The following is a 57,671-nucleotide window of genomic DNA, read 5'->3' as shown; positions in this document are numbered from 1 at the left end:
AGTTGTACATTATTTGGTTGTTATGATCTACTGTGGGTGTTCATACAATTGGTATTAATAGACTACGGAAACGAATGTGATTAATGCGGCAGTGGAAGATGCTATTCCTGCAAGTTGTGCATTTAACTTAGTTCTGCGCACGCTTTTACGGTATCCTTCTCGATATGCACTGTTTGAGATTTGATCAATATTTTTGGAGCCATTCATTAATCGTCTGTTTTTTTCTGGTTTGGGATTATAGATAAGAAGAGACCCTCCATATACCGTTGAGGTTAATACAAGACTTGAAATCATTGGACTTGCAATACCGATAATTGGTGTTGAAAAGCCAACTACAAATGGGACAAATTTACCGTTTTTGTACCTTCTAGCATCTTCCGTTCCGTGAAGATATTGCACGCAGTACTCTTTTAGAGCGATAGTATCCATTTCCGATCTATTTATGATAAGATGGGTTGGTATTTTGATCTTTAATTGATTGTATCGAACCTTGACCTTTTTCTTCTTCTGTTTGATCCACTCAATATTTAGTGATGTGTGTGTCGTAACTTTTCGTTTTGGGAAAGCTGTAAAACATAAGGATAGGAGTAGTATGGTGATAAGTGATTTCATCGATTTGATTGGTTTGGTTTAATGTTGTTTTTTTGATTGATATGGAATCATAAGTCCCATTGCGAGGTCTATTTTTAATGTAATCCCTTCTCTATAAAGTGTATGGTGGTTGGCATAGAACCAGCGTCCTTGTATGCCTGCTCTTGCTTCAATATAAAATTGGTTAACGATAAATCGTGTTCCATATTGAAATGTCCATGATAGACCATATGGGTTTGCCATGGACGCTTTAGAGGGGTCTTTAGGAAGGAAATACACCTTTTTATTCGATATGTTTTTGTATGCCACACAAAGGTCCACAAGAAAGAAATCAGAGGCGTTGTAGTCTGTTGGTATTTTAAAGCGCTCTCGTCTTAGGATGCCAAAATAATATCGATAGCCTATATGCAGTTCTGGAATAATGGTTTTGTATAAGATATTAAAGTTGAGCCCAGCATTTAAGTCTAATGTTCCTTTTTTTCCAACCTTGTGTTCTAAACCAATAGATGGATCAGCTAGAACATTTATCTTATAATAACTTGTTGTTCCTTGGGGTGTTTCTTTTTCTTGGGCTGATAGGTTCAAAGCCAAGAAGATCATAATGATGATAATTAGTTGTTTCATAGCTGGTCTTACATGGTGAAGAATGACATGATATATTTTGTGGTCATGTTGAAATGGTTTGGACTATTCTTTATATCTAACCAACTTGTTATTGCCATTTCGTAATGCTTCGAGAGATATCTCTTCATCATATGAGTAATAAAGGGTATCTTTCACAATTAAGTACACTTCGGTCATTTCAAATGGCGTATTATCAGTATTGACCCATCGTCTACCTCTATCAGGAACAGAGATGATGGTATTTCCTTTAGATCTCCAGAATTCTCTAATCGTCTTGTTTGAATATTGAAAACAGACTCCATCTTCTAAGTACTCTACAGTTACATATGCTTTCTTATTATTTTTATGAGCATAAGAATATGGTATCCATTTACCAATTAACGCAGGATCATGCTCTCCTTCTGCGTATGGGATGATTCTGTTATCCCATGATGCACAGGAACAGAATAGTATCAATAATATGATGATGGTTGTATTTTTCATTTTTACATTATTCTTTTACTTTGACATAGCAACCAAAGGTTTCCTTTAGCTCTTCGAAGGTCTCTTTGTAATAGATGAAGGGGTAAAGTGTATCCTTCTGTATGTGGTAGTATATTTCTCTTTTAGTGGGGCCATTGTTATTTATGATTTTACGACCTCTATTATTTAATATAGAAATCTTGTTGCCTTCTGTTTTCCAAAATCTTCTGTGTAAAAGTTTATGGTCGTAATAGAGATAATACATTCCTTCGGAAGTGTATATAACATAGCTCCCAATGGTTGGATCATTTCGGTATTCATAACTGACCCATTTGCCAATAAGTTCAGGGTTGTGTTCGCCTTCAATATATGGCGCGATATCATTATCCCATTGGGCACAAGAGAAAAGTGTAATTACGAACAGGACAGTAAGTATTATTTTTGATTTCATATATTATGGCTTTTTAGATTTGAAGGGAATGATGATACCGAAAGCGATGTCTAGTTTGCAAGTTATCTCTTCTGGGCTAGGAGGTTGTTCACTTGTATAGAACCAGCGTTGTTGTACGCCTAATCGTAATTCTAAATAGAGTAGTGGGTTAAAGAACGTTCTTGTTCCATATTGTAATGTCCATGACAAGCCAAAAGGATCTTGCATATAAGGTTTGCTTATCTCTTTGGGAATAAAATATAGATGTTCGGGGATTAAAGGTTTTGAAGCAAAACAGATGTCTGCAAGAAAGAAATCGGCACAGTTAAACTTGGTTCTTTTATTCATGCGTTCTCTTCGTAGAATGCTGTGATAGTATCGATACCCTATTCGTAATTCAGGAATAAGGGTACGGTAAAACACATTGATGTTAAACCCAGCAGTTATATCTAGAGCACCTTTGGTACCCAGTTTGTATTCTAGACCGAAATAAGGATCTTCTACAAAGTTTACTTTATAAAAACTTGAGGTTCCCTTTGATGCTTGTGTATCTTTTGCAGACAGAGAGAAAGCAAGGGAGATACAAATAATAGTGAATAGTTGTTTCATGTATAGGAATTGAAAGGATATTCTGATTTACGTTAGATATTGATCTATAATAAAGAATCTCATTTCTTAAATTTATCTCTATTGAAAGTGATTTGTGTATAAACATAATAATATGAGTTGCAATATATTTGTGTTGCATCGTTACATTATTGTTAATTAATGTTGTGTATTGTAATTGTTGATGGTGAATTTATTTTGAATTGCTATTTGTTGTGGTAGGAAACACTAGGACATCTAGCATGTTTTATGAAGATGTTGTTAAGATTTTAAAATAGAAGATTTTACACTCTTTTATTTTATCTGATATTTCAAATATGTACATTTGAGAAGTATAATTCAATGGGAATTCAACCCTATTTAAAAATAGGGTTGGTATTAACCCGAGTACGAGTTCTTGAAAAATAAATAGGTTTGTAAGCATATGGATAGAATAGCAATATATAATAAAGCGATAGCACTTCAGCCACTTACCGTGGAGGAAGGTCTGTTTCTTTATGAAGAGAGTCCATTGAGTGAGTTGAGTTATGTCGCTAATGAGATTCGTAAGAGATATCGTGACGATAATAAGGTTACATGGATTATAGATCGTAATGTTAACATTACGAATGTATGTGTCTCTAACTGCTCCTTCTGTAATTTTCATCGTAAGCTTAAAGATGAGGATACTTTCACTACAACTATTGATGAGTATGTGGAGAAAATAGAGGAGATGTTAAAGAGGGGTGGTAATCAACTCCTGCTTCAAGGAGGTATGCATCCAAAGTATGGGATTGAGTTCTATGAGGAGTTATACTCATCATTAAAATCGAGATATCCTGAGGTAAAACTTCACTCATTAGGTCCTCCAGAGATACACCATATTGCACGTAAGAGTCGTCTATCCTATCGCGATACTTTGGTTCGTTTAATGAAGGCAGGACTGGATAGCCTTCCTGGTGCAGGTGCGGAGATCTTATCTGATAGGGTTCGAAAGAAATTATCTCCAGGTAAGGCTACAACAGATCAGTGGTTAGATGTAATGAGGGAAGCCCATAAATTGAATATGGTAACCTCAGCTACGATGATGTTTGGCCATATCGAAACACTACAGGAGCGGGTTGAGCATCTTTTGAAATTAAGAGAGGTTCAAGCATCAAGGCCTGAAGGAAGTGATGGTTTTACGGCTTTTATTCCATGGACGGTCTATACGGAAGGAACTAAGTTAGCCGAGGAGTTTGATTGCAAGCCAATTACTCCAGCAAGCTACGTTCGTTTGATTGCGATGAGTCGTATTTTGTTGAATAATGTGCCTAATATTCAAGCTTCATGGTTGACTGTAGGAAAAGCAACAGCACAAGCTACGCTTTATGCAGGGGCGAATGATATGGGTTCCATAATGATTGAAGAGAATGTGGTCTCTTCTGCTGGTGCCAATTATCAGATGGATGCCGAAGGTATCCAAAAGGCCATTGTTGAAGCTGGGTTTATGCCTCAATTGCGTAACCAAGCGTATGAATATCAAGATATGCCCGAAGGGGTGGTTAACCTATCATAAAACAAACCATCGAGATATTACAGAAGTTGTGTCTCGATGGCTATCTTAGATTATACAAACTTAGGTTCGTATAACTCCAACTGCATATGTAGATAAGCTATATTCTCATATTCTATATGGTTTATCCTTCGTTAAGAAATATTCTCATCGGGGAAGTTATTTCCTCATCTTTGTGCCTTGTTTAACAAGATATATTTACATGGCCTTATAGCTTATTTCATAATTCAATTGCTATTTTACTCCTTGTTGATGATTCGTAGATAATTCATATGTAATGATGTGAACATTATGGTTTTGCAGTGTGTTTTACTGTAAGCCAAAGTTTCATTATACTGATTGATTCAAGATATTTAATCGGTTATCTAAGATTTATTACTATGAGAAATGTGATCTTAATATGTGTCTGTATATGTTCAAGTTTTATTGCTTCTGCTCAGGATAATATGGAGAGAGGTAAGATAACTTTAGGGCTACGTGTCGGAGTGAATGAGAGTTTCTACTATGTGTCTGGAAGTCCTGATGGAAGAATGAGAAATGGGCTTGTTGAGGGACTTTATATGAACTATGCATTGAGTGAAAAGTTTAGTCTTCAAACTGAGCTCTATTTTGTCCAAACAGGTAGTTTTGGTGCTACAGATATGAGTGGAACATATGAAGATTCATCTATGGATACCCCAATTTCATATGATTATACTTTAACGGGTGAATCCTCTTTTAAAAATAACTATTTGGCATTGCCTATACTTTTCTGTTATCACTTTGGAGATTCTCCATGGAAAGTATTTGGTGGGTTCCGTTTTGGACTCTTGCTGAGTAGTAACCATGATTGGGAAGGAGAGCTGGTCGTTATGGATGAACAGGGAGAGAATCTTGCTCCGAATGTCGTTATTGATAACCTGATATACGATAAGTATGAAAAGGTGGACTTTAAACAGATGGATTACTCTATATCGTTAGGTGTGCATTATAAGGTTCGGAATTTGCCTTTAGGGATTGATCTAAGAACTACGTATGGATTGAATGATGTGAACAAGAATACTACAGAAGAACATGATAATTGGATGAAGAATGGAGGAATACAATTCTCTGTAACATATGACTTGTGGAAGAGTAGGTAATGATATCAATCATGGCTTGTTCATAAAATAATTCATTTCCCTTTGCAATACCAATGCACTGAAAGTGCTAAGCTTTATAGCTGGTCAAATGTAGCAATTCCAATTCCATGGATCGGACTTACAGCCCTTATTCTTGGAGGGGTGTCTATACCCAGCGCTTCGCACTGGGCTATTAACTGTAGCGCCTTCAGTGCATTGTTGCAGCAAAAACAGATGCGTGATATTGAATAATTCGACCTGTTAATATCGGTCGTGGAGATCTCTTTTAATGATGTAAATGGATTATTTCTGATGACACTTTAATAATTACGACACTATATAATCTACTCCACTAGGCTTAAAAGCCTAGGCTATAGAATGATACCTCTTTAGGATATAGTCTGGCAGCTTCTCTTTTAATATGAAAAGCAGAGGCAAACTATGATTTTTAGAATGAGATGAGGTAGGCTTGTTTTCTTTTTACGAACAGTCCTTGTCTTAGGTATATAAGTTTTATTTATGATGACATAGTTATTATTGATTTGATTGTCAGGTAATTAGTGTTTATGTTTGTATCAGAAAATAATAAAAAAGAACGTTATGAATCGTATTGGATTAGTAGAAGCAGAAGCACAAGTCTTGGCAAAGCAATTGAATGATCTTTTAGCAAACTATCAGGTTTTTTATATGAACCTAAGAGGTTTTCATTGGAATATTAAAGGAGAAAAGTTCTTTGAACTACACGTGAAGTTTGAAGAGTTGTATAATGATACTATCGTGAAGGTAGATGAAATCGCAGAGAGGGTCTTGACGTTAGGAGCATCTCCATTGCATTCATTTTCTGCCTATATACAAGATTCAGAGATTAAAGAAGCTGTAGGGTTAGACGATGCTAAATCAACGGTAGAGTCAGTATTAGATGGTTTTGAAACATTGATTAGAAAGCAACGAGCTATTCTTACATTGAGCGATGAATATGGTGATGAAGGTACGAATGCGTTGATGAGTGATTATATTAGAGAGCAAGAGAAGTTGGTTTGGATGTATACTGCTTTCTTAGGGTAATAAGACTGATATTCATCAAGGATAAATATAATTCATAAAAGAGTCCCATTCCCTATACTTGAGTACAAGATATATGGGGATGGGATTCTTTTATGAATACAACCATTAAGGTGATATTATTTTGTTGGCTTCACAGTAATATCTACATTCATTTGATCGATTTTATTGTTAGCCATATCTAATTTCTTTTGGTATGGGAAACTTACGGACCTAAGAATAGCTTCTACTTGACGAAGAAGGTTTCTCTTATCCATCTTTGGAGAATAGAGATATCCATCGACTGTTATAATACGTTTTTTAATGACGTCTAATACAGAGATACTAACCCATGGTCCTCCCATAAAGTCTCCTTCTACTTTCCAAAGTCCTCTCAACTCTTTGGCGTAATTTCCATTTAATTTGAATACACGACTTAGGGTCTCGATTCTTTTTTCAGTTGTCATAAAAGAGTGTGGAGCAGGTCCTTCAACATTAGCTTTAAGTATAGAATCACGCATGGCAACAAGGTTCTCCACTTTAAACTGGCTTTCGTCTGTATATGGAGTACTCCATACAAATACACCTTGACTTGTTTCTCTTGATTCGTATCTAATCCAACTAAAGTTTGGAACATCTTTTGCTATCTGGAACCCTTTAGGGAAGTTCATGTTGATGTTATATTTCTTTAATAGGTATTTTCCTACTGGTTTGTTTCGGAAAGTCTCTTTGCTGTAGGTGTCCATCAGTATACCATATTCGGCACGAAGATAATAGCTTAGAATCTTTCTTTGGTTTTTGGTGAAAAGATCGATAAGCTCCTTCTCTGATTTTGCCTTTAGGTGAATTACCGTCTGTGGAGTGGACCATACATCTTTCGCAAAAGAGATTTGATTTTTCTCTAGACGATCGTCCACTTTTACGAGTAGAATATTTCTAGTGGTACGGAATATGTCAGTAAAACCTTGATTTGGGATATTGATCACATCCAACACTGGTTCGTCTTGTGGAAGGCTAGGTACAGGTTGAGCAAGAAATTCACGAATGCTTGTTCCTGCTGGTCCATTCCATATATTATCAGGAACAACTACAACTAGGCTACCTGGCTTACCAGTCGCTTTCTTCATCAGTTTCTTACTTCCGCCGCCGCAGGAACTTAATCCAATGATCAGTGTGATGACAGTTAAAAATTGAAATATTCTATTCTTTTTCATATCAATAAGGGTATGATGGTAAAACTCTAATATTTGATCTACTCCTCTAAATATAGCAAAAAAAAAGGACCCTATAAAGGATCGCTTTTTTTTACATCGTTGGGTTTCCCCTATGAATTATTTCTTCTCGTCTTCTTTCTTTTCAGCATCGTCTTCCTTGGTCTCATTTTTAAACTCTTTCAACCCTTTGCCAACGCCTCTCATTAGTTCTGGAATCTTTTTTCCACCAAAGAGAACTAATATAACAAGTGCTATGATGAAGATCTCCTGACCTCCAAACATGCCTAATATTACACCGTGATTCATAATGCTAGTATATTTAGTGTGAGATAATGTTTTTAATTAAATATCAACTTAATGATGTCATTTCCATTCGCATAAAGTAGCAGTGCTAGTAGAATAAACATTCCAGCTGTTTGTGCATACTCAAGGAACTTTTCGTTTGGCTTCCTTCTTGTAATGATCTCAAAAAGAAGGAACAGTACGTGTCCTCCATCTAACGCAGGAATAGGTAGTATGTTCATTACAGCAAGTATGATGGATAGAAGTGCTGTCATATTCCAGAAGCTATACCAATCCCAGTATGTAGGGAATATCTTACCAATTGAAATAAAACCACCAACACTTTTGTAGGCTCCTGTGTCAGGGTTGCCCATCAACTTCAGCTGTTTTAAGTAGTTGACAATAGAATTTTTACCTCTCTCCATTCCTCTTGGAATAGACTCAAAGAAACTATAATGAATGGTTGCTAATTCGAAATCGTAGCTGCTAAACTGTACTCCAATAAATCCTTTGTCATTAACCTTTAGCATTGACTCTTTCTCTTGCCCGTCATGGTTAAATTCAACCACTACATCTTTACCAGCATTCTCTTTAAAATAGGATTGTACTTGATCAATATATTGAAATCTATTATTGTCAACCGAGATGATTTTGTCTTCCAAATCTAGTCCAGCATTACGAGCTGCCGAGTTTTTTGCAAAAGCATCAATAGTTCCATCAAATGGTCTTCTTGGATATACAAATGAAGTTTTAGAAGAGATAAGTTTTGCAATGGTATTAGATGGAATGTCTAGTGTTACTAGTTCACCATCTCTTTTAACGGTCAGCTTTTGTGCATCTTCAAGAAGTATGAATTGATTAATTTGAGAAAATCGATCAATTTTTGTTCCATCAATAGAGATAATTTTATCGCCATCATGGATACCAACTTCTTTAGAGATCTCTGTTGTTTGGACTCCATATTTAACGTTGTCGTTAGGAAGATAGCTTTCACCCCATACATAACTCATTGCAGTGTATATGACACAAGCAAGTATTACGTTGTTAAGAACACCACCAATCATGACAAGAAGACGTTGCCATGCCGGCTTAGATCTAAATTCCCACGGCTGAGGCTCTTGCTTCATCTGCTCTTTGTCCATCGACTCATCGATCATCCCGGAGATCTTAACATACCCTCCAAGAGGAAGCCATCCAATACCATACTCTGTCTCTCCAATTTTCTTTTTGAAGATAGAGAAGTACGGATCAAAGAAAAGATAGAATTTTTCTACCCTACATTTGAATAATTTTGCAAACATAAAGTGTCCAAACTCGTGGATAATTACCAATAGTGATAAACTAAGAAGGAGTTGTGCAACTCTTACAAATATTTCCATGTGTTATATTGTTCTTTTTTTTATTAACTCAATTGCCATCTCTCTTGCGACTTTATCTGTTTCAATATAATCATCAAGAGTGGGTTTGGCAATATAAGAAATTTTTTCCATCACAAGCTCATTGACTTTAGGCATACCTAAGAATGAGATCTCATTGTTTAAGAATGCTTTTACTACAATCTCGTTGGCAGCATTCAATGCACAGGCTTTATTCCCTCCTTCATCCATTGCTTGATATGCTAGACGTAGGTTGGAAAATGTTTCCATATCAGGAGCCGAAAATGTTAAATTCGGATAGTCCATGAAATTGAAACGTTCGAAAGAGGTCTTATATCTCTCTGGATATGTTAAAGCATATTGAATTGGAAGTTTCATATCTGGTAAACCCATTTGTGCTTTCATTGATCCGTCTTCGAACTGAACAAGTGAGTGTACGATACTTTGAGGGTGCACGATGACTTTTATTTGGTCTGGAGTTAAGTCAAATAGCCATTTGGCTTCAATGACTTCAAAACCTTTGTTCATCATGGTAGCCGAATCGATCGATATCTTTGCTCCCATATCCCAATTGGGATGTTTTAATGCATCTTTTGCTGTAACATGTTTCAGCTCATCTCTTGTTTTTCCTAAGAAAGGACCTCCTGAACAAGTAAGATATATCTGTTCAATAGGATTTAGATGTTCTCCCGTTAGACATTGAAATATGGCTGAGTGTTCTGAGTCAACAGGAAGGATGGCAACTTGATGTTGTTTCACCTTCTCGTTAATTAGATCTCCTGCAACTACTAATGTCTCTTTATTGGCCAAAGCAATGGGTTTATTTGCTTCAATGGCACGGATCGTTGGAATAAGTCCAGCATATCCTACCATGGCTGTCACCACAATATCAATGGAGTCCATTTGAACAACCTGTTCTAATGCATCAGATCCAGCGTATACTTTTATATCGTGGCTGAATAGAGCATCGTCAACTTCTTTATATTTTTCTTCATTGGCTATTACAACACAATTGGGCTTATATTTGATTGCTTGAGCAATTAACTCTTTTGCGCTATTGTTTGCTGTGATTACTTCAACGGAGAATTTATCGGGATGGTGATCTACAACTTCTAGTGTCTGTGTACCGATGGACCCAGTAGATCCTAATATGGCTATTTTTTTTATTGTTGTCACGTTGTTAATTTTATTCTTCAATGTTCAATGGTTATTCGAAATGGATGTATAGTTGAGGATCTACAGCTACGCCTTTATACCATAGTTCGAATGATAAGAAAGGTAACTCTTTCTTACGTTTTCTATTTCCAATAATGGCAATGGCTTCCCCTGCTCTCACCTTATCTCCTACTTTCTTGAGTAGCTCTTCATTGTGTCGATAAACTGAAATAATGTTATTGTCATGTTGGATTTGAATGACATATTTGTCGTCAACTGTATAACCAGAAAAGACCACAGTACCATCTAAAGTAGAAAAAATAGTTGATCCTTTAGGTGCAGTCAGCTGAACACCATATTGATGTTTCTGTATGTCATATGTAGATGTTATTTTTCCTTTAAGAGGAGAAAACAGTAGTACACTACCTAGTACCATATGGCTATTATTTCCATCTTTAAAAGAAAGATTCTCTTTATCTTCTTTGATCTTCTCATTAAAGATAGAGTCATGGTTGAATTTCTTAAATTTTATACTGTCGATCTTTACTACAGTGTCTAATTTGTTATTCTGAACGACCTCCACGGGATCATCACCTGCAAGCATACGTCTAAAATCACGGAAATATTTGTCTCGAATAGCAATTTCATGCTCAAGAGAGTCTACAGCCAACGTATTCTCTATAATTTCATTTCTTAAATCGTCTGATGGGAATCCTGGAATAAACTCTCTGATAGGAGTGAATGCAATAAGTGCAATCGAAGCAGAGGCTATAAAGATGATTAAAAGGATAACTAATAGATAAAATCGACGAAGGCTAAAACGTAATTGCCTAACAGCATGATAAGTAATGTCATGATATACTACAACCCTATAGTGATCTTTTAGCTTGTCTCTGAATTTTTTTGGTGCTTTATTGTTTGTATCGTTCATAAATTCAAACTATCGTTATACTGCAAAGGTAATAGAATTTCGTCGTTTATAGTTGTTTAGTTGATAGGAATCGTGTCAAAAGATGTTGCGAATATGACGAAGAAATGAAAAAAAGAGTAGATGTGTTTGGGGAATTACATAAAAGCCCTATATTTGCAACCGCAATATCGCGGGGTAGAGCAGTTGGTAGCTCGTCGGGCTCATAACCCGGAGGTCGCAGGTTCGAGTCCTGTCTCCGCTACTTAGAGAAATGAAGATGTTCAACGTCGGAGCACTTCAAAGTAGCAAACAATATATCGCGGGGTAGAGCAGCTGGTAGCTCGTCGGGCTCATAACCCGGAGGTCGCAGGTTCGAGTCCTGTCTCCGCTACTTAGAGAAATGAAGATGTTCAAAGTCGGAGCACTTCAGAGTAGCAAACAATATATCGCGGGGTAGAGCAGCTGGTAGCTCGTCGGGCTCATAACCCGGAGGTCGCAGGTTCGAGTCCTGTCTCCGCTACTTAGAGAAATGAAGATGTTCAAGGTCGGAGCACTTCAGAGTAGCAAATAATATATCGCGGGGTAGAGCAGTTGGTAGCTCGTCGGGCTCATAACCCGGAGGTCGCAGGTTCGAGTCCTGTCTCCGCTACTTATTTAAAACGAATTGTGGTTTCACAGTTCGTTTTTTTTGTCTTTACATTTTGAATCATTACACCTAAAAAGTATGATGATTTATTCCAATAGACCTTCTTGTGTCAAAATAGATTGTATGTTAGGTCTTCAGATTGAACTGTTACTCTATATCAGAGACTATTTTTGACGCCTCCCAACCAATAATGGCCTTCTTTCTAATTGGGTCCCAATGGTAGCCCCCAATTTGTCCAGATTTCTGAATAACTCTATGACACGGAATCAGGTAGGCAATCGGATTATTTCCAATAGCAGTACCTACTGCTCTAGAAGCCTTGGGTAGGTTTATTGCCTCTGCAATACCTCCATAGGTCAAGAGTGCACCATAAGGGATGGTCAACAATGCTTCCCATACTTTTAATTGAAAATCAGTTCCTTTTAAGTGAAGTTTAATTTCTCTTATTCGACTCCAATTACTTTGGAATATCTGTAGTGCATCTAATTGTAGTGGATCTAATTGATGAAGATAAGAAGCATTTGGGAACCTTTTCTTTAAGGCCTCTAATCCTGTGTCTATTTCATCTACAAAAGACAAATTACAAACACCTTTATTGGTAGAAGCGATAAATATATTTCCAAATGGCGTTTCAGATAAGCTATATTTTATTGAGAGGTTTGCTCCATTGTTTTTATACTCACCAGGGGTCATTCCTTCGATTGATATAAATAGATCGTGAAGTCTACTCGTACTTGAGAGCCCCGTTTCGTAAGCGGTGTCAAAGAGGCTTAAGTTATTTTGCTTGATTAGATTTTTTGCATACTCTAAGCTGATGAACTTAAGGTATTTCTTAGGACTTATACCGACCCAATCTTTAAAAAGTCGTTGAAAGTGGAATGGGCTCATGTTTATATGCTCCGCAATAATATCTAACGAAGGTTGTTCTTTGAAGTTTTTATCAATAAAGGCTAAGGTATCAGCTATTTTATCGAAATGATATTTATTTGATTTTAGATCCATCTTTATTCATCTGTTATTTGTCGTTAAAGCATAACTTATTGCCAATTCTAATCAATGATGAGATAAACTCTTCTAGATCACTGGGTATTGTTTTATGATTCACAATGCAAGCTTTGATACAGTAGTTCCCATCAAGAATTGTCGAGGATGGTGATGCAATACCTTTTTCCTGAAGAGTGATAATGATTTCAGCAGCTTTTGTAATACAACTATGTGTTTCTTCAGAGCAATATAGAACTAATTTGTCATTTTCTCCTAATAGACCATTATCTCTTACTGAATTAGAGAACGAATTTCTAGCAACAGTTAGTCCTGTAATATTAGCCATGGAACCTCCGTTGAGAAGAACTCTTGAAGCCTCTGTTTACACCACTTTACTACTTGCTTGTCAATGTACATAGCAGCGTGTTCCCCAATAGTTACATTGGGATTCATCGTTGCGGCTAACATTTCTGCGAAAGCTCCTGTTATAGTGCCAGAACAGTGGATATATATTCCCTTTAGGGTAAGGAAGTATGTAATGTTTAAATTCATCGTAGACCTCTTCTAGGGGTGTAGGGTCTTTGGGTATATCTTCTTCTAAATGAGTTTTTACATCATCTGGTATTTTATTCCATGACGGAGTGGTAGGTATATCTTGTAGATATTCGATCATATCATCGATCATCTGATATCCTATTTCTCTGGTTTTATCCCAATCTTGAGGGTCTAAACTTTTAATATTATTCACTTTAGTAATCTTTTTCATCGTGACAATATTAACTTGTGAAGTTCACTTTTACAATCCGATTCTTGCTGAAATAGATCTATGGTCCTAATCACTACAGTTATATCAATCTTTCATATGTTGTTTGTGTATCGTGAATGAAAGATTGAATAGATAAAAAAAGGCCCATACCACATTTGTGGCATAGGCCCAACCAGCCTGTTTACTAGGCATTGAAGATTGATTATTTTTAAAACTTAAAGCAGACAGATAGTGCTGAATTTATATTTATCACATGATACTGTTCTAGAATCTGTTCATACTCACCATTTAATGATAATCCCATTGTGATGGTTTTATTAACATTATAGAAGAACGTTGACCCCAAAGACATAGATGGGGACCATGGTTGCTCTTTTGTATGATCTAATGTTATAGGTTCATCAAGATATCTAAGGCTCATTTTTGTATCATGCTTTAACTTGTAACCCAATCCGATGTTTCCATGGATGTCGATGTACCACTTGGGAGATTGTATAATTAAATAGTTGATTCCTACTCTTCCATGTAGCATGGTAATATCACGATTAATGTATTCTTCTTTTGTTTCATAGCTTCCGAGGTTACTATTAAGTGTAAGGTTTTGGTATTTAAATGAGGAAATAAAATCAATCTTTTTTGATAGTTTATAACCAATATCTACAGTTAAATCATAGTTGTGCCCCCAAGGATTGGAGGTGGTTTTATCTGATTTATCCCCACTAATAAGTAGTTTTGAAATACCATAAGAGGTGGAGAGTCGTACTTTTATCTTTTTATTTCTATGTTTTTGTTCGTCTAACGTCTCTGTTTGAGTATTCGTTTGAGATGAACTGGGTAGATCAAAACATATTGCATCTTTAGGTGAAGATGAGGTGAGTTCAATATCTCGATGTGAAATAGTATTCGGTAGTTCTTTGGTGGTGAGCACTTCGGTATGACTTGGGTATTCTGAGAAATTATTTGTTGAATAAGTATCTTTGGATTGAACACTATCCTTTATTTCAGATTTTTGTAATTGTACAGCATCAAGAAAATGAATAACCTTATTGTCTAATTTAGTTTTTTGAGTGTGTTGTTGAATACCTGCTTTCTGTTGTGGGGCGATTGTTGATGTGTTAGTATCTAAATGTATCTCTTCCATTAGAGAGACTTTATTGACAATGGAGTCCTGTATTATGTGGCGGTCGATATTATTGAGGACTTCACTTTGGTGTGATGTTGAGGCAAGGTAACTACTTGTTGCAACCACAGCTGTCGTTCCTGTAGAGATAGCTGCACCAACAATAATATTTTTGGTGCCAAGTGTTCCGATCTTAACCAATCCTTTTTTAATTGTAGATGACAGAGTCTTTGTAGATAACGCACTTTTTACGCTACCCGTAGTCTGTTTCATAATACTTTTAGTAACCGTACTAGAAACAGGAGCATTAAAGCCTTTTGCTTTTGCTCGTAGAAGATTTTCGAAGTTTAATTCTGCCATTACTTATTCTCTGTGACGTTTTGTATTATAATCTTTTGAAAAGCTTTTTTTGCTTTATGGTATTGTGATCTAGAAGTTGCTTCTTTAATATCTAGCATCTCTCCGATCTCCTTGTGAGAATATGATTCCATTGCATAAAGGTTGATAATAGTTTTATACCCTTCAGGGAGTTCATTCATTAATGATATAATATCACTAATGTCTAGGTGTTCTAGAATATGGTTTGATTCGGCTTCTTCTTCTATTGATATATCAATCTCTTTTTCATCTATTGATATATTAAGTTGTCTTTTTTTTATCGTATTTAGTGCTGTATTAATTACAATTCTTTTGCCCCATGCCTCAAATAGAGATTGATCCTTCAACTTATCTAGATTCTGAAATATCTTGATAAATGCTTCCTGTAAAATGTCATTTGCTTCATCTTCTGAAGAAGCATAACGCCGACAAATACCAGCAAATGTTGGTGAATAATTTTTGTATAACTTACTAAATGCACGTTGGTCATTACCAAGACATTTATTAATCAATCTTTTAATCTCCATTAATGTGAAATAGGTAAAAACAGTATGTTTTAATATATGACTACGATTTGTTCAAAACGTTGCTTGAAAAACTACTTTTTTTAAATGAAATAATATGAATCGATAATGTTGAATTTTTCTCATCGTTTAAGGTCTTGAATTATAGGGTATTATTGTCTGGCAGTGTTTTTTGTTTAAGATAAGAGGCAACGAATTCAATAAGTTATACTCTTTAGGAGTAGAAAAACATTAAAAATAATAAAATATCAATTATGAACTTAATTAAGAATTTAACTCTAATATCGGTAATTACATTAGGAGTATTTACAAGTTGTAAGGATAGCAATAGCGAAACGCCAAAGTCAGTATTGGAAACACAATTGGAAACACAGTTAGATAAGACATATGTGGTTCCAAAAGATGCAGAAGAAATCAAAGGTAGTAATGGTGAAAGTACGTCTTGTAAAATTACCTATTACCAAGGGGATAAAAAAGTAGGAGAAAAAGATTGCTATAAGGATAACTTCACCGTTGAGGATAAAACAGTGAACTATGAGATCAAAGACGGTAAGTTTAATGTACAAAAAACATCATCTAAACGTACTGTGCTTAACGAATCATATGATGTATCATACAATGTGAATGGATCATTGAAGATCAATGACACAGATTTCAAAGTAAGGTTGAAAGATGGGAGTATGATTCTTTATTTCGACACAAAATCTTTGCAGAGTGTGATGGATATTCTTTTGGTAACATTAGACAAGGCCTTTGTAAAAACCCTAAAAGTAGAAGGTAATATTTCTGGAGTGGGGCAGATTACAATCAAATATTCGACTTCTAGTTCTTCAAGTAATGCTATTGAAGTGACGGCATCAGAATTAGTGGATACATTTATGTTTTTTAGTAAACGAAAAGAAGATTTTCCAAAGTTTGGTAATTATTCTTTATTCAATACAATAAGAGTAACAGCTGATGTGAAGAAATATCAATTGTTGACTTACAATATTTACCCAGGAGCTAAAAATGAGGAGTGTAATGTTGAAATTACAGATCAGTCATTTGATGTTTCTTCTATAAATAATAAGAATGTACGTGATTTGTTTTCGGCAATGTTTAATAGGACAGAGTACACTTTTAAAGGGCGTAGTTTAACGATTAGTCGTATTGAACATGAATCGGCAGATGAATATAAACTATTAGTTTATGGAACATCGAATGGAGCAGATGTAAATTTCTACATTGATGCTTCAAAAGACAACGAAGGTTCATGGTTAAATCCTAGTGCGAGCTAATTTATAATATAGTTTCTATGATTAAAAGAGAAGAGTTTTTTGAGACAGACAATCTCTTCTCTTTTTTGTTAATAATTAAGATCTTACCCTACTCTTTAGATAATAAAATGCTTGAACCAAGATGAAGATAACAATTTCACTAATGATAATAGATGAGCCAGAAGGAATGTCTAATAGATAAGACATATATAGCCCACTAAATATACCTAAGAAGCCAATCCATATAGAGTGGATCATCATATATCCTAATTGATGCGTAAACTTCTGAGCAGTTGCTTGTGGAATTGTCATTAATGAGATAACTAAAATAATCCCAGATATTCGGATATTGACAACAATGGTTAAAGCCATAATAATGGCAATAGTGTAGTTGATCCATTTTACTGGTAATCTCAATGTTTTAGCATACGACTCATCAAAGGCTATAGCGGTAATTACTCGATGAAAAAAAGTAAAGAATGTGATCATTAAGAGCGTTACTCCTGCCATCCAGTAGATATCCGTCATCGTGACCGTAAGGATGTCACCGAAAAGGTAACTCATTAAATCGGGTGCGTATCCAGGAGTTAGGGATACGAGTAGAATACCTATGGCCATTCCTGCAGCCCAGATCATTCCAATTGCAGAATCTTCTCTTATGTGTGATTTTGATCTTATATATTCAACAATACAAGCTGATAGCATTGCAAATACTCCTGCTCCATATAATGGATTGAATCCCATAAGATATCCAAGTCCTACTCCACCAAAGGAGGCATGGGTTATTCCACCACTAATAAAAACCATTCTTTTGGCCACAATATAGGAGCCAACAATACCACAAGATATTGAAGCAAAAATTGCGGCGATTAAGGCATTTTGGAAAAAATCATATGAAAAAAGATCTATCATGATGTAGGGGTGTCGTTATGGTCTTTGAGTAGAGTTAATGGAGTGTTGCTATGATAAAGGAATGATGCAGGACATTTTTCATACCCTTCTTGTTTTTCTATACCATGAAAATGTAGTGTTTTATTGACACAGGCTACTTTCTTCACATATCTCGTTACGGTGCCAATGTCATGTGAAACCATAAGTATGGCCATCTTTTTGTTTAACTGACTAAGCTTTTCATATAACTCTTGTTCAAATATGGTATCGACATAAGTATTAGGCTCATCTAGAATAAGTAGTTGTGGGTGGTTAATGAGTGATCTACAAAGAAAAACTCGCTGTAGTTGACCTCCAGATAGGTTTCCAATACTTTGTTGTGCAAATGGAGCGACCCCCATCTCCTCTAAAAGGGTCATGGCTTCTAATTTAATCTCTTTCGTTATGCTTTTAAATAATCTTTGTGAGGTCAATTTACCAGATAATACCACATCAAGAACAGAGATGGGAAATGAGCGATCGATTTGATTAATTTGAGGTAAATACCCAAAGATATTACTGTCCATTTGGGTATTCCATCTAATCTCTCCTTTTGTCGGTGTAATGAGCCCTACAATTGTTTTTATCAACGTAGTTTTACCTCCCCCATTCGGTCCAATAATCGCAGTAAAATCATTGTCATAGACTTTTAGGTTGATGCTATTGATGATAATCTTTCCATCATATCCAGAGGATACATTGTCTAGTTCAAGTAATAATCTTTTCTGTTCTTTTTCCAATGCGCTATATTTAGTTCGATTATTTATTTGACAAAGAGATCGCCTCTCCAATTTCCCTCATTACTTCTGGCCAATTATAGCCAAGAGGATTAATGACAACTACTTTTCCATTAATCTCCTTTGCGATAATCTTTGCACTAGAGCTACTAAATTCTTTTTGTACTAATATGGATTGAATATTCTCTTTCTTAGCTAACTCAACAAAATGAGTGAGTTGCTTAAGAGAAGGTTTCTTTCCTTCAAACTCTATCGCTTCTTGATGAAGATGATACTCCGAAGATAGATATCCTAGAACGGGATGAAAGATCAGAAATGCCTGATGGGGATGACCTTCAAACATCTTATCTAGATCACTCTTAACCCCTTCAATCGTGGACAAGAGATTTTTAAAATTTTTACGGTAAAAACTTTTATTAGCTGGGTCAAATTGCAATATGCCTTCGTAGATGTTTGTAGCTATGATTTTTGCTGTTTTAGGAGCTAACCATATATGTGGATCTGTTCCATAATGCACATGATCACCGTGTTGATGAGCTAGTGTTTGTTTTGGGACACCAATACTACAGTTGATTAATTCTGTCCCAGGATGCGCAGCTTGCCATTCGCTCCCCCACCTGTTTTCATAGGTTAGTGGTCCAACTTTAAAGAAACCCATCGCATTTTCTAATTCAGCGATTTGTTTGGATGAAGGTGCAAAAGTCTCTGGGCTACTTCCTGGTGGAACTAGAACCTTAACATCAAAGCGATCTTTTACAATTTGATCGACAAAGTATTTTAATGGTTGAATACTAACATATAGTATCTGCTTGGTATTACCTTGATTCGTATCCTGTACTCTTTTGTTTGGCTTACAACTCGTAATTAATGAGAGGGTTGCTATAATCGCAAATATATATATTGTCTTCATCTAGTATGTCTTCAGTTGGTGTTTGAGAAAATAGTGTCATTAATAAGCCGCCATATTAGATGACATTATCTGTTCTTTTTAACTGGAGGGACTGGATCGTATCCATGTGTTCCCCAAGGATGACATTTACTCAAACGCTTTATTGTTAAATATAGCCCTTTAAAAGGACCATGCTTTGTAAGTGCTTCTAATGCATATGCCGAACAAGTTGGATTGTGTCTACAAGAAGGAGGCGTCATTGGTGAGATCACACTTCTGTAGAAATAGATTGGTAATTTAAGCAGTTTAATTGCTAAACTACGAACTATCTGAGTATAGTTTTTCATTGTCATATGCTTTAGACTACCCAAAATTAGCGATATTGTCTTATTTAGAAAAATTCTAGTTGTCTGTTTTTTCAAAAAAAATGTTTCATTTACATGAATAGTGATTATACGAAGCAATGAAAAGAGATATATGTCTCTTTTTCTTATAGTTTAGCTATCTTTGTACCATAAAGATCTCATAATCTTTATCTATTAGTTTACTTGTTAGAGAATAATGGAAAATCAGAATCAAATAAAGGATAAATTATATGGGAAGACTCTGTCTGAACTTCAAGATATTGTAGGTCAGCATGGTTTTCCAAAGTTTACTGCAAAGCAGATAGCAGAGTGGTTGTATCAGAAGAGTGCAAACTCTTTTGAACAGATGACCAATTTGTCTAAAAAGGCAAGACAAGTACTTGGTGATACTTATGAAATCGGGTTAGATGCTTATTCTGATCGTAAAGAGAGTGTCGACGGAACGAAGAAGTATCTTTTCCAAGTAGGAGAACATAAGTATATTGAGACGGCTATGATTCCAGATGGCGAACGTATTACTGTCTGTGTGTCATCACAAGTGGGGTGTAAAATGAACTGTCTATTTTGTATGACAGGAAAACAGGGATTTCAACAACACCTGACAACAAATCAGATTCTTAATCAACTGAGAATGATTGATGAATGGGGAGCTATTACCAATATTGTTTATATGGGTATGGGTGAACCTATGGATAATATTGATTCCGTTCTAAAAAGCCTTGAGATTATTACTGCGGATTGGGGATTCGGAATGAGTCCTAAGAGAGTCAATGTATCCACGGTAGGAGTCATTCCTAGCTTGAGACGTTTCTTAGATGAAAGTAAATGTCACCTTGCAATAAGTCTTCATTCTCCCTATGATGAAGAGAGGGCAAAAATTATGCCTGTACAGAAAGCCTATAAGATTGAAGATGTTTTAAGCTTGGTTAAACAGTATGATTTTGCAGGCCAACGAAGGGTCTCATTTGAGTATATTGTGTTTACAGGTTTAAATGATACACCTAAACACGCTAGAGCGATTGTAGCCTTGCTAAAAGGGCTACAGTGTAGAATGAATCTTATTCGATTCCATGAAATACCCGATACCCCATTAAAGGGAACAGACGAAGGCAGGTTACAAGCATTTAAAGATATTCTTAACGAAAAAGGTTTACTCACAACCATTCGAGCAAGTCGAGGTGAGGATATTTATGCTGCATGTGGACTTTTAAGTACAAAGAAGTTGGTTGAGACAAAGGGTGAGAATTAGATCGCTTTTTTATTATAAAATTACTCTAAGCATTGAATGATGGAAGGATACTTCTAGAATTCAATGCTTTTTTTATGTATTACGGATCGAAGAATGTATATTCATGTTATAGAATTTTAGAGGTTTGTTATGTAAATTAGCAACCTTATTACATACTGAGTAAATTAGATCCTATGATATTCTCAAAAAAAATATCCTACTTTTTAACCACTTTAGTTTTCATTCTTTTACTATTCTCTTCTTGTGTCTCAAAGAGAATGTACAAGAAAGGGTTAACGTTGGAGAAAGCCAATATGCCCATTGAAGCCGCGGAATATTATCGCATATCATTAATTAAGAATTCTAAAAATGTTGATGCTAGAATCGCTTTGAAAAGAACGGGACAACTCGTCCTAAACGATTACTTAAATACATTTTATGAATTGTATAAAAAACAAGAAAATGAGCGTGCTGTGGATAAATATGAACAGTTGGTTCAATATCATAAACATCTAATTGGATTAGGGGTAAGGCTCAACTTCGATGATAAGTCTAAGAGTTATTATGAAGAGGTGAAAGATGCATTCATTTCTGAGTCATATCAAAGAGGGATAAAAGAGTTAGATGATGAAAATTTTGCCAAAGCAGCGTCTATCTTGAGTAAAATATATAGGTTAAACCCCAAATATCGTGAAGTAAAAGAGAAACGAAGAGTCGCAATATATGAGCCAATCTTCCGTAATGGGCAACAGCTTTTAATGGAGGGAGCTCCACGAAATGCTTACTATACATTTAATAAGATATTGAAGGAGACAGGTGATTATAAAGATTCAAAAATTCTCAAAGAGGAAGCGTTAGAACAAGCGACAATAACGATGGTTGTAACCCCATGTACCCATGTGGGAGCAATGGGTCGTGATGCTGGTTCTATTCGTCCTATGGTTACCGATTATATACAAAGAAAGAAGTTGCCATTTTTTAAGGTTAAGTTAGATCCTAAAGAGGCTTTCTTTCATTTAGATATGTCTGAGTATGTAAAATATGTTCATGGAATAGGTGCCAATACAATTCTAAAGATAAGGTTGTTGGATGTCTATTATGGAGAAAGTGACTTAGAAAGAACCTATAAGTGTGCCTATACAAAGACATATGAGAAGTATAAAGATGAAAATGGAGAAGAGAAAAAACGAGCAATATACCACAAACATTACTATCGTGAATATAGAGCAAGCTCTGTATTTAGGTATGGATATCAATATTCGTTAATATCGACTACTACAGGAGAAGTATTACATACGGATAGTCGAAAGGCCACAATGAAAGATCGAATCATCTTTGCAAGATATAAGGGAGATTATAGACACCTCATCCCAGGCTATTTTGAAGATAAAAATAAAGATACCGATAGTGATTCTGTCTCAGACAACGATTATGCGATCAAAAAGCTAAGAGTATTGTTTAATCAAAGAGATCAATTAGTTCCTGTTCAAGAGATGCGTAAAAAGGCAATCCAAGATATATCACAGAGAATAGCAAATGGTGTTTGTGAATATAATGGAGACAAACAGGTTGTTCTAGAAAATTAAAACTCGATATGAAGAAAAACATTATATTTCAGATTCTTTTAGGTGTTAGTTTGACAATAATGAGTTGCTCTGGTCCAAAAAAGGCCGTAACCCCATTGGCAGATCTACCCTCTTGGGTCAAACAGCCTCCCATCGCTGACTTCTATTATGTTGGGCTAGGGAGTGTTGAAAAGACACCTTATAATGTGAATGACTATAGAGAAACAGCTAAAAAGAGTGCTCTATCAGAGATCTCCTCTGCCATCTCCGTTGCGGTAAAAAGTAATAGTTCGTTGCAATCGGTTGACAACCAGCAGGGGGTACAACATCATTTTCAATCGAATATTATCACAGAAAGTGCTCATAACCTCGAAGGGGTTGAATTGGTCGACTCCTGGGAAAACGACAATGTCTATTGGGCTTACTATCGATTGTCCAAATTGAAATATCAAGAGCAACAACTTCGGGATAGTAAAATTGCGTTAGAGAAAGCAAAAGATGCTTTTGCTCAAGGAAAAATCGCATCTGAATCAGGCGATCTTAATAAAGCCATGCAATTGTGGTCCACTGCCATGTCCTCATATTTACCATATAAAGAAGAGATCTCGCGTTTAGGACTTGATACAAGTCTTGATCAGCATATTTGGGGAGCCATCGTGAAAGCTGTTGGTAAACTTCGTTGGCAAACCCCTCCATCATTTACTGGTGTAAGAGGAAGTTTATGGGATATCGAGATGAGACGTTTTACACTTTGGAATGGAGAACATGGTGCTGTGTCGTCTATTCCTGTGGAATTATCATTAGATGGAGGTAGTGGTTTAAAAGCCTTTGAAGGTGCTACGGATCAAAATGGTGAAGTTGTTGCTTCTTTAGCTTATGTAATGAGCCCTAGAACAGAGATGAGCTTGACCGTAAAAGTTGATTTAAAAAGATGGAGCCGTAAATTATCTGCGGATATCAATATAAGAAAGCAGATATCCCAATTGGCTCCTATTGTTGGAAACATAAGGGTTAAGGTTGTTTCACCAAAGATAAGAGTCGTATCAAAAGGGAGTAGTGAATATGCTAAAAGGTTTACCAACGAATGGAGATCAAAGATCCAACAGGAACATCTATGTCGATTAGCAGATAAAGGTTCTCAATATACAATGGAACTGAAGCTTAATCCAATTACATCAAAAAATGGATATGGTTCATACACTGTTGATTTTACAGGACACGTAGTTATAAAAGATAGAAGTGATCGTGTGGTATGGCAGCAGAATATATCAAGATGTAGTGGAGTATCTATGGATCAAGGTGAGTCATTTAATATCGCTTATAAGAAGCTGTCTCAGTGGATTAATTATCGTGCATATCCACAAATGATGAAGGGGTTACATCTCAAATAAAAGAGATCCCCTTTATAGTCTCTTTTTGGAAGACGATAAAGGGGATAAAGCTTTTTAAAGATAGTAGGTCTTTATGCTATCGTTTCATAATACCATAACATAGAATTTGTAGAATAGCATCTACACTTTTCTCAAGATCACTCTCTTTGTATGTTCCTGCAGATAAAGGCATCTCTAGTCCTTTTACCGCTGTCGTAATACCGATAGCTGCAAGAGTGAAATCTTGGATCGCAAAACGTCCCCTTCTTGCACCATCTAATAAAATACGTTTCATCATACGAATCTCTTCCTGATCATAAGTAGCCTTCATCGATTCAACAAAGCTTACTGCTGCTGTGTCGTTTTCAATCGCATTATAGAAATTAGCAAGTTGTCGATAAGTGGTTATCTTAGTCAATATGTAATCTCTTAATTTATCCTCCGGGTCTGTGTCTTTACGAAGTACTTTAGAAAGCTCTTGACGAAGAATGTCTGCTTCCTTTTTGATCACCTCTTGAAAGATGTCCTCTTTACTATCGAAGTAATAGTATAGGGAACTCTTCCCTTTTCGTACGGCGTTCGCGATATCGTCAAGTGTGGTTTTCTTATAGCCATACTTGCTGAAAATATCTTGGGCAATAGTCAAAATATTCTCACGAACGGCATCTTTTTTTGTGTTCACGTTTTCGTTCTTCATGAAGCCTTTTGAGTTAATATCTTCTGCTTTCACAGACAAATATAATTTATTTTTTTTAAATCACATGGTTGACAAGAGCTTGACAAATTGATTCTTATGCCAATTCGAAATCTAGTTGCTTCTTCTGTAGGTTCGCCTTTGCTATGCGGACTTGAAGCTTATCTCCCATTTGATATTTATTCTTAAAGGCCTTACCTATGATACAGTAGTTCTTTTCATCAAACTGATAGTAGTCGTCTTTTAACATCGATAACGGTATCATTCCTTCACACTTGTTTTCATCCAACTCCACATATATACCCCATTCGGTAACGCCTGAGATAGACCCCTCAAATATCGCGCCAATCTTATCAACCATAAACTCTACTTGTTTATATTTAATAGAGGCCCTTTCTGCATTTGCTGCACGTTGTTCTCTTTTAGAAGCATGTTGGCACATTCCTTCATATTTCGACTCCATCACAGATCTACCTCCATCAAGATACCTTGCAAGTAGACGGTGTACCATCATATCTGGATACCTTCTAATTGGCGAAGTAAAGTGGCTATAGTAATCAAAATGAAGACCATAGTGTCCAATATTGTGAGTTGAATACTCTGCTTTTGCCATGGTACGTATCGCAAGTGTTTCAATGACATTTTGTTCTGATTTACCATCAACATGTCCTAGAAGTTTGTTCATCGATAGCGCAATATTTTTAGGTGATGTTGTCTGTATACCATAACCGAATCGTTGAATAAAGCGATTAAAGTTCTCTAGCCTTTCAGGATCTGGCTTATCATGAATACGGTAGACAAATGTTTTCGCTTTTTTGCCTGCGGGTTGTTTACCGATAAACTCTGCAACACGTTTGTTGGCAAGAAGCATAAACTCTTCAATCAATTTATTCGCATCTTTACTCTCTTTGAAATATACCCCAGTTGGTCTACCATGTTCATCTAGGTTAAACTTCACTTCTACTCTATCGAATCCAATACTTCCATTATTAAAACGATCTGCTCTCAGCTCCTTGGCAAGACGATCCAAGGTAAGGATCTCTTGTTTGAAATCGCCATCAGCTCCTTCAATTATCTCTTGTGCCTCTTCGTAGGCAAATCGACGATCTGAATGGATCACAGTACGTCCAAACCACTGCTTCTGTATCTCGGCATCATTATTAAGCTCAAATACAGCAGAGAAGCATAATTTGTCTTCATTGGGACGTAGAGAACAAACCCCGTTGGATAAATGTTCTGGTAACATAGGAACCACTCTATCCACAAGGTAAACAGATGTTGCACGTTCGTATGCTTCCTCTTCTAAAAGAGTTTTTGGTCTTACATAATGTGTGACATCAGCAATATGCACACCAATTTGCCAATTCCCATTTTCAAGTTTCTTAATCGAAAGTGCATCATCAAAATCTTTGGCATCTTTAGGGTCGATAGTAAAAGTGGTTACCTCTCTAAAGTCCCATCTCTTTGCTACTTCCTCCTCTGTAATTCCATCTACAATACCTTCAGCATAACTCTCAACACGAGGAGGGAAAGCTGTCGGAAGCTCGTATTCAGCAATAATGGCATTCATCTCTGCTTTGTGATCACCAACATCTCCTAGTACTTCAACAACTTCTCCAAAAGGATTCTTAGCATGGGTTGGCCAATCTGTAATACGTACCAATGCACGTTGCCCATCTTCGGCACGTAGGAGCTTATCTTTAGGTATAAAGATGTCGAAGCTCATTTTTTGATTAGGAATAAAGAAGTTAAAGTGTTTAGATCTTTGAATGATACCCACCATCGGTTTCTCATTACGATCTAAAATCTCTACCACTTCACCAGTTTGTTCTTTATTCTTTCTTTTGGCATGAAGTAAAACTTTTACTTTATCTCCTGGCAGTGCCCTGTTCATATGATGAGATAAAATAAGTATGGGTTCAGTCACATCATCAGTAGTAAGAATTCCATTTCCTTTTGATGCAATCTTTATCGTTCCGTTTACATAGCCAGCATTGGCATCAAGCTTATATTTACCACGTGATTCTTGAATAATCATTTTCTGATCTTCCAACTCAAACAGAACGACAGTAATAAGCTGCTTGGTCGGCATATCTTTTACTCCAAGAATAGAGGCAAGTTGTTTGTTATTATAAGATCTAGAGACATTCTCCTGAAAAATCTTTATAATACTCTTCTTGATATCCTTCTTGGTAAATAACTTTTTACGTCCCTTTTTGACCTTATTTCTTTTGTTACCCATGCTTTCAGCTGCTATGATTTATTTAACTAAGATACTTTCAATGGTTAAATACCTTAAGTGATACAACTAATGATTGTATATTGTTTTATATGATCTACTTTTTTGCAAAGATACGATTATTGTATTGACCATGACATGATGATATGAATTTCATGTCCAACTACTAATTTAATAGATAAATCTATATCGACATAGAAATTTGTCGCTCCTTTTAACTTGACTGTCATAAATAGCGATGATTTGTGTTAAATGTCTGATATTATGTGGTGTAGTAGATGGGGGAATGTCCCCATACCTCTATCTGTAGTCGTATAGTTTAAATGGAATAAAACTATCAAATCCAAGTTTATCCTCAATATACTGAGAGTATTTCATATAGAGATATAGACTGTAATTGCTATGATCAATAGATATACGACAGTTTTAAATAAAAGAGCCAATAAATACACTATTGAAATTAAAAACTTCGATACATATTATTTTCTGTCTATTATGAAGCATAATTTATTATTTTTGAACCTTTAACATATTTGCTCCGTTAAAATAAAACTAATCAATAAGACCTCTAATAAAACAAAGTATAATTAAATTCGATTTTGTAGAAGGAGCAAAATGATTCTGTAATAATTTTTTAGGTAGTTTTGAATATGCAAACGAAAGATCAAGAGGACATAAAAGATGATGCAAGAAATCTCATCATACAATCTGCGAGGAATATCTTCGGAAGGTTTGGCTATCGTAAGACCACTCTAGAGGATATTGCAAAAGAGGCAAAAAAGGGAAAAAGCTCTCTGTATTACTATTTTGATAGTAAAGAGGAGTTGTATATGGAAGTAGTTAAAATTGAAGCAAAAGAACTCTCTGAAGGGATCATGAAGGTTCTTAAGCAGATTGTTGACCCGAGAGAGTCTCTGTATCGTTATATCTATGAGAGAACAGTTCGAATTGGTCAATTTGAGACATTACATGAGGCTGTAAAGGATTCAAGTATTACTGACATGGAGTTTATCACCCCTTTGAGAGATCGATATCTAGAAGATGAAATATCGATTATCGAACGTTTCTTAAAACAGGGCGTAAGCTATGGTATTTTTGATATTCCAAATCCTACTTTAGTTGCCAATACCTTAGTTATTGCGATCAAAGGCTATGATCAACCTATCATTCAACGTAAATTTGGATTAGAGAGTTTTAATGAGAAGTTACATTCATTGATCTCACTCCTTCTTAAGGGGATTACAAGCGATATAGAGCGCAAACGTAACTATCATCTTCCTTTGGTCGAAAATGCTGTAGATTAGCTCTACTTCTACCTATTTAATGAGTTGTTTTAGGGTAAGTCTCTTTGTGCGAATATATCAAAATGATATTTAAAGGTCTTACTACAAGAGTAGAACCAATGACTTGTAGTAACCTTATCTTATCTTTTATTATAATAGTATATCATTAACGCTACTCAAGTAAATAACTTGGGTAGGGTTATGACACCGTCATTTGCTCTCCTGTGCTACATCTCATAATCTTAGAAAAAAATATTTCACCGGTTTAGAGGTTAAGATCATCATAAAAAGCTTTTGGAACAATCTCTATCTCGTTGAAAGGGTCCCACAATAGTGAATCTAGTTGCTGTATCTTGTTCTCTTTGATACAAATACCTTCTCTCTCTAATCTTGCAGCCATGCTCTCTCCTTTAAAGTGTGCTTTGCCTGTCAATAGACCATTTCGATTTACAACACGATGTGCAGGAATATATTCTTGCTGTTCATGAGAGCGATTCATTGCCCATCCTACCATTCTCGCTGCCTTGGGAGCACCAACAAATTTAGCAATCATGCCATACGTAGTAACCCTACCTTCTGGAATTAGCCTTACAACAAAGAATACCCTCTCGTTAAATGTCATAATATGAATGTTCTTGAAATAAAAAAAATCTGAGAGAATACTCTCCCAGATTTAATATTTTATCAAAGTATATATTAAAATGGTCTATACTTTTATGTGCGATCTTGTATACTTTACGTTAAGAAATATCTCCGTAGGAAAAGTGATCTAACGACCTCTTCCTTTGTATCCGTAAAAAATGCACATCGTAATTTATTGATCATCTCAACATGCTGTTGATATTATTACTATTCTCGTCTTCTTCTACCAAAGCTTCGATAGTCATCAAGCTCAATATCCACTTCTGGTTCTACCAAAAGGTTACGATGCATTTTCCATTTGATATATTTAATCGTCTTTCCTCTATTTAGCCATTGTTGCTCATAAAAGGTTCTAATGGATAGAATATCATCGACGATATCAGAGTGATATAGATCATTGGTATTTTCAAGTACCTCAAATTTATTCTCCTTCACCATGATATCAGAGTACGTATATAGAAAGTCGCTATCGGTTTTTAGATGTACCAATCCATTCTCCTTAAGATAACTTCTATAGTGTTCCATGAAGCGAGTAGAAGTTAATCTTCTTCTTGTATGCTTCATCTGAGGATCTGCAAACGTAATCCATATTTCAGATATCTCATCAGTATCGAAAAATAGATGTAATAGTTCAACATGTGTTCTGATAAATGCCACATTCGTCATGTTATTATCAATAGACTCCTTGGCTCCTAACCACATGCGAGACCCTTTTATATCAACCCCGATGAAATTTTTGTTTGGATACTTTTTTGCTAATCCTACGGTATACTCCCCTTTTCCACAACCGACCTCTACAACGATTGGATTGTCATTTTTAAAAAAAGAAGATGCCCATTTCCCTTTATTTTCAAAAGGTTCTTCTTGTAAATCTCTATAAGCATTCTGGAAAACATTTGGAAATGTCTCCATCTCACTAAATTTCTTTAGTTTATTCTTTCCCACCTTTATATTCTGTTAAATCAATTCTTAATCCAATATCTGAAATGCCATCAATATATTTCGCCTCACTTCGCATCCCTTGCATAATCTCGATATGGTATGTACCAGTGTCAGGAAGCAGGGTGTTCGTTTTGAAAGGATAGCTAAGTTCAAAAGTATTTCCCAGGCCCCTTCCTAGCCATCTCCCACGATGGTCTGCCATTGGGACATCAATTGTGTCGTTAAAGACCACACCACTTGGAGTGGTGGTCTTAATGAAAAGCCATAGATTGTTGAAATCATAACTATTCGTGTTTCGTATGTTTACATCTAAATCTAGAGCTTGATCCACGGATGTAACATTGGGTGAAAAAACTACGATGGAGTCTTGATGCCATTGATCATTATTGATGTTATAGTACGAATTAAACGTCCTATTATCTTGGCAAGAAGATGTCCCTAGCAGTACTCCCAATAGAAGGATCATTAGTTGTACATTACGCATCATCTTTCTTCGGTCTTCTAAAGTTCTTTTTTCTTCTTTGTATTGGACGCCTTTTATTTTCAGCACCTTCTTTTGACGCTTCACCTTGTACCTCTTTATCTGCCTTTTTAGGTGCTTGTGTACTTTGTGGTGAAGGATTATTAGGAGCTTTAGAATCTGACGGCCTACGTCTGTTCCTTGGGTTTGGACGATTCTTATTACTTTCGTCATCCCCTTTTCTATCTTTCTGCTCTGGTCTCTTTGCTGTGGTTGTTTCGTTGTCAGTTCTTGTAGGCTTTTGAGCTCGAGGAGGCCTCTTTTTATCACTCTTAATATTTCGGCCTCTTTTCTTTCTCTTGATAGGTTTATCTTCTAGTTTATCAAAACGATCAAGGCTGTCTTGTCCTACGACATTTTGATATTCCGCAGATTCACTGATAACCATCGAGACATCAACATCACTAATCAACTCATCAACGGAGTCGCTATTCCTGTTTTTACGAATAACTTCTTTGACCTTGTCTACAGTCAAAGCAACAATTCTATTGGGACCACTTCCATCAAGTGCATACCATAGCACTCGATTAAAGATGTCTGCTTTTTGGAATAGATATTTACCTTTTCTTGTATGTAGCGGAATCTGAGTGGATGGAAAGTCTTTTTGTGCATCCATGTAGCAGTCTAGCTCATAGTTTAAGCAACACTTTAACTTTCCACATTGTCCTGCTAATTTCTGGGGATTAAGAGAGATCTCTTGGTAGCGAGCTGCATTTGTTGTCACTGAAACGAAGTTCGTCATCCAAGAACTACAACAAAGTTCCCTGCCACAAGGACCAATTCCTCCAATTCGACCCGCTTCTTGTCGGGCTCCGATTTGTTTCATCTCAATACGTATGCGAAAAGTTTCGGCATAGACCTTGATCAATTGACGGAAATCGACACGTTCATCCGCGATATAGTAGAAGATGGCTTTTGTTTTGTCTCCTTGAAATTCCACGTCACCAATCTTCATATTGAGCTGAAGTTCTTCGGCAATTCTACGGGCTGTCAGCATCGTTTGATGTTCTAATGCCATCGCCTCTTCCCACTTCTCAATATCGACAGGTTTGGCAACACGATAAACTTTTCTTAGTTCCCCATCAATATAGGTCACTTTATGGCGTTTCATCTGCTTTAATACAAGATCACCTGTTAATGAAACCATTCCTATATCGTGTCCAGGAGAAGCTTCTACAGCCACCATATCTCCTACTTCTAGGTGAATTCCGTGGATATTAAAGTAGTAATCCTTTCGAGTATTCTTAAAACGGACTTCAACAATTTCACCTTTGTTGAAGGTATTTGGTACGTCGCTCAACCAGTCGTGGACTTGTAACTTGGGACAAGATCTTGACTCTTTTCCCATCGAGCAACCCTTACATGAATTATCTGTAGAGTTCATAACTAGTTCTATATATGTTGACCCCAGTGCAATTAAAACGAATGCAATGGGAGATTAAAAAAGGTATACGAATAGCATTTCTACCGTATACATTTTGGTATGGCTTGTTGATGAAGCCATCACTTTTATGTGTGCAATCTATGCACGTATATATTTGGTTATCATCAACCCCAAATGGAGAAAAATGATTTTACTATTTCCATTCATCGATACATCACGAAATGCATTGGTCATCTCGTTGTTTAAGACTTCCACATTTCGATCATTGATAAACGGATAAAATTTATTAGACCAATCTTTTTGAGCTTGATCTAAATAAACAAGTTCGGGTTGTTGCATGTTCATGACAAAATTTTCACGAACCATATTTTGGGCATAAAGTAGAAAGTCCTTTTGGCTTTCTCTATTTCTTTGTGCCATCTCTTCAGCCCAACTTATTAAATCTACAATTTTACGACTGTAGCTAAATCGCATTAGCGATTGAAAAGATACTAAATTTTGTTCTTTTAGACTATGGCTTTCAACAATTTTAATGGCTTGATTCATGCTCCCTTGAGCCAATCGAGCTGTTTCTTCCATATTTGAGGCCGCATTGGGGTAAGTTGATGAAAGATAGAGCTCCATCTCCTCAGTGGTCAATGCTTGACATCGGATCTCTTGTATTCGAGAACGTATCGTGGGAAGAATCTTATTCTCTTCTTGAGAAACAAAGATCATAATCGTTTTGTTTGGTGGTTCCTCAATAAGTTTTAATAGCTTATTGGCACTAGTAGTGTTTAATTTTTCTGGTAACCAAACAAGCAGAGATTTATATCCTCCTTCGTAAGATTTAAGATTAATCTTTTTTACGACCTCTTCACTTTCATTTCCATAAATGATCGCTTGCTTATTTCCTGCGTCAATAAGATCCAACCAATCGTTAAATGAAAGGTAAGGATTACTGCATAGTGATTTTCTCCATTGGGGAAGATAATGATCGCATATTTCTAGCCCTTTATTCTTAACGATAGGAAAGACAAAATGCATATCAGGATGAATAAGCTTTGAGATCTTTTTACACGAACTACATTGACCACAAGAGTCGTTCTCAATGGGCTCTTTGCAATGAATATATTGAAGAAAAGCTACAGCTAGAGATAGTTTGCCAATCCCCTTAGAACCAGTAAGCAACAAGGCGTGACTTAAACGATCCTCATGAACCATTTGTACTAATCTTTCTTTGGTGGATTGGTGTCCTACGATATCTTTAAATTGCATCTTTTATGTCCTGAAAACAGTGAGTAATTCGTGAGTTACAGTCTCAAAAGTAACAAAAATAATAGATAGATATGATTCCTATGAATTTTTGACAAGTATTGTCTCCTTCTTAGATATGTTTTACAACAATTTTACCACATTTTTTGTATATTTGGGGGTCTTAAATATCAAATCGACAAGAAAATGCAAAACATAGAGACTTACGATTTTTCTGGAAAGAAGGCGTTGATTCGTGTTGACTTCAATGTGCCTCTAGATGAGAATTTTAATATTACTGACGATACACGTATGCGTGCAGCCCTTCCTACTATCCAGAAGGTGTTGAAAGAAGGCGGTGCAGCGATTATCATGTCGCACTTAGGTCGTCCAAAAGGTGTAGAAGAGAAGTTTTCTCTTAAGCCTCTTGTAAACCACCTTTCTGAGCTTCTTGGTGGAACAAAAGTTATTATCGCTCCTGACTGTGTTGGTGAGGATGTAAAGAAAATGGCTGATGCTCTTCAACCAGGTGAAGTGTTGTTATTAGAGAACCTTCGTTACCATGGTGAAGAGAAAAAAGGTGATGTTGCTTTTGCAGAGCAGTTGTCTCAACTAGGTGACTGTTGGGTTAACGATGCTTTTGGTACTGCACACCGTGCTCACGCTTCTACAGCTGTGATCGCACAATTCTTCCCTGAAGCTAAAATGTTTGGTACTTTGGTAACAAGCGAAGTAAACAGTTTAGATAAAGTAGTTGCAACTCCAGCACGTCCTTTTACTGCTATTATGGGTGGTGCTAAGGTATCTTCAAAGATTACAATCATCGAAAACATGTTGGATAAAGTAGACAACTTGATTATTGGTGGTGGTATGATCTTTACCTTTGTGAAAGCAATGGGTGGTAATGTTGGATCTTCTTTATGTGAAGACGATTACCTAGAGATGGCTCGTAACATTATTGAGAAAGCAAAAGAGAAAGGTGTAAACCTTGTTATTGCTTCTGATTGTGTTGCTGCTGATAGCTTCTCAAATGATGCGAATACAGAGATTGTTTCTTCTGGTGAGATTAAAGATGGATGGATGGGTCTTGACGTAGGTCCTGATACTATCGCTGAATTCAAGAAAGTAATTGGTAACTCAAAAACAATTCTATGGAATGGTCCTGCTGGAGTATTCGAGATGGAAAACTTTGCTGCTGGTACTAAAGCAATCGGTGAAGCTGTTGTTGAGGCAACTAAAAATGGTGCTTTCTCACTTGTTGGTGGTGGTGACTCAGTTGCTGCAGTTAACAAATTTGATATCGCTAAAGATGTTTCTTATATCTCTACTGCAGGTGGAGCATTGTTAGAATATCTTGAAGGAAAAGAACTTCCTGGTATTGCAGCTGTTCGTCAGTAAGAATATCGACAAGTAAAATATATTACAAAGCTATCCATTTTAATGGGTAGCTTTTTTTGTGGTATTTAATGCATGATGGTATATAATCGAATAAGACCCAATTAGAAGAGTGTGATATGTCATACACACTCCTTGAGTGTACCGTGTCTGATCATAAAATAGCAGAATGTCAAAGGTCAAGAATCCATTAAAGCCACCTTCTTCTAAGTAACATGCTACCTTCTCCTGCCTTCTTTAAAATATTCTTCGAACCACATACAAAGTTCCCTCACCCAAAATGCGAAATCGATGAATGAACTTCGAATGAACTTTGACTGTACTTCGAACCATCTCAGGGGAAAGGCCGAGGATGTTGAGATGTTAGTCATGGCAGGGTGATATAGAAGTTGCAAGTTATGATAATAAATATCTTTTCATTTATCAGGATAGAAGTAAGCAGAACACAAAAATATTCATGGTGGAGGGTAGTGTGAAATTAACTTTATAGAGAATTTAGATTAAACTCTATTTGGTATTGGATTGCCATAGGCTTCCTCCGTAGTTTGTTGATACTTCAAGGATACTTCGTTGATACTTGCTTCATCAAAAAAGTTAAATAGGTGAATATTCTATGGTGATAATATCTTAAGACTATTTCTTCTTATACTGTCAATCTATGTGTTCGTTTTTGCCTTTACACACTTCGTAGTCTTCAGTAATGTTAATAAATAATAAAATATATAACTCTTTGAAAACTATTGATGGTTGAAACTGTTTTATAGATGAATACTAATTGTTCTAAAGCGAGGAACGTTTGTTCCCCATTCCCTTTATTTTGAAACTTTTTGATTAACACTTTTTGATTGTAAATGTTCGCTTTATCAACAAATGGTCTAATAATTTAGCTCAGATAAAGAGAAACGGTAGTATTTTGGGAGTACTACCGTTTTCTTTTTATATCAAAATGATCTTATCCTCAATTAGTTCGGGGATCTCAATAACATCTCCAGGAACTAATTTTGCTCTATATCGATGTTCTGGTTCTCCATTTCTTAGGATAATACCATCATCAACCATCATCTTTGCCTGCCCTCCACTTTCTGCTATTCGTAATATTTTAAGCAGTTTAATAAGAGGGATAAATTCGTCTGTAACTTTAAATTCCATGTTTCTGTATTTTAGACTCCCTGTAAAATTTAGTGTCTTTATATTTTTAACTGTTTGCGTTCTTTCTTTGTAAGTGACTTTTTATTTAGCATGATACATACTGTTTTAAGTCGAACAAAATCTTCTGACATATATAGGTAGCCTCCATATTCGTTAGAGTCGCTGTCCCAAGAGTTCTTTATGATGTAATAATTTTTCCCGTCTTTAGTTGCTTTTCCAACAAGATGCATAAGGTGATCGTCAGTAGTTTCTTTGTTGTAGAAGGTCTTTTGTCTTGCCTCTTGACTCACATCTGTTCCTTCAGGAAGGTATGCTATCCCATTTTTATGTTGGAATGTTTTTTCTGATACATCTCCATCCCATACTATTGAATAACCTTTCTCAAGCGCATAATCAATAATAGCCATATAACGATCAATTGGTACATTGTAGTATGATCCATTACTCCAGTTGTCTGGTATCTCTAGAACAAATGTTTGATTAAAAGGGTGATGGGTATAGCTTGTTATTTCGATGTAGTCATCTAGGTTTAGGTTTAATGATTTAAGGAATGATTTAGGAGTATAGTTTTCCCCATCATAGTCGAAGTTGGATGGACTTTGTCCAAAATAGATGTCTAAGATCTGATCCGCATTAGGTAGCCAATTGTTCGGAAGAACTTCCTCACTGTTGTCTTTTTCAAGTTCTTTCTTTAGTTCTTTTACAAGAGCTGTGTGATTATGGATTTTACCATAGTTATTTCCCTTATAAATTTTCTGAGGAACGATACCCGTAGACTTCATTGCGTATATCACATCATGTGCTTGTCCCCCTTGGCTAAAGTTTGCTTTACCTTGTCTAAGTACATAGTTCTCTATTTTTTGATGGTACGCCTCTTTAACTGCAAACATCTCAGATAGATCGTATTGTTGCTTTTTAGACTTTATCAGTTCAGACTCAAGGAAAGAGATGGTTGAGAAACACCAACAAGTTCCAGTTTGTTGTTGGTTCTTTACAGAGGTGTTAGGAACTTCGTATATAACTTGATATTGGTCTTTTTTTGTTTGAGCATTTAAGGTAATACTACTTACCATGCTTAAGATGAATAGTAGGACTATTCCTGTTTGTTGGAAGTGTTTCATATTTATTCGTTTTCAGATTTTGATTGTAACCTTTTGGGTAGTTTATTCCATACTAGTTGATAAGAGTGGTTGATCCATTCGATGATCAAATCATCTGGAATGTTATCTAGTTCACTAAGAGTATTCCAGTGTTTTTTGTTCATGTGGTACCCTGGAATAACAAAATCATAAGTCTCTCGGAGTTTTATTGCGATTTCTGGATCACACTTTAGGTTCATCCGATGTGGATGTTTAAGAATCAAAAGTCCGAACATCTTTTCGTGAACTTTAAACACAAGTGACGTGTCATCAAAAGGTAAACTTTCTGTTGTGAAAGGTTTTTGAAGACAATATTCTCTGATTTGCTCAATATTCATGATTAATTTCCGTTGTGAGGTTTGGATTTACAAAGTAATGAATTATTTATCTATTTGTATATGCTTTTTAAAAGCTATTTAGAATCCCCGTTTTTTAAGCTACTTTTGTAGTCTATTAAAAACAAAACTTACTTTACTATCTAGAAATGGCACAAGATCTTGGAGATATGAATTATCTGGTATTGGTCGTAGATGACGAGCCTGTAAATTCGATGTTAATGAATAAGTATTTACAAGAAATGGGGATTTCTTGTGTGCTGGCTAGCTCCTATACTGAGATTATAGAGTCGGTTAAAAATCATGATTTTGATTTAATACTCATGGATTACAAACTACCTGACCGTACAGGTATTGAGATTTCAGATGAGTTAAGGGTTAATTATCCAGATGTTCGAATATGTATTCAGACCGCATTAGAGTGTGAAGAAATTACCGAACGTGTGGAGAATGGTTTCTTTGCTGGGTTTATCTCAAAACCTTTTAGACGTGAACGTTTTTACCGAGAGGTTAGAGCAATTCTCAAAAATATTCAATAGTCTAAAGCATTAAAAGCTGAAACGATATGTTTAACAGAGGGAGGCGATTGGTCTGTGTTTACAATAATAACATCAAATCGGACTTCTCTCTGAGGATCTTTAGTTTGGATATATAGGTCGGCACATTGAATTAGGTTACGTATCTTGTTTGGTGGTATAAGTTCTCGTATGTCAACCTTCTGCCACTGTTCTCTATTTTTTACTTCAACGAATACAAGCTCATCTTTATCAGTGCATACTAAATCGATCTCTTTATGGTCTTGAAACCAGTTATGATAAAGAATAGTGTATCCTTTTGACTTCAGAAAGTCAGCTGCTGCTTGCTCACCAATATTACCTTTTTCTTTTTGCGTTTTCACGGGGATCATTTTTATGTTGTAAAAGAGTGACCTGTTAATGAAAAACAGCAATCAAGAGAAAAGGTTTTACTATATATATGCTTTATCAATCCATATAATTGAGTGTCACCTTTTGGTCTTCTATCGACAGTTTAATGTTTGATCCAAGTATTATGGGATGATTTTCTTCTATATGTCCAATAGGTGCATCCAAAATAAGGTGAAAGTTGTGGTATTGAGAGAGGCGTTTGAGATTGTCTTCAAGGCTATATGGCATAGGAGGATTCCCTTCTCTGATCATGGTAAATGAACCTACTATCAACGTGTTGATTTTGTCGAGGATTCCGCTATACGATAAGTTCTCAACCATTCTGTCTATATGGTAATGGTATTCATCAACATCTTCTATGAAGAGTATTTTATCTTCATAGTCAAGATCAAGCGAGGTACCTCTTAAAGACTGAATAATTGATAGGTTCCCTCCAATGAGTTGTCCGACGATCTCTTTGGGCAAGGAGATAGTGCTTGTCTTCCATGTTATAGAATTTCTTTCTCCTTTAAGCAGGTTGATGGTTTGGTCCACTGGGGCTTTTGCTTCCTGAAATTGAGTGATCATGGGCGCATGAATCGAAGGTATATCGAGTTGATAAAGTTTTTGATGAAGGACTGTAATGTCGCTAAACCCAATGATCCATTTGGGATGTTGAACAAATCTTTCCCACGAAACTTTTGGTAGACATTTGATTGTGCCATAACCTCCTCTTGCCATCCATATTGCTTTTGCTTCGGTGTGATCTAATGCCCATTGCAAGTCGGAGGCTCTCTCTTTGTCAGTTCCTGCGAAAGGGCCTTCTTGGTGGTATAGATATTGCCCCTCTTCGGTGCGGAAACCAAAGTCATGAAGATAGGATATTCCATAACTTAATTGACATGGAGAGACTGCACCTGCAGGTGAGATAATAAGAATTAGATCATTTTTTTTGAGGTTCGGGGGGAAAAGCATCATATATGTGGTTGTTTTTATTAATCATCATAAAATCATTGGAAGCAAAAATAAAGAATTCTATCATTTTTCGATTGTACTGATTATCTTTGCATTTCAACATGGTGGATTGTTTACATTCAATAAACAAACCGTGATGATAAAATGATTTAAAGAAATAAAATTCATATATAAGATAGCAGAAGATGAAAGATTTTAAGAGAACACTGATTACATCTGCCTTGCCGTATGCAAATGGCCCTGTACATATTGGTCACCTTGCGGGAGTTTATGTTCCTGCCGATATTTATGCACGCTATCTACGAATGCAGGGACAAGATGTACTTTTTATAGGAGGATCAGATGAACATGGTGTTCCCATTACATTAAAAGCAAAAAATGAAGGTATTACTCCTCAGGATGTTGTGGACAAATACCATAATATAATTAAAAAAGCTTTTAGTGACTTTGGTATCTCGTTTGATGTATACTCTCGTACGACTAGCGAGACTCATAAAGAGACTGCATCGGAATTTTTCAAGACTTTATATGATCAAGGGAAGTTTGTAGAGAAGACCACTGAGCAGTATTACGATAAAGAAGCAAAACAATTCTTAGCCGATCGTTACATTGTAGGAACTTGCCCTAAGTGTAATAACGATAAAGCGTATGGTGATCAATGTGAAAGCTGTGGTTCATCATTGAATGCGACGGATTTAATTCAACCTAAATCTGTACTGAGTGGCGGAGATCTTGAGCTAAAAGAGACGACACACTGGTATCTGCCTTTAGATCAATATGAGGATTGGTTAAAAGGGTGGATCTTGGAGGATCACAAAGAGTGGAAAGCGAATGTATATGGACAGTGTAAATCATGGTTAGATGGTGGCTTGCATCCTCGTGCAGTAACTAGAGACCTTGATTGGGGTGTTCCTGTTCCTATCGAAGGAGCTGATGGAAAAGTTCTATATGTATGGTTTGATGCACCGATTGGATATATCTCAGCCACGAAAGAGTGTACGCCTGAATGGGAAAAATATTGGAAAGATGAAGATACTAAAATGGTACACTTCATTGGTAAGGATAATATTGTTTTCCACTGTATCATTTTCCCTTCTATGTTGAAAGCAGAAGGCTCTTATATTTTACCAGAGAACGTTCCTTCAAATGAGTTCTTAAACTTAGAGGGCGATAAAATATCAACTTCACGTAATTGGGCTGTGTGGTTGCATGAATATATTGAAGAGTTTCCAGGCAAAGAAGATGTCTTAAAATATGTCTTAACAGCAAACGCTCCTGAGACAAAGGATAATGACTTTACATGGAAAGACTTCCAAGCAAGAAATAACAACGAGCTGGTTGCTGTTTTTGGTAATTTCGTTAATCGCGCGATGGTACTTACTCAAAAGTATTATAATGGCGTAGTTCCTGCTTTAGGTGATTTGACAGACTTCGATAAGGAGGTGATCGAAACATTGAAAACTTTCCGTGCTAAGATTGAGAAGTCCATTGAGAACTATCGTTTTAGAGAGGCACTTAAAGAGGCGATGGAGTTGGCTCGTTTAGGTAATAAATATTTGGCTGATAGTGAGCCTTGGAAAGTGGTCAAAACAGATGAGAAACGTGTGGAGACAATCATGAATATTTGTCTTCAGATCACAGCAAATCTTACAATTGCTTTTGATCCATTTATGCCAAAGACAACTGAAAAGCTTCGAGGATTTCTTAATGTGTCTCCATTCCAGTGGAATCAGTTAGGGGATATGGGACTTCTTCCTGTTGGTCATGTCGTGAATAAGCCTGAATTGTTGTTTGAGAAAATTGAAGACAAGACGATTCAAGAGCAAGTTGATAAACTTTTGGCTACAAAGAAAGCTAATGAGATTGCACAAGCTGAAACTTCACCAGCAAAAGAGAATATTGCATTCGATGACTTTGCAAAGATGGACCTTCGTGTTGGAACGATTGTTGAGGCTTCAAAAGTGGCAAAGACAAAGAAACTGTTGAAATTGACTGTTGATACTGGAATTGATACAAGAACGGTAGTTTCTGGTATTGCAGAGTTCTATAAGCCACAAGATATTATTGGAAAACAAGTATCTATTCTTGTGAATTTGGCTCCAAAAACACTTAAAGGAATAGAGTCTCAAGGGATGATTTTAATGGCAGAGAATGCAGATGGATCACTATCTTTTGTCTCTCCAGATGCTACCTTAAAGAATGGAAGTGAGATTCGATAAGAGTATTTGATAAGTATATAACGAAAAGGTGTTACTCTATCCATAAGGTAGGGTGGCACCTTTTTTATTTAGAGGTGCTATTGGAATTTCTTTTTCCACAGCCCGATGTTGGGATAGGTTGCTTGTATGATATCTACTGTTTTATCGGCTCCATTAGGATGAAAGAGCTGTGTTGAACAGACTTGATAAATCTGATCTCCTTTGGATATAATATGAAATCTTGAAGGAAGGATTACTTCTAGCTTATTAAGGACATTCTGTGCATTAGATCGATTTCGGAATGAACCTGCAATAATTTGTATTTGAATTAGCTCCTCTTCTTTTTCTGAATCTATTGGAGCTATTGGCACTTCTTCCGTGTATGGAATCATGGATGCCTCTGATGATGAGTTAAAATAATCTGGAGTCGCATTGGGAATGCAAAGTATCATTAAAAGCACTGCAGCCGCAGCAACCTTTGGTACGATATGATCAGTTCTCCACAGTTGCTTTCCTTTGAACTGAATTGATGAAGAGAGATGATTCGATGATAGTATGATGTCTTCAAGTCCAAAATAGTTTAATTCCAACATACTCTTTTGGGATATCATTTTCATTGATATGAATCCATTTGCATCCATATTTAATGTCCCGAGGTTATCAAGAAGGATCTTCTCTCCATGTAGCATGCTTTTATAACACCACAGGGTCCAATCTATAACAAGATCAGTAGCTACTTTGAAGTTGCATTTTTGGGAGTTACATATGAGGTGTGCAAGCCCACCATCATCTTTAACAATATGATTGTTGAATGAAACGATCGTATGAGGTGCCTTAAATAGACGTTCTTTAGAGTTCCATTTTGCAGGAATATGCTGTACTATTAAAGCCCCAATGTTGGGAATGATAATACAATTGTTTTTTTCTAGCCATGTATGGAATAATTGCTCTAATCTCATTCTTTCAATATCTATGGGTGTTGTATCTATTTGAATATAAGTGGTTACGGTTTTGTTTTTTCTAATATCTGTTCGGTTACACTTTTTTACGTAACGCAAAAAAGTGCATTCTTGTTCAAAAGTATTAATTCTTTGTTCAATACGAAAGAAACGTTCTATACTTCATGTTAAAATCTATACCTTTGTAATTCACAGTATACAATATAAAAAATTAAACCAATGAAAAAGCAAGTATTGGTCACAGGTGGTGTTGGCTATATTGGGTCACACACTGTTGTTGAACTTCAAAATGAAGGATTCGAAGTATTTATTGTGGACGATCTATCAAATTCAAATATCGAAGTTTTAGATCGTATTGAGAAAATCACAGGAATCCGTCCGCATTTTGAGCAATTTGATTTGTGTGATAGAGCGAAAGTTCAAGAGTATTTCCAAAAACATGATGGTTTAGAGGCAATCATCCACTTTGCTGCAAGTAAAGCTGTAGGGGAGTCTGTAGAGAAGCCGTTATTATATTACAGAAACAACTTAGTTTCTTTGATGAACTTGTTAGAAGCAATGGATCAATATAATGTTCCAAGTATTGTATTCTCATCTTCATGTACTGTATATGGTCAACCAGAAGTGTTGCCAGTAACAGAGAATGCCCCTGTTCAGGAAGCAACTTCTCCTTATGGTAATACAAAGCAAATGTGTGAAGAGATTTTATTCGACTCTATCTCTGCATTTGCAGGTGGTGTTCGTGGTATCGCTTTACGCTATTTTAATCCAATTGGAGCACATGCTTCAGCTGAGATCGGAGAACTTCCTGTAGGTGTTCCTCAGAACTTGGTACCATATATCACTCAAACAGGTGCTGGGTTGCGTGAGCAACTAAGTATTTTTGGTGATGATTATGATACTGCAGATGGAACTGCTGTGAGAGACTATATTCATGTTGTCGATCTAGCAAAAGCACACGTAGTTGCAATTCGTCGCCTGATGGAGCATAACAATAAGAAGCCACTTGAGTTCTTTAATATTGGAACAGGAAACGGTTTGACTGTTCTTCAATTGGTGAAAGCCTTTGAGAAGGTAACAGGAGTTAAGCTAAACTATAAGCTTGTAGATCGTCGTGCAGGAGATATCGAAAAGGTATGGGCTGATACAACGTTTGCAAATGAAGAGCTAGGATGGAAAGCACAAAGTACTGTTGAAGAGACTTTAGCTTCAGCATGGGCTTGGGAAAAGAAAATACGTAACATTGACTAATTGGGTTAATGTGATATAAAAAAAACGCTTTAAGATCTTCTTAAAGCGTTTTTTTATATCCATTACTAGCGATTGAAGAGTCCGTTAATTTGGGCGTCAATCTTATCGATAATATGACTAAGGTCCTCTGGATTGTGAGCAAAATCGATATCATCGACATCGATGATGAGAAGATTTCCTAGGTCATAGTTATTAATCCATTTATTGTACTTCTCATTCAGCTGGGTTAAGTAATCTATACGAATAGAGTTTTCGTAATCTCGTCCTCTTTTTTGAATCTGTTGTACCAGATTAGGTATAGATGATCGGAGATAAATAAGAAGATCGGGTGGTTGAACCATACGACTCATAAGTTTGAAAAGAGAGCTATAGTTCTCAAAATCTCTAGACGGCATTAACCCCATTTCATGTAGATTTGGAGCAAATATCTCAGCGTCTTCATAAATCGTTCTATCCTGTATAACGGTCTTTCCAGTTTCTCTGATATCAAGGACTTGGTTGAAGCGACTATTTAAGAAATAGACTTGAAGATTAAATGACCATCTCTGCATATCATCGTAGAAATCACTAAGATATGGGTTGTCATCAGCATCTTCAAAATGTGCTTCCCAGTTGTAATGTTTTGCTAATAATCCTGTTAATGTTGTTTTTCCGGAACCGATATTTCCAGCAATGGCAATATGCATGTCGTCTTTATAAATAGTTAATTTAGTGTAAAAATAGAAATCTATATCAATAGTTAAGGTTGCTTCTCTAATAAAATAAGCTCTTCGATAAAATTTCGATCATTAGAGAGGCGTGGAATTTTGTTTTGGCCCCCAACCTTCCCCTTCTGTTTACACCATCTAAAGAAACTGTTATTTTTTATTATAAGAAGTTCAGGTGCATTGAGTGTGGTGTTTTTAAAACGTTTGGCTTCATAGTCTGAATTGACCTCTTGTAGTGATTTATCAAGTGTCTCTTTAAACAGTGGTAGTGACTTAGGCTGTTTATTAAATTCAATAGCCCACTGGTGACTTCCCTGCTTATCTTCAGTAAAATATATTGGAGCAGCAGTAAACTCTTTAATGTCTGCTTCCGTTACTCTACATGCTATTTCAAGCGCTCTAAGTGCATTTTCGATTATAATCTCCTCACCAAAAGCATTCATGAAATGTGATGTACGTCCTGTTACTTTGATACGATATGGATGGGTGGAGGTAAATTTAATGGTATCTCCAATGATATATCTCCACAATCCACCATTGGTAGAGATAACTATTGCATAGTTCTTGTCTTTCTCTACATCACCGAGGGTAATGGTGTCTGAGTTGGTTCCATTGAATTGATCCATTGGAATAAACTCATAGAATATGCCTAAGTCTAACATCAATAACATATCATCACGAGAGAGTACATCCTGTATGGCAAAGAAACCTTCTGAAGCGTTGTATGTCTCCAAATAATGCATATTTGAGGATGGGATCAGCTTCTTATATTGTTCTTTGTATGGAGAAAAAGAGATGCCTCCATGAACAAAAAGTTCAAGATTGGGCCATATCTCATTTAGATCATTGGCTCCTGTCGTTTCTAGAATCTTGTGAAAAAGTACTAGATACCAAGAGGGTACACCAGCAAATGCTGTTACATCTTCGTCTAAAGAGTGCTCTATTATGGCTGCTACTTTTTTATCAAAAGCCTCCGTTAAGGTTACTTCACGTGCTGGTGTACGATAGAGGTCGGTCCAGAAGGGAAGGTTCTCAATCATGACGGCAGATAGATCCCCTACCGAAGAGTTGTTGTTCAAGGATGAGACTTTATGGCTTCCTCCAAGAGTTAAGGTCTTGCCTCCTAATACATTATTTTGGGGATTGCTTCTAAAATATATGGACTGAATATCTTTGGCTGCACGATAATGACACTCTTCTAAGGAGTCCGCAGTGATGGGGATAAACTTACTCTTGCTTTGTGTTGTCCCTGAGGATTTTGCAAACCATCGTGTTTTACCGCTCCATAATACATTCTCCTCTCCTTTTATTATACGTTCTACATAAGGTTTTATATCTTCGTAGCATTGTAGTGGTACACGAGACTTATACTGAATATGAGAGTTCATCGATCCATATCCATAGGTTTCCCCCCATATGGTGTGCTTAGCTCTATCCATAAGGTGATTGAAGCAGAGTTTTTGAATCTCTTCTCCATGATGGGTATATTGATCGATTTCTTCTATTCTACGAGAATTGAACCAACTTAATAGTGTTTGTAGTATTGCCATATAGGAATAACATATTGGTTGACAATTCTAAAGATATTAAAAAAAAGTAAGTATTGTAATGAGGCTACTTTTGTTTTTTTATGAATTTAATATAGCGTATGAACATTATTGATGCAATCTTAGGGGTCTTCCTCGTTTATGGAACTTATCAAGGATATAAGAATGGATTTATTGTTGAAATTGCGACCTTCTTAGCTCTTTTTGTTGGAGTGTTTGGTTCTGCTTCACTTTCTGAATTAACAGAGGGTGTTTTGGTGGAACAACTTAATTGGCACTCTGAATTTGTCGGACTCGTTTCCTTTGTACTAACCTTTATTTTGTTAATTGTAGGGGTTCATCTGCTTGCCAAATTGCTAACAAAGTTAGCTGATATTATGATTCTTGGATCGGTGAATTATGTAGCAGGTGCAGTGTTTGCATTGATAAAGGTTGCATTTATACTGAGCTTATTACTTGTCGTAGCTGAAAAGTTTAGACCTGTTGATGATTTGATGAATGATCATACAAAGAGTACGTCCAAGCTATATAAGCCGATAAAACTCTTCGCTCCTAGTGTATTCCCAATGTTGGAGGAGATTGATCCAAAAGAGCAGTGGGAAAAACAACAGAAGGCTATTAAAGAGACGATGCAGAAGACTAAGACTCAAGTCAAGAAGATACAGCAGAAAGCGAAGAAAGTGGCAGATGAAGATCTTGATTTTGATGACCTATAGGATCTTTGATGAAGAGTGGTTGTATTGAAACGAAATGATTATCTTTGTGATAAAAGAAATATTATAATATGAATTTTGTAGAAGAGTTAAAATGGAGAGGCATGATTCATGACATCATGCCAGGAACCGAAGAACAACTTAAGAAAGAGATGACTTCTGCTTATGTAGGTATTGACCCTACCGCAGATTCACTACATATAGGACACTTGGTTGGCGTAATGATGTTGAAGCATCTTCAAAATGCAGGTCACCAACCTATTGTGCTCGTTGGAGGTGCAACAGGAATGATCGGGGACCCTTCTATGAAATCACAAGAACGTAATCTTCTTGATGAAACTACGTTGCGTCATAACCAAGATTGTTTGAAGAATCAGTTGTCAAGACTGCTTGATTTTTCTGATGCAAAAGAGAATCAAGCCATCATGGTGAATAACTATGATTGGATGAAAGAGTTTTCGTTCTTGTCATTTATACGAGATATTGGAAAGCATCTTACCGTAAATTATATGATGAGTAAAGATTCTGTAAAAAAACGACTTGACAGTAGTAACAAGTCGGGATTGTCTTTTACCGAATTTACATATCAATTGGTTCAGGGTACAGACTTTCTACACTTATATAGAGAACACAATTGTAAACTTCAGATGGGTGGAAGTGATCAATGGGGAAATATTACGACTGGTACGGAGTTAATCCGTCGTATTGATCGTGGAGAAGCATTTGCGATGACCTGTCCATTGATTACTAAAGCAGATGGAAAGAAGTTTGGAAAAACGGAGAGTGGCAATGTGTGGCTAGATGCAGAGAGAACTACACCATATGCTTTTTACCAGTTTTGGTTAAACACATCGGATGACGATGCTGAGAAGTATATTAAGATCTTTACTATGTTGTCACAAGAGGAGGTAGCATCTATTGTCAGCGAACACCAAGAGGCTCCTCACCGTCGTGTACTTCAACAGCGTTTGGCTAAAGAGGTGACGATTATGGTACACTCAGAAGAGGAGTATGATGCCGCTGTTGAGGCTTCAGCTATTCTATTTGGAAAGGGAACACAAGAGCAACTGCAGAAGTTGGATGAAAGAACTTTCTTGGCAGTATTCGAAGGAGTTCCTCAGTTTAAAGTGTCTGCAGATCTAATCAAAGAAGGTGTAGATGTTGTGTCATTATTGTCGGAACATGCAGAGGTCTTCCCATCAAAAGGGGAACTTCGTCGTAGCATTAAAGGAAATGGGGTAAGTATCAATAAGCAGAAAGTCGCTTCTCCAGAAGTGATCATTGACCCTTCATATCTGATTGCAAATAAATATATCCTTGCACAAAAGGGTAAAAAGAACTACTACTTGATTATTGCTGAGTAAGTAATCATTAATGGACAGTGTCTATTTCATACAATAAATAGACACTGTTTCTTATTCTTGTCTAATTCTTTAAATCTGATTATAATAGATTTAAATCATAGTCACTTCGATTGTTTATACGTGAATTATTTGATCTTGTAGGTATTTCTATTTTGTGTATTGAGTAGTATACTACTTCATTTTGTACCTTATATATCTGATGATTGATGAGGATGCAGATCTTAAGAAATTAAGTGTGATAGTACGAAAAGTAAGTCTGAATGATATTGAAGAGTTGAAAGTAATTGGACAATTAACCTTTCAAGAAACATACGGTTGGTATAATAGTGAAGAAAATATGATAGAGTACTTGGATCAAGAGTTCTCTAGAGAAAAACTAAGAGCACAGCTTCTAAATGAGAATTCGGAATTCTATTTTACAGAATCAGACGATAAAGTAATTGGCTATCTAAAAGTTAATGTTAAAGATGCACAAACTGAAATGAAACTAGATAATGCACTTGAGATTGAAAGAATCTATGTGCTTAAGGAGTATCATGGAAAGAGTGTGGGAAAGATTCTTTACGATAAGGCTATTGAATTGGCACGACAGAAGGAGGTTGAGAGTGTATGGTTAGGTGTTTGGGAGAAGAATCCAAGGGCGATCAAGTTTTACGAAAAGAATGGTTTAACTGTTTTTGACAAACATGTTTTCAAACTTGGAGACGATGAACAGACAGATATTATGATGAAATTGGAAATGAAAAGTTTACAAGGTTAGTACGATCTTATCTATTCATTAGTTCTGGGTAGAAGTATGAATATCCCATATTGTTGTAAAACAAAAAAGACAACCCATATTTGGATTGTCCTTTTAAATATCTTAAACCTAGGAGTGATTACTTCTTTACACGCTCATGGTAAGTTCCATCAGCAGTACTGATTTTGATAGTATCTCCTTCGTTAATGAAAAGAGGAACCATAATCTCAGCACCTGTTTCAATATTTGAACGCTTCAATGCAGTAGAAGATGCCGTATTTCCTTTTTCACTAGGTTCCGCATAAGTCACTAGCATTTCTACATAAGTAGGCAATTCAAGAGTAAGGGGAGTTTCTGTTTCTGCATGGAAGTTTATTTCCACAATCTGTCCCTCTTTAATAAGACCTGGGTTATTTACAAAAGAGTCTTCGATAGATACTTGCTCGAAAGTTTCTGTATGCATGAAATTGAATCCCATGTCATCTTTATATAAGAATTGGTATGGACGACGTTCTACTCTCACTGTGTTTACTTTAACACCAGCATTGAAAGTATTTTCGATTACACGACCTGTCTTGACATTTTTAAGCTTTGTTCTAACAAACGCTGCACCTTTACCTGGTTTCACGTGTTGAAATTGTATGATCTGAAAAAGTTGGCCATTGTACTCAATGCATAAGCCATTTTTAAAATCAGAAGTAGATGCCATCTGTATTAAAATTTATATGGTTATTTATCTAAATAAAATTATTTCCCTAAGATATTCTTTTTTGACTGAGTTGCCACGAAATCTTTCAAGTAGAATGGTTCGAAGTAAGCAACAGATTCAAACTCTTGTTGTTGAAATTTCTTCTCCGCTATAGGTGCGAAATAAGCACTCGATGCTTTAATCTCTTCTGCAAATATTGCATTGGTATGATTTAAAGCTGCTTTGCATTTTTCAACACCATTTCCTACAAAAACAACAGGATGCTGCTCAAGCATATCACGATAGCTCTCCTCGTCAATGATATCTGCATTGATTTGTCGCTGGATGTTGTTCTCTATATCATAAAATGCAGAGAATACTTCCATACGTCGCGCGTCAATAAGTGAAGCATACAGAGTGTTGTTTGTTTTCTCTTCTTGTGATGTTGCTGCATGATTGGCCATTGCTTGTAATGTGCTAATGGATATCAAAGGAATATTCGCTCCATAACAGATACCTTTCGCAGCGGATACACCGATACGTAGTCCAGTATAGCTTCCTGGTCCAGATGAAACTGCAACAGCATCAAGATCTGTGGCCTTGATATCTGCTTCTTTTAAAATATCTTCGATGAAAACTGTTAGTAGATTTGCATGGTTAAGCCCCTCTTTGTTCTCCTTGATGTGTGTTACCACCCCATCTTTAGATAGACAAACAGAACAAATCTCTGTAGCAGTTTCTATATTTAAAATCAATGCCATAATGAGTTATTTTTTGCAAAGATGACAAAAATCTGTCAAAAGTGTATAGCATAGGTAAATAGAAGTTGAGAATAGTTGCCAAATAAAAAGTGTTAATACTATTTACAAATCATCTTCTCAAGTATCATTTTATCTGTCTCTACCATTCCTTGTGATCCAATCTCTGCTACGTTGGCGATAGTTTTTTCTACATCATGATCTATGATACCATCTGTATCTCCAATACAAACATCATCAATAGCAAGTAAGGCTAGCTGTATGGCTTGGTTCACTGCGGCCGATATTTTTAAAGAACAGCCAAGTTTCGCACCATCGCAGATCATTCCTGTTAATCCTCCTGCCATATTCTGGATGGCAGCCTCAATCTGTTTACAGTTGCCACCCATAAGATAGGTGATACCAGCACTAGCTCCTGTTCCAGCAACCATGGCACCACACAGTGCACTTAGTTTGCCAAGTTTCGATTTTATATGGATGGTGACCAGATTGCTTAGAGCTAAGGCTCGAATCATTTTCTCTTCGCTCTTCATCAGTCGCTCAGCGACTGCAACTATGGGTAACATGGCAGTAATTCCTTGGTTTCCTGATCCAGTAGTGGTCATTACAGGCAATGTACAACCTGCCATTCTCGCATCGGAAGCAGCGCATGTTTTACTTTGTGCATAGTTGATCAGACCAGGAGATAGAATCCCTTTTTCTACATTTTCCATGACTTTTTTACCAACTTGTAATCCATAGCTGTGTGTTAAACCTTCTTTAGATACTGCCAAGTTCATCTCTACAGCTTCTTTAAGAAACTCTAGTTCTTCAATATCTGCAGAGATAGTGAATTTGAGAATTCGTTTTATGGTAAGAGGTGGCATCTTATCATCATCTGATGGGTTGTGATCGTCTGCTTCATCTCCTGCATGTATAGAAATAACCTCTCCATTGACTTTTAATTCGAAGAAAGAGGTGTGTTCTTTTTTGATGATTGCAGTTGCTGTTTGCTCCCCCTTTTGGCACAGGCATTCGATATATAGCATTTCAGATGTCTCTTTCTGCTCTACGGTTACATTTTGACCTTTTACGAATGTTTTTGCCGCTTCCACTTCTTCCTCTGTGGCATCAGCAAGTACTTCTAGTTTCTTTTCTGAGTTTCCGCCAAATGCACCCATTGCCGCTGCAATAGGTATTCCTCTCATTCCTGTTCCAGGAATACCAACCCCCATGGCATTCTTAAGAATATTTCGACTAACTCTTATCGTGATGTGAGTTGGTTTACAATCAAGAAGTTCTGTTGCTTTTGCGGCAGCTAAGGCTACTGCAATAGGTTCAGTACATCCCATTGCTGGTGCTACCTCTGATTTAAGGAGCTCTAATATTTGATGTTGATAATGCTTGTCCATATGAAATAGTTGAGTCATCGTATTTCTTCAAAAATATATAAAGACAATAGAATTAAGGTTGTGTTTTCTCACTATTATATCTTATTTAGAGTCAATTAACAGGGTAATTAACCTATTGTTCATAACAATAGCTAGCATGGGTTGTATTTGTTTTATGATGAAGATGGGTGTATCTTTGTTTTACAATTTATGACAACATTGTATAGCATTTGATTTAAATAATTCACAATATGCATCTAAAGAAAAGTATTATTGTAGCGCTTCTGATATCCATAATGGTGTCTTGTAAGGATAAAACTCCTGAAGGAATTCTTTCTCCTAAAGAGATGGAAGATGTATTGGTTGATATTCATATCGCGAATGGCCTTTATAACTCTAAATATGATCTCAAGTTAAATTACGACAATTTTGATGACGATCTTTATTTATCTGTCCTCAAAAAGCATCAGGTGTCGGATTCAACTGTTGTTGAATCGATGTTCTATTATAGCGAGCAGCCAGAGCTTTTAAATCAAATATATAGTCAGGTGATGAACGATCTTAAGGTGAGAAATGAATCTATTATCAATAAGATCAAAGAGATGCCTGATTCGGTTAAGAATGAGATCGATATGGGAATTGATGAAGAGCGTGAATTGGAATTGACAAGGGAGGTTAAACAATGAGACGATTATCGGCACACTTCATTTTCTTAGGAGATGGACGTATTTTGGAAAAAGGAGTCATTACATGTGATGATCAAGGTACTATTATAAATATTGAGGATAATAAGGGCCAATTGAGAGAGGCTGCTAACATTGAGTTTTATAATGGTATACTTATGCCTGGCATGGTAAATGCACATTGTCATCTTGAACTTTCAGATACAAAAGGAGCTATTCCTAGAAACACTACTTTACCTGGGTTTATACGGCACATAATTAACCTTGAACGTGATTCGTTGAGTACGAGAGATGCTAAAGCAAGAGTCGCAGATAGAGTTATGTTCGATGCTGGTATTTCTGTGATTGGAGATATCTCTAATGGGATTGAAAGCTTCGAGGTTAAGAGAAATAGTAAAATCTTATATCATACTTTTGTGGAGGCACTAGGGATGGATGAACAGAGAGCTTCTGCATCTTTTGAGTCTGTCAAGATGGTTTATAATGAAGCCATAAAAAAGGGACTAAACGCATCTATTGTTCCTCATGCCCCATATTCTGTATCAAGGTTACTGATGTCTAAAATAGATCTTTTTGATAAGAATTCAATTATAAGTATTCATAACCAAGAGTCTGCTTCAGAGAATCAGCTATTTCTTTCAGGAGATGGTAATATGGCTGTTCATTTAAGTGATAATATTGGTTTGAATATGAAGGAATTTACCCCTTTAAATCAAACAAGTATTCATTACCACGGTTCGTTAATTTCAGATACCCACCCTCTGCTTTTGATTCACAATACAGATATGAATTCAGCGGATATAGATTTTATTGTTGATAAACATGGTATGAAGAATCTGGCTTTGGTATTATGTCCTAAGTCGAATCTGTATATTGAGAACAACTTGCCAGATATCAACATGTTTATGGAGAAAAATATGTTATTGGCGTTAGGTACGGATAGCTTGGCATCGAACGATACGTTATCTTTGGTTGAAGAGATGAAGATTATTCAGAACAACTTTCCTAATATCACGTTAAATAGTTTGATTGAGATGGCTACAATTAATGGAGCTATGGCATTACAACAAGACGAAACTTATGGCTCGATAGAGGTTGGCAAACGACCTGGAATCGTTCATTTGAAATCTGTTGATCTTAAAAATATTAGATTGACAGAAAATAGTAGTAGTGTGAGAATTATTTGACTTTTTAATTGAAAAATAATATGGCAACTTTCCTGTTTGATAAGACTATTTTTGGTCCTATAAAGAGTCGTCGTTTAGGCATCTCTTTAGGGGTTAATTTGCTGCCAAATGATCAAAAACTTTGTTCGTTTGACTGTATCTATTGTGAGTGTGGATGGAACCCTAAAGAGAGGTTGACTAAACCTGTTATTCCTACCTCAGATGAGGTGAAAGAGCTTTTAGAGAAGCAACTTCTGAAAATGAGTGATGATGGAGAACTTCCTGATGTGATAACTTTTGCTGGAAATGGAGAGCCAACACTTCACCCTCAGTTTAAGAAAGTAATTGAAGATACGATAGCTTTAAGAGATAAATACTGTCCAAAAGCAAAAGTAGCTGTACTTACAAATAGTACTACAAGTCATCGTAAAGATGTTGTTGAAGCACTAAAGATGGTGGATGACAATATCATGAAACTTGATGGAGGTACTGAAGAGATTATACAGGCTATCGATCAGCCTGTAGGTAAATTCGATATCAAAGAGACTATTGAAGTATTAAAGCAATTCAATGGTGATCTAATTATTCAGACTCTATTCATGAGAGGTGAGTTTGAGGGAGAGTCTGTAGATAATACAAGTATAGAAGAGGTGGATGCTTGGATTGAATGTGTAAAAGAGATTCATCCCCGACAGGTAATGATATACTCTTTGGATCGAGATACTCCTGCTCAAGGATTGATCAAAGTAGAGAAAGATGATTTAGAGAAAATTGCAACTTATAGTAGAACAAAATTAGATGATGATATACTAATAACTGTTAGTTAGTTTGATTCCTGAGATAACAACCATAAAGGCACCTCGCTATTAGATAGAGGTGCCTTTATCATTTTAAGAGTCAACTACTTTCTCTCTGTTTTTACTTTCGTAGTTTCAGGTCTAAATTTATTACGTAAAGATACCTGATGAATTAAGTTGGTTGCAACATCTTGGAATGCTGATGCAATAGGTGAAGAATCTCTCTCTGCAATAGGTTCTCCTTTATCTCCACCTTCACGTATCCCTTGTACAATTGGAATTTCACCTAGGAATGGTATTTTAAGTTCAGAGGCTGTCTTTTTTCCTCCATCTTTACCAAAGATGTAATATTTATTTTCAGGAAGTTCTTCAGGTGTGAACCAAGCCATATTTTCAACTAGTCCCACAACAGGAACATCAATAGATTTGGATGTAAACATATTTACTCCTTTTATGACATCAGCAAGAGCAACATCCTGAGGTGTTGTTACGATGACAGCACCAGTTACAGCTACGGTTTGCACTAATGATAGGTGTATATCTGAAGTTCCTGGAGGAAGGTCTATAAGAAGATAATCAAGTGCACCCCAATCTCCTTCTTTGATTAGTTGCTTTAAAGCATTAGAAGCCATTGGCCCTCTCCAAACTGTCGCTTCATTTTTGTTTACAAAGAAGCCAATTGAAAGAAGTTTGACTCCATATCTTTCAATAGGAACAATAAGCTCTCTTCCATCTACGACATTAGCAACAGGACGTGCATCTTCACATCCGAACATTTTTGGGATAGAGGGGCCAAAAATATCTGCATCAATCAATCCAACTGTCTTTCCTTGTTTGGCAAGAGCAACTGCTAAGTTTGATGCTACCGTAGATTTTCCCACCCCACCTTTACCTGAAGAGATTGCAAGAATATTTTCTACATTTGGTAATACTGGCGTTTCCATGCGATGCATTGCCTTAGGTGTAATCTTAATCTCATAACCTTCACCTAATGATTTTTCTATTGCTTCTCCACAAGCTTGACCAATGGTTTGGATATGAGGGTCATTGTCTCTTTGAAATACAAGAGTGAAAGAAATACGGTTTCCTGCAATTCGTATTTCTTGAACCATGTCCATCTGTACGATATTCTCTTTTTGTTCAGGATATGAAACCTGAGAAAGTATCGTTGTGATATCTTTAGGTGTAACAGCCATAATATGATTTTTTTTCTGAAGTAATCGGACCAAAGTATCTTTGTGAGCCATCGCTTCAAAGAACGTTATACAGTTACAAAGATAGAATAAAAGAGGGAAAAGTCTTTCTTGTTGTTAGAGTATATTTGACTACGAAGTAGATTGAAACCGTAGTGCTAAATTAAGTAGTGTTAAACGATGTAAATATTAAGTTGGAAAAGAGTAAGAATAGAATGTACTCATAAATGATTACGTTAACATATTTTGAGTAAAACAGTTCAAGTATATATTCTCAATTAATATCATATAATAATACTAGAAAATAATAATATATTGAATTGTTAAGTAGTAGGTGTGTAGATATAATAATTTATAGAGTTGTCTAACGCATTAAAAATAAAAAAGGGAGACAATAACTTGTCTCCCCACCCCTTAGAAACGCAATGCTTAATTTTGAACACTTTTCATATATTAATACTTATAATAGTAAAAGGTACCCATGTGAAAAGAAAAAAAATAAAAGGAAAATATGTATTTTTTGCAATCGGTTGATTATTAAGATGAAAAAAATCTACGAACATTGAAATAAAACAATAGTTCGTAGATCTAAGGGTGTGGGTGATAAGTGTATTTACATCAATAGTCCTTTTTGTCAAAACAACAAATGATGATCTACTACTCTTTTTTGAATTTGAAAAGTATTCACTATTGTTAGTTGACATGTAGGTATATTTAATTACACGCATTTGTTTTTATTAACAATCAATGTGTTTTATTTAGAAAATAGTTTTAAGTATCTCTTTGGTATTATCAGCCAATCCATATGTATAAAGGTGTAGTGATGGAACTTTCTTTTCAATCAATTCTTTGGCTTGATGTATTGCCCACTCCGTACCCACTTGTAACGCATCATCGTTTGATTTACAGTGTTGTAGTTCTTTAGAAAGCTCTTCAGGAAGATCTAAACTAAAAATACGTGGAATCAGAGAGAAGTGAATCTTTTTAGAAAGAGGCTTTATTCCTGGAATAATAGGTACATTGATTCCTATATTTCTACATTTTTCTACAAATTCAAAATATTTCTTGTTGTCAAAAAACATCTGTGTTACAATGTAATCAGCACCTGCATCTACTTTTTTCTTTACATTTTCTAAATCGAAATTAAGGTTTGGTGCTTCAAAATGCTTTTCTGGATAACCTGCTACGCCAATACAAAAATCAAGAGGCGTTTTATTCTTTAGATCAGGGTCTAAGTATTTTCCATTTCGAATGTCTGCAATCTGTTTTACGAGGTCAACAGCATAATTATGTCCATCCTCTTGTGGCTTAAATAGGTTCTCTGTTCTTAAACTATCACCTCTTAATGCGAGTATGTTTTTGATGCCAAGAAAGTTGAGATCCAGAAGCATATTCTCTGTTTCTTCTTTTGAGTAGCCAGCACATAGTACATGAGGAACAACGGGAACATTGAATTTATGCTGTAGTGCAGCAGCGATGGCTACTGTGCCTGGTCGTTTACGAACGGTCCTTTTTTGGAACACACCATCTGAGAGCTCTTTGAACTCTATCTCATCACGATGTGTTGTAAGATTAATATACTGAGGATTGAATTCCATTAACTCTTCGATAGTTCGATAGAGTTTAGATGCATCTTGCCCCTTTAAAGGAGGCAAGAGTTCAAATGAGAATAGTGTTTTTTTACTTTGATTTATCTTTTCTATTACTTTCATCTTTTGCAAATAATTGATTTGATATCAAAGCTATCGGATCTTCTATGTACTGTTTATTTGAAAAGAGACTTTAAATCTTTTGAAGCTTTATTGATCTCTTTCTCAACTTTAGATATTGGATTATTAAAATGAAATAAATAGTCCAATGTGTACATTGTACATATACCTAGAAGGAATGCAATAGCTAATTTCTTTGTTTCGTTTTTCATTTGTAATTTATGTTTGTTGATAAAAATTTCTCCGTATCAAATAAACATAAATTCTTCTGTTTTCCATAATATTCTACTTGATCCTTCTCGATATTTCCTAGTGAGAAATATTTTGATTCAGGATGTGCAAAATAGAGGCCACTGACTGATGCTTTGGGGTACATTACGAAATTATCCGTTAGACTTATACCTGTATGCTTCTCGACTTCTAATTGTTTGAAAAGAGTTGTCTTTTCAGAGTGTTCAGGACATGCTGGATATCCAATAGCAGGTCTAATTCCTTGATACTTCGCTTGATGAATCTCTTTCATGGAGAGGGATTCATTGGGAGCATATCCCCAAATTTCAGTACGAACTTTATAATGTACATACTCAGCAAGTGCTTCAGCTAGTCTATCTGTTAATGTCTCTAGTAAAATAGCGTTATAGTCATCATTATCGTCTTTATATTTATTACAGAGTTCATCTATTCCTGTTCCTGTTGTCACAGCGAAAGCCCCGATATAATCAATGGTATCCTTGATAACGAAGTCTGCTAAGCTTAAGTTTATACCATCTTCTCCTATATCGTGCTGTTGTCTTAAGAAATAGAAGGTATTCTCAGTATTTTTATTTTTAGGATGTAAAAGGTCGATATGGTTTCCTTGATTTATTGCGGGCCATATCCCAACTACTGCTTTCGGTTGAATCCATTGTTGA

General features: G+C 36.1%; 60 protein-coding genes and 4 tRNA genes (2 of these 64 running past the window's edge). 23 read left to right on the top strand and 41 right to left on the bottom strand.

The genetic code is table 11. The features are described 5' to 3' along the window. A protein-coding gene (locus K5X82_11130; protein ID QZT35847.1) for a hypothetical protein crosses the window boundary here: on the top strand, window positions 1-2 show a 2-nt sliver of it. The gene continues 430 nt to the left of window position 1, outside the view; just 2 of its 432 coding nucleotides fall inside the window; the start codon falls outside the window, past its left edge; the stop codon is cut by the window's left edge — 2 of its three bases fall inside, at window positions 1-2. A gap of 52 nt (window positions 3-54) precedes the next feature. Here the strand turns inward: K5X82_11130 and K5X82_11125 are convergent, their stop codons facing one another. The 5 genes from K5X82_11125 to K5X82_11105 all read right to left on the bottom strand — a co-directional run bounded on the left by K5X82_11125 (window position 55) and on the right by K5X82_11105 (window position 2,716). Continuing rightward, a complete protein-coding gene (locus K5X82_11125; GenBank protein QZT35846.1) occupies window positions 55-612 on the bottom strand; it encodes a hypothetical protein in 558 nt (185 codons plus the stop codon). An 18-nt stretch (window positions 613-630) separates the two neighbouring features. After that, complete coding sequence (locus K5X82_11120) at window positions 631-1,215, bottom strand: hypothetical protein (GenBank protein QZT35845.1); 585 nt, start codon at window positions 1,213-1,215, stop codon at window positions 631-633. A gap of 63 nt (window positions 1,216-1,278) precedes the next feature. Then, a complete protein-coding gene (locus K5X82_11115; GenBank protein QZT35844.1) occupies window positions 1,279-1,698 on the bottom strand; it encodes a hypothetical protein in 420 nt (139 codons plus the stop codon). A 7-nt stretch (window positions 1,699-1,705) separates the two neighbouring features. Next, on the bottom strand, window positions 1,706-2,128 hold the full coding sequence (locus K5X82_11110) for a hypothetical protein (protein QZT35843.1): 423 nt from the start codon (window positions 2,126-2,128) through the stop codon (window positions 1,706-1,708). A 3-nt stretch (window positions 2,129-2,131) separates the two neighbouring features. After that, complete coding sequence (locus K5X82_11105; GenBank protein QZT35842.1) at window positions 2,132-2,716, bottom strand: hypothetical protein; 585 nt, start codon at window positions 2,714-2,716, stop codon at window positions 2,132-2,134. Window positions 2,717-3,137: 421 nt separating this feature from the next. Between K5X82_11105 and mqnC the strand changes: the two genes are divergently transcribed. The 3 genes from mqnC to K5X82_11090 all read left to right on the top strand — a co-directional run bounded on the left by mqnC (window position 3,138) and on the right by K5X82_11090 (window position 6,412). Continuing rightward, window positions 3,138-4,250, top strand: a complete 1,113-nt coding sequence (mqnC, locus tag K5X82_11100) for a dehypoxanthine futalosine cyclase (GenBank protein ID QZT35841.1) — start codon at window positions 3,138-3,140, stop codon at window positions 4,248-4,250. Between the two features lie 377 nt (window positions 4,251-4,627). After that, a complete protein-coding gene (locus tag K5X82_11095) occupies window positions 4,628-5,368 on the top strand; it encodes a PorT family protein (protein QZT35840.1) in 741 nt (246 codons plus the stop codon). A 579-nt stretch (window positions 5,369-5,947) separates the two neighbouring features. Further along, entirely contained in the window at window positions 5,948-6,412 is a 465-nt protein-coding gene (locus K5X82_11090; protein ID QZT35839.1) for a DNA starvation/stationary phase protection protein, read from the top strand. Window positions 6,413-6,528: 116 nt separating this feature from the next. On the opposite strand, the gene K5X82_11085 is transcribed toward K5X82_11090, so the two are convergent. The 5 genes from K5X82_11085 to K5X82_11065 all read right to left on the bottom strand — a co-directional run bounded on the left by K5X82_11085 (window position 6,529) and on the right by K5X82_11065 (window position 11,346). Further along, window positions 6,529-7,602 carry a DUF4837 family protein gene (locus K5X82_11085; GenBank protein QZT35838.1) on the bottom strand — a complete coding sequence of 358 codons (1,074 nt, stop codon included), beginning with the start codon at window positions 7,600-7,602 and terminating at the stop codon, window positions 6,529-6,531. Between the two features lie 117 nt (window positions 7,603-7,719). Further along, complete coding sequence (locus K5X82_11080) at window positions 7,720-7,884, bottom strand: twin-arginine translocase TatA/TatE family subunit (protein ID QZT39122.1); 165 nt, start codon at window positions 7,882-7,884, stop codon at window positions 7,720-7,722. Window positions 7,885-7,940: 56 nt separating this feature from the next. Then, the gene (gene rseP, locus K5X82_11075) at window positions 7,941-9,263 is read right to left on the bottom strand and encodes an RIP metalloprotease RseP (protein ID QZT35837.1); all 1,323 of its coding nucleotides are present in this window, start codon (window positions 9,261-9,263) and stop codon (window positions 7,941-7,943) included. Between the two features lie 3 nt (window positions 9,264-9,266). Beyond that, window positions 9,267-10,436 carry a 1-deoxy-D-xylulose-5-phosphate reductoisomerase gene (locus K5X82_11070; GenBank protein ID QZT35836.1) on the bottom strand — a complete coding sequence of 390 codons (1,170 nt, stop codon included), beginning with the start codon at window positions 10,434-10,436 and terminating at the stop codon, window positions 9,267-9,269. A gap of 31 nt (window positions 10,437-10,467) precedes the next feature. Continuing rightward, the gene (locus tag K5X82_11065) at window positions 10,468-11,346 is read right to left on the bottom strand and encodes a M23 family metallopeptidase (protein QZT35835.1); all 879 of its coding nucleotides are present in this window, start codon (window positions 11,344-11,346) and stop codon (window positions 10,468-10,470) included. A gap of 168 nt (window positions 11,347-11,514) precedes the next feature. On the opposite strand from K5X82_11065, the gene K5X82_11060 reads away from it, so the two are divergent. From K5X82_11060 to K5X82_11045, 4 genes are all read left to right on the top strand, one after another. Further along, a tRNA-Met gene (locus K5X82_11060) sits at window positions 11,515-11,587 on the top strand. 56 nt (window positions 11,588-11,643) lie between these two features. Further along, window positions 11,644-11,716: transfer RNA gene (locus K5X82_11055), tRNA-Met, on the top strand. A 56-nt stretch (window positions 11,717-11,772) separates the two neighbouring features. Beyond that, a tRNA-Met gene (locus tag K5X82_11050) sits at window positions 11,773-11,845 on the top strand. Window positions 11,846-11,901: 56 nt separating this feature from the next. Next, window positions 11,902-11,974 (top strand) — tRNA-Met (locus K5X82_11045). Window positions 11,975-12,118: 144 nt separating this feature from the next. Here K5X82_11045 and K5X82_11040 read toward each other — a convergent pair. The 5 genes from K5X82_11040 to K5X82_11020 form a co-directional block, all read right to left on the bottom strand. Continuing rightward, entirely contained in the window at window positions 12,119-12,973 is an 855-nt protein-coding gene (locus K5X82_11040) for a methylated-DNA--[protein]-cysteine S-methyltransferase (protein ID QZT35834.1), read from the bottom strand. A gap of 13 nt (window positions 12,974-12,986) precedes the next feature. Beyond that, window positions 12,987-13,301 (bottom strand): hypothetical protein, encoded by a 315-nt coding sequence (locus tag K5X82_11035; protein QZT35833.1) that lies wholly within the window; start codon window positions 13,299-13,301, stop codon window positions 12,987-12,989. A gap of 60 nt (window positions 13,302-13,361) precedes the next feature. Next, a complete protein-coding gene (locus K5X82_11030; protein ID QZT35832.1) occupies window positions 13,362-13,721 on the bottom strand; it encodes a hypothetical protein in 360 nt (119 codons plus the stop codon). A gap of 208 nt (window positions 13,722-13,929) precedes the next feature. Further along, complete coding sequence (locus K5X82_11025; protein QZT35831.1) at window positions 13,930-15,201, bottom strand: hypothetical protein; 1,272 nt, start codon at window positions 15,199-15,201, stop codon at window positions 13,930-13,932. Continuing rightward, on the bottom strand, window positions 15,201-15,746 hold the full coding sequence (locus K5X82_11020; GenBank protein QZT35830.1) for a sigma-70 family RNA polymerase sigma factor: 546 nt from the start codon (window positions 15,744-15,746) through the stop codon (window positions 15,201-15,203). Before K5X82_11020 ends, K5X82_11025 begins: the two co-directional genes overlap by 1 nt. 251 nt (window positions 15,747-15,997) lie before the next feature. Between K5X82_11020 and K5X82_11015 the strand changes: the two genes are divergently transcribed. Further along, window positions 15,998-17,020, top strand: coding sequence for a hypothetical protein (locus tag K5X82_11015; GenBank protein QZT35829.1), 1,023 nt, complete (start codon window positions 15,998-16,000; stop codon window positions 17,018-17,020). Between the two features lie 75 nt (window positions 17,021-17,095). Here the strand turns inward: K5X82_11015 and K5X82_11010 are convergent, their stop codons facing one another. From K5X82_11010 to yidD, 4 genes are all read right to left on the bottom strand, one after another. After that, window positions 17,096-17,911, bottom strand: a complete 816-nt coding sequence (locus K5X82_11010) for a metal ABC transporter permease (protein ID QZT35828.1) — start codon at window positions 17,909-17,911, stop codon at window positions 17,096-17,098. Beyond that, the gene (locus tag K5X82_11005) at window positions 17,908-18,669 is read right to left on the bottom strand and encodes an ABC transporter ATP-binding protein (protein ID QZT35827.1); all 762 of its coding nucleotides are present in this window, start codon (window positions 18,667-18,669) and stop codon (window positions 17,908-17,910) included. The genes K5X82_11010 and K5X82_11005 overlap by 4 nt, the downstream gene beginning before the upstream one ends. 19 nt (window positions 18,670-18,688) lie before the next feature. Next, complete coding sequence (locus K5X82_11000) at window positions 18,689-19,576, bottom strand: zinc ABC transporter substrate-binding protein (protein ID QZT35826.1); 888 nt, start codon at window positions 19,574-19,576, stop codon at window positions 18,689-18,691. A 65-nt stretch (window positions 19,577-19,641) separates the two neighbouring features. Continuing rightward, window positions 19,642-19,902 (bottom strand): membrane protein insertion efficiency factor YidD, encoded by a 261-nt coding sequence (yidD, locus tag K5X82_10995; GenBank protein QZT35825.1) that lies wholly within the window; start codon window positions 19,900-19,902, stop codon window positions 19,642-19,644. A gap of 214 nt (window positions 19,903-20,116) precedes the next feature. Here yidD and rlmN point away from each other — a divergent pair, with 214 nt between their 5' ends. The 3 genes from rlmN (at window position 20,117) to K5X82_10980 (ending at window position 24,104) form a co-directional block, all read left to right on the top strand. Next, on the top strand, window positions 20,117-21,169 hold the full coding sequence (gene rlmN, locus K5X82_10990) for a 23S rRNA (adenine(2503)-C(2))-methyltransferase RlmN (protein ID QZT35824.1): 1,053 nt from the start codon (window positions 20,117-20,119) through the stop codon (window positions 21,167-21,169). Window positions 21,170-21,342: 173 nt separating this feature from the next. Continuing rightward, window positions 21,343-22,734, top strand: coding sequence for a hypothetical protein (locus K5X82_10985; protein ID QZT35823.1), 1,392 nt, complete (start codon window positions 21,343-21,345; stop codon window positions 22,732-22,734). Window positions 22,735-22,742: 8 nt separating this feature from the next. Next, window positions 22,743-24,104, top strand: a complete 1,362-nt coding sequence (locus K5X82_10980; GenBank protein QZT35822.1) for an LPP20 family lipoprotein — start codon at window positions 22,743-22,745, stop codon at window positions 24,102-24,104. Window positions 24,105-24,180: 76 nt separating this feature from the next. Here K5X82_10980 and K5X82_10975 read toward each other — a convergent pair whose 3' ends face one another. Both K5X82_10975 and rnr read right to left on the bottom strand, forming a co-directional pair. Then, window positions 24,181-24,780, bottom strand: a complete 600-nt coding sequence (locus K5X82_10975; GenBank protein QZT35821.1) for a TetR/AcrR family transcriptional regulator — start codon at window positions 24,778-24,780, stop codon at window positions 24,181-24,183. A 94-nt stretch (window positions 24,781-24,874) separates the two neighbouring features. Beyond that, window positions 24,875-27,019 (bottom strand): ribonuclease R, encoded by a 2,145-nt coding sequence (gene rnr, locus K5X82_10970; GenBank protein QZT35820.1) that lies wholly within the window; start codon window positions 27,017-27,019, stop codon window positions 24,875-24,877. Window positions 27,020-27,666: 647 nt separating this feature from the next. On the opposite strand from rnr, the gene K5X82_10965 reads away from it, so the two are divergent. Further along, window positions 27,667-28,320, top strand: coding sequence for a TetR/AcrR family transcriptional regulator (locus K5X82_10965; GenBank protein QZT35819.1), 654 nt, complete (start codon window positions 27,667-27,669; stop codon window positions 28,318-28,320). Window positions 28,321-28,564: 244 nt separating this feature from the next. Here K5X82_10965 and K5X82_10960 read toward each other — a convergent pair whose 3' ends face one another. From K5X82_10960 to K5X82_10940, 5 genes are all read right to left on the bottom strand, one after another. Then, entirely contained in the window at window positions 28,565-28,921 is a 357-nt protein-coding gene (locus K5X82_10960; protein QZT35818.1) for an MGMT family protein, read from the bottom strand. 227 nt (window positions 28,922-29,148) lie between these two features. Beyond that, window positions 29,149-29,886 carry a tRNA (guanosine(46)-N7)-methyltransferase TrmB gene (gene trmB / locus K5X82_10955; protein ID QZT35817.1) on the bottom strand — a complete coding sequence of 246 codons (738 nt, stop codon included), beginning with the start codon at window positions 29,884-29,886 and terminating at the stop codon, window positions 29,149-29,151. Beyond that, the gene (locus K5X82_10950) at window positions 29,873-30,370 is read right to left on the bottom strand and encodes a gliding motility lipoprotein GldH (protein QZT35816.1); all 498 of its coding nucleotides are present in this window, start codon (window positions 30,368-30,370) and stop codon (window positions 29,873-29,875) included. Before K5X82_10950 ends, trmB begins: the two co-directional genes overlap by 14 nt. Next, complete coding sequence (locus tag K5X82_10945) at window positions 30,360-31,787, bottom strand: hypothetical protein (GenBank protein ID QZT35815.1); 1,428 nt, start codon at window positions 31,785-31,787, stop codon at window positions 30,360-30,362. The genes K5X82_10950 and K5X82_10945 overlap by 11 nt, the downstream gene beginning before the upstream one ends. Before the next feature lie 138 nt (window positions 31,788-31,925). Beyond that, entirely contained in the window at window positions 31,926-33,044 is a 1,119-nt protein-coding gene (locus K5X82_10940; protein QZT35814.1) for a hypothetical protein, read from the bottom strand. A gap of 171 nt (window positions 33,045-33,215) precedes the next feature. Between K5X82_10940 and K5X82_10935 the strand changes: the two genes are divergently transcribed. Continuing rightward, the gene (locus K5X82_10935; protein ID QZT39121.1) at window positions 33,216-34,418 is read left to right on the top strand and encodes a phosphoglycerate kinase; all 1,203 of its coding nucleotides are present in this window, start codon (window positions 33,216-33,218) and stop codon (window positions 34,416-34,418) included. A gap of 933 nt (window positions 34,419-35,351) precedes the next feature. Here the strand turns inward: K5X82_10935 and K5X82_10930 are convergent. The 3 genes from K5X82_10930 to K5X82_10920 are packed head-to-tail and all read right to left on the bottom strand — an operon-like array spanning window position 35,352 to window position 37,041. Next, window positions 35,352-35,564, bottom strand: coding sequence for an RNA-binding S4 domain-containing protein (locus K5X82_10930; GenBank protein QZT35813.1), 213 nt, complete (start codon window positions 35,562-35,564; stop codon window positions 35,352-35,354). Between the two features lie 38 nt (window positions 35,565-35,602). Continuing rightward, window positions 35,603-36,685, bottom strand: a complete 1,083-nt coding sequence (locus K5X82_10925) for a C1 family peptidase (protein ID QZT35812.1) — start codon at window positions 36,683-36,685, stop codon at window positions 35,603-35,605. 2 nt (window positions 36,686-36,687) lie between these two features. Further along, on the bottom strand, window positions 36,688-37,041 hold the full coding sequence (locus K5X82_10920) for an MmcQ/YjbR family DNA-binding protein (protein ID QZT35811.1): 354 nt from the start codon (window positions 37,039-37,041) through the stop codon (window positions 36,688-36,690). Window positions 37,042-37,187: 146 nt separating this feature from the next. On the opposite strand from K5X82_10920, the gene K5X82_10915 reads away from it, so the two are divergent. Then, window positions 37,188-37,577, top strand: a complete 390-nt coding sequence (locus tag K5X82_10915) for a response regulator (protein QZT35810.1) — start codon at window positions 37,188-37,190, stop codon at window positions 37,575-37,577. Here the strand turns inward: K5X82_10915 and K5X82_10910 are convergent. Both K5X82_10910 and K5X82_10905 read right to left on the bottom strand, forming a co-directional pair. Then, window positions 37,571-37,936, bottom strand: a complete 366-nt coding sequence (locus K5X82_10910) for a YraN family protein (GenBank protein QZT35809.1) — start codon at window positions 37,934-37,936, stop codon at window positions 37,571-37,573. The genes K5X82_10915 and K5X82_10910 overlap by 7 nt on opposite strands. Window positions 37,937-38,021: 85 nt before the next feature. After that, on the bottom strand, window positions 38,022-38,921 hold the full coding sequence (locus K5X82_10905; protein ID QZT35808.1) for an LD-carboxypeptidase: 900 nt from the start codon (window positions 38,919-38,921) through the stop codon (window positions 38,022-38,024). Between the two features lie 182 nt (window positions 38,922-39,103). Between K5X82_10905 and metG the strand changes: the two genes are divergently transcribed. Beyond that, window positions 39,104-41,137 carry a methionine--tRNA ligase gene (gene metG, locus K5X82_10900; protein QZT35807.1) on the top strand — a complete coding sequence of 678 codons (2,034 nt, stop codon included), beginning with the start codon at window positions 39,104-39,106 and terminating at the stop codon, window positions 41,135-41,137. 77 nt (window positions 41,138-41,214) lie between these two features. Here the strand turns inward: metG and K5X82_10895 are convergent, their stop codons facing one another. Continuing rightward, on the bottom strand, window positions 41,215-42,075 hold the full coding sequence (locus K5X82_10895; protein ID QZT35806.1) for a hypothetical protein: 861 nt from the start codon (window positions 42,073-42,075) through the stop codon (window positions 41,215-41,217). Between the two features lie 219 nt (window positions 42,076-42,294). On the opposite strand from K5X82_10895, the gene galE reads away from it, so the two are divergent. Further along, a complete protein-coding gene (gene galE, locus K5X82_10890; protein QZT35805.1) occupies window positions 42,295-43,326 on the top strand; it encodes a UDP-glucose 4-epimerase GalE in 1,032 nt (343 codons plus the stop codon). Between the two features lie 65 nt (window positions 43,327-43,391). Here galE and K5X82_10885 read toward each other — a convergent pair whose 3' ends face one another. Beyond that, complete coding sequence (locus tag K5X82_10885) at window positions 43,392-44,012, bottom strand: deoxynucleoside kinase (protein QZT35804.1); 621 nt, start codon at window positions 44,010-44,012, stop codon at window positions 43,392-43,394. A gap of 53 nt (window positions 44,013-44,065) precedes the next feature. Then, window positions 44,066-45,583, bottom strand: a complete 1,518-nt coding sequence (locus K5X82_10880) for a GH3 auxin-responsive promoter family protein (protein QZT35803.1) — start codon at window positions 45,581-45,583, stop codon at window positions 44,066-44,068. Between the two features lie 98 nt (window positions 45,584-45,681). Between K5X82_10880 and K5X82_10875 the strand changes: the two genes are divergently transcribed. The 3 genes from K5X82_10875 to K5X82_10865 all read left to right on the top strand — a co-directional run bounded on the left by K5X82_10875 (window position 45,682) and on the right by K5X82_10865 (window position 48,417). After that, a complete protein-coding gene (locus tag K5X82_10875; protein ID QZT35802.1) occupies window positions 45,682-46,296 on the top strand; it encodes a CvpA family protein in 615 nt (204 codons plus the stop codon). A 68-nt stretch (window positions 46,297-46,364) separates the two neighbouring features. Further along, window positions 46,365-47,657: a tyrosine--tRNA ligase gene (gene tyrS / locus K5X82_10870; protein ID QZT35801.1), complete on the top strand. Its 1,293-nt coding sequence runs from the start codon at window positions 46,365-46,367 to the stop codon at window positions 47,655-47,657. Between the two features lie 199 nt (window positions 47,658-47,856). Next, a complete protein-coding gene (locus tag K5X82_10865) occupies window positions 47,857-48,417 on the top strand; it encodes a GNAT family N-acetyltransferase (GenBank protein ID QZT39120.1) in 561 nt (186 codons plus the stop codon). 118 nt (window positions 48,418-48,535) lie between these two features. On the opposite strand, the gene efp is transcribed toward K5X82_10865, so the two are convergent. From efp to K5X82_10850, 3 genes are all read right to left on the bottom strand, one after another. After that, entirely contained in the window at window positions 48,536-49,105 is a 570-nt protein-coding gene (gene efp / locus K5X82_10860) for an elongation factor P (protein ID QZT35800.1), read from the bottom strand. A 38-nt stretch (window positions 49,106-49,143) separates the two neighbouring features. Continuing rightward, window positions 49,144-49,845 carry a tRNA (adenosine(37)-N6)-threonylcarbamoyltransferase complex dimerization subunit type 1 TsaB gene (tsaB, locus tag K5X82_10855; GenBank protein ID QZT35799.1) on the bottom strand — a complete coding sequence of 234 codons (702 nt, stop codon included), beginning with the start codon at window positions 49,843-49,845 and terminating at the stop codon, window positions 49,144-49,146. Between the two features lie 98 nt (window positions 49,846-49,943). After that, window positions 49,944-51,251 (bottom strand): L-serine ammonia-lyase, iron-sulfur-dependent, subunit alpha, encoded by a 1,308-nt coding sequence (locus tag K5X82_10850; protein ID QZT35798.1) that lies wholly within the window; start codon window positions 51,249-51,251, stop codon window positions 49,944-49,946. Window positions 51,252-51,463: 212 nt separating this feature from the next. Here K5X82_10850 and K5X82_10845 point away from each other — a divergent pair, with 212 nt between their 5' ends. From K5X82_10845 to K5X82_10835, 3 genes are read left to right on the top strand one after another with little or no spacing between them, the layout of a single operon-like run. Next, a complete protein-coding gene (locus tag K5X82_10845) occupies window positions 51,464-51,898 on the top strand; it encodes a DUF4296 domain-containing protein (GenBank protein ID QZT35797.1) in 435 nt (144 codons plus the stop codon). Beyond that, a complete protein-coding gene (locus tag K5X82_10840; protein ID QZT35796.1) occupies window positions 51,895-53,082 on the top strand; it encodes an amidohydrolase family protein in 1,188 nt (395 codons plus the stop codon). Before K5X82_10845 ends, K5X82_10840 begins: the two co-directional genes overlap by 4 nt. 20 nt (window positions 53,083-53,102) lie before the next feature. Next, a complete protein-coding gene (locus tag K5X82_10835; protein ID QZT35795.1) occupies window positions 53,103-53,888 on the top strand; it encodes a radical SAM protein in 786 nt (261 codons plus the stop codon). A 74-nt stretch (window positions 53,889-53,962) separates the two neighbouring features. Here the strand turns inward: K5X82_10835 and K5X82_10830 are convergent, their stop codons facing one another. The 4 genes from K5X82_10830 to metH all read right to left on the bottom strand — a co-directional run. Further along, window positions 53,963-55,054 carry an Mrp/NBP35 family ATP-binding protein gene (locus tag K5X82_10830; protein ID QZT35794.1) on the bottom strand — a complete coding sequence of 364 codons (1,092 nt, stop codon included), beginning with the start codon at window positions 55,052-55,054 and terminating at the stop codon, window positions 53,963-53,965. A 755-nt stretch (window positions 55,055-55,809) separates the two neighbouring features. Next, window positions 55,810-56,763: a methylenetetrahydrofolate reductase [NAD(P)H] gene (metF, locus tag K5X82_10825; protein ID QZT35793.1), complete on the bottom strand. Its 954-nt coding sequence runs from the start codon at window positions 56,761-56,763 to the stop codon at window positions 55,810-55,812. Window positions 56,764-56,816: 53 nt separating this feature from the next. Further along, a complete protein-coding gene (locus K5X82_10820) occupies window positions 56,817-56,972 on the bottom strand; it encodes a hypothetical protein (protein QZT35792.1) in 156 nt (51 codons plus the stop codon). Then, window positions 56,969-57,671 carry the final stretch of a methionine synthase gene (metH, locus tag K5X82_10815; protein ID QZT35791.1) on the bottom strand. 2,933 nt of this gene lie beyond the right edge of the window, so the window shows 703 of its 3,636 coding nt (coding positions 2,934-3,636); its start codon lies beyond the right edge, outside the window; its stop codon occupies window positions 56,969-56,971. The genes K5X82_10820 and metH overlap by 4 nt, the downstream gene beginning before the upstream one ends.

Source organism: Prolixibacteraceae bacterium (assembly GCA_019856515.1).
In the GTDB taxonomy this organism is placed as follows: domain Bacteria; phylum Bacteroidota; class Bacteroidia; order Bacteroidales; family Prolixibacteraceae; genus Halosquirtibacter; species Halosquirtibacter xylanolyticus.
Note: the sequence above shows the minus strand (reverse complement) of the source record. Positions and strands in the feature narration are given on the sequence as shown.

Excerpts from the sequence above, each read along its gene's own strand:
- K5X82_11125 (QZT35846.1), bottom strand. The coding sequence starts at position 612 with ATGAAATCACTTATCACCATACTACTCCTATCCTTATGTTTTACAGCT.
- K5X82_11120 (QZT35845.1), bottom strand. The coding sequence starts at position 1,215 with ATGAAACAACTAATTATCATCATTATGATCTTCTTGGCTTTGAACCTA.
- K5X82_11115 (QZT35844.1), bottom strand. The coding sequence starts at position 1,698 with ATGAAAAATACAACCATCATCATATTATTGATACTATTCTGTTCCTGT.
- K5X82_11110 (QZT35843.1), bottom strand. The coding sequence starts at position 2,128 with ATGAAATCAAAAATAATACTTACTGTCCTGTTCGTAATTACACTTTTC.
- K5X82_11105 (QZT35842.1), bottom strand. The coding sequence starts at position 2,716 with ATGAAACAACTATTCACTATTATTTGTATCTCCCTTGCTTTCTCTCTG.
- mqnC (QZT35841.1), top strand. The coding sequence starts at position 3,138 with ATGGATAGAATAGCAATATATAATAAAGCGATAGCACTTCAGCCACTT.
- K5X82_11095 (QZT35840.1), top strand. The coding sequence starts at position 4,628 with ATGAGAAATGTGATCTTAATATGTGTCTGTATATGTTCAAGTTTTATT.
- K5X82_11090 (QZT35839.1), top strand. The coding sequence starts at position 5,948 with ATGAATCGTATTGGATTAGTAGAAGCAGAAGCACAAGTCTTGGCAAAG.
- K5X82_11085 (QZT35838.1), bottom strand. The coding sequence starts at position 7,602 with ATGAAAAAGAATAGAATATTTCAATTTTTAACTGTCATCACACTGATC.
- K5X82_11080 (QZT39122.1), bottom strand. The coding sequence starts at position 7,884 with ATGTTTGGAGGTCAGGAGATCTTCATCATAGCACTTGTTATATTAGTT.
- rseP (QZT35837.1), bottom strand. The coding sequence starts at position 9,263 with ATGGAAATATTTGTAAGAGTTGCACAACTCCTTCTTAGTTTATCACTA.
- K5X82_11065 (QZT35835.1), bottom strand. The coding sequence starts at position 11,346 with ATGAACGATACAAACAATAAAGCACCAAAAAAATTCAGAGACAAGCTA.
- K5X82_11040 (QZT35834.1), bottom strand. The coding sequence starts at position 12,973 with ATGGATCTAAAATCAAATAAATATCATTTCGATAAAATAGCTGATACC.
- K5X82_11035 (QZT35833.1), bottom strand. The coding sequence starts at position 13,301 with ATGGCTAATATTACAGGACTAACTGTTGCTAGAAATTCGTTCTCTAAT.
- K5X82_11030 (QZT35832.1), bottom strand. The coding sequence starts at position 13,721 with ATGAAAAAGATTACTAAAGTGAATAATATTAAAAGTTTAGACCCTCAA.
- K5X82_11025 (QZT35831.1), bottom strand. The coding sequence starts at position 15,201 with ATGGCAGAATTAAACTTCGAAAATCTTCTACGAGCAAAAGCAAAAGGC.
- K5X82_11020 (QZT35830.1), bottom strand. The coding sequence starts at position 15,746 with ATGGAGATTAAAAGATTGATTAATAAATGTCTTGGTAATGACCAACGT.
- K5X82_11015 (QZT35829.1), top strand. The coding sequence starts at position 15,998 with ATGAACTTAATTAAGAATTTAACTCTAATATCGGTAATTACATTAGGA.
- K5X82_11010 (QZT35828.1), bottom strand. The coding sequence starts at position 17,911 with ATGATAGATCTTTTTTCATATGATTTTTTCCAAAATGCCTTAATCGCC.
- K5X82_11000 (QZT35826.1), bottom strand. The coding sequence starts at position 19,576 with ATGAAGACAATATATATATTTGCGATTATAGCAACCCTCTCATTAATT.
- yidD (QZT35825.1), bottom strand. The coding sequence starts at position 19,902 with ATGAAAAACTATACTCAGATAGTTCGTAGTTTAGCAATTAAACTGCTT.
- rlmN (QZT35824.1), top strand. The coding sequence starts at position 20,117 with ATGGAAAATCAGAATCAAATAAAGGATAAATTATATGGGAAGACTCTG.
- K5X82_10985 (QZT35823.1), top strand. The coding sequence starts at position 21,343 with ATGATATTCTCAAAAAAAATATCCTACTTTTTAACCACTTTAGTTTTC.
- K5X82_10980 (QZT35822.1), top strand. The coding sequence starts at position 22,743 with ATGAAGAAAAACATTATATTTCAGATTCTTTTAGGTGTTAGTTTGACA.
- K5X82_10975 (QZT35821.1), bottom strand. The coding sequence starts at position 24,780 with ATGAAGAACGAAAACGTGAACACAAAAAAAGATGCCGTTCGTGAGAAT.
- rnr (QZT35820.1), bottom strand. The coding sequence starts at position 27,019 with ATGGGTAACAAAAGAAATAAGGTCAAAAAGGGACGTAAAAAGTTATTT.
- K5X82_10965 (QZT35819.1), top strand. The coding sequence starts at position 27,667 with ATGCAAACGAAAGATCAAGAGGACATAAAAGATGATGCAAGAAATCTC.
- K5X82_10960 (QZT35818.1), bottom strand. The coding sequence starts at position 28,921 with ATGACATTTAACGAGAGGGTATTCTTTGTTGTAAGGCTAATTCCAGAA.
- K5X82_10950 (QZT35816.1), bottom strand. The coding sequence starts at position 30,370 with ATGATGCGTAATGTACAACTAATGATCCTTCTATTGGGAGTACTGCTA.
- K5X82_10945 (QZT35815.1), bottom strand. The coding sequence starts at position 31,787 with ATGAACTCTACAGATAATTCATGTAAGGGTTGCTCGATGGGAAAAGAG.
- K5X82_10940 (QZT35814.1), bottom strand. The coding sequence starts at position 33,044 with ATGCAATTTAAAGATATCGTAGGACACCAATCCACCAAAGAAAGATTA.
- K5X82_10930 (QZT35813.1), bottom strand. The coding sequence starts at position 35,564 with ATGGAATTTAAAGTTACAGACGAATTTATCCCTCTTATTAAACTGCTT.
- K5X82_10925 (QZT35812.1), bottom strand. The coding sequence starts at position 36,685 with ATGAAACACTTCCAACAAACAGGAATAGTCCTACTATTCATCTTAAGC.
- K5X82_10920 (QZT35811.1), bottom strand. The coding sequence starts at position 37,041 with ATGAATATTGAGCAAATCAGAGAATATTGTCTTCAAAAACCTTTCACA.
- K5X82_10915 (QZT35810.1), top strand. The coding sequence starts at position 37,188 with ATGGCACAAGATCTTGGAGATATGAATTATCTGGTATTGGTCGTAGAT.
- K5X82_10905 (QZT35808.1), bottom strand. The coding sequence starts at position 38,921 with ATGATGCTTTTCCCCCCGAACCTCAAAAAAAATGATCTAATTCTTATT.
- metG (QZT35807.1), top strand. The coding sequence starts at position 39,104 with ATGAAAGATTTTAAGAGAACACTGATTACATCTGCCTTGCCGTATGCA.
- K5X82_10895 (QZT35806.1), bottom strand. The coding sequence starts at position 42,075 with ATGAGATTAGAGCAATTATTCCATACATGGCTAGAAAAAAACAATTGT.
- galE (QZT35805.1), top strand. The coding sequence starts at position 42,295 with ATGAAAAAGCAAGTATTGGTCACAGGTGGTGTTGGCTATATTGGGTCA.
- K5X82_10885 (QZT35804.1), bottom strand. The coding sequence starts at position 44,012 with ATGCATATTGCCATTGCTGGAAATATCGGTTCCGGAAAAACAACATTA.
- K5X82_10880 (QZT35803.1), bottom strand. The coding sequence starts at position 45,583 with ATGGCAATACTACAAACACTATTAAGTTGGTTCAATTCTCGTAGAATA.
- K5X82_10875 (QZT35802.1), top strand. The coding sequence starts at position 45,682 with ATGAACATTATTGATGCAATCTTAGGGGTCTTCCTCGTTTATGGAACT.
- tyrS (QZT35801.1), top strand. The coding sequence starts at position 46,365 with ATGAATTTTGTAGAAGAGTTAAAATGGAGAGGCATGATTCATGACATC.
- K5X82_10865 (QZT39120.1), top strand. The coding sequence starts at position 47,857 with ATGATTGATGAGGATGCAGATCTTAAGAAATTAAGTGTGATAGTACGA.
- efp (QZT35800.1), bottom strand. The coding sequence starts at position 49,105 with ATGGCATCTACTTCTGATTTTAAAAATGGCTTATGCATTGAGTACAAT.
- tsaB (QZT35799.1), bottom strand. The coding sequence starts at position 49,845 with ATGGCATTGATTTTAAATATAGAAACTGCTACAGAGATTTGTTCTGTT.
- K5X82_10850 (QZT35798.1), bottom strand. The coding sequence starts at position 51,251 with ATGACTCAACTATTTCATATGGACAAGCATTATCAACATCAAATATTA.
- K5X82_10845 (QZT35797.1), top strand. The coding sequence starts at position 51,464 with ATGCATCTAAAGAAAAGTATTATTGTAGCGCTTCTGATATCCATAATG.
- K5X82_10840 (QZT35796.1), top strand. The coding sequence starts at position 51,895 with ATGAGACGATTATCGGCACACTTCATTTTCTTAGGAGATGGACGTATT.
- K5X82_10835 (QZT35795.1), top strand. The coding sequence starts at position 53,103 with ATGGCAACTTTCCTGTTTGATAAGACTATTTTTGGTCCTATAAAGAGT.
- K5X82_10830 (QZT35794.1), bottom strand. The coding sequence starts at position 55,054 with ATGGCTGTTACACCTAAAGATATCACAACGATACTTTCTCAGGTTTCA.
- metF (QZT35793.1), bottom strand. The coding sequence starts at position 56,763 with ATGAAAGTAATAGAAAAGATAAATCAAAGTAAAAAAACACTATTCTCA.
- K5X82_10820 (QZT35792.1), bottom strand. The coding sequence starts at position 56,972 with ATGAAAAACGAAACAAAGAAATTAGCTATTGCATTCCTTCTAGGTATA.